At 60.0% G+C, this 57671-nt stretch carries 49 protein-coding genes and 1 pseudogene (1 of these 50 running past the window's edge); 9 read left to right on the top strand and 41 right to left on the bottom strand.

Translation table 11 applies throughout. The annotated features are described in order from the left end of the window. The 4 genes in view from H097_RS00240 to H097_RS00225 are tightly spaced (at most 1 nt apart) and all read left to right on the top strand, a layout consistent with a single transcriptional unit that may run on beyond the window. Positions 1-177: the end of a type I restriction-modification system subunit M gene (locus tag H097_RS00240; RefSeq protein WP_032856515.1), read on the top strand. It extends 1380 nt beyond the left edge of the window; only the last 177 of its 1557 coding nucleotides appear in the window; its start codon lies off the left edge, out of view; the stop codon is at positions 175-177. Beyond that, positions 170-1399, top strand: a complete 1230-nt coding sequence (locus tag H097_RS00235; protein WP_032856514.1) for a restriction endonuclease subunit S — start codon at positions 170-172, stop codon at positions 1397-1399. The genes H097_RS00240 and H097_RS00235 overlap by 8 nt, the downstream gene beginning before the upstream one ends. A 1-nt stretch (position 1400) precedes the next feature. Continuing rightward, positions 1401-2606 (top strand): AAA family ATPase, encoded by a 1206-nt coding sequence (locus H097_RS00230; RefSeq protein WP_032856513.1) that lies wholly within the window; start codon positions 1401-1403, stop codon positions 2604-2606. Then, the gene (locus tag H097_RS00225) at positions 2599-5700 is read left to right on the top strand and encodes a type I restriction endonuclease subunit R (protein ID WP_032856512.1); all 3102 of its coding nucleotides are present in this window, start codon (positions 2599-2601) and stop codon (positions 5698-5700) included. The genes H097_RS00230 and H097_RS00225 overlap by 8 nt, the downstream gene beginning before the upstream one ends. A 714-nt stretch (positions 5701-6414) precedes the next feature. Here H097_RS00225 and H097_RS00220 read toward each other — a convergent pair. Continuing rightward, positions 6415-6789 (bottom strand): nuclear transport factor 2 family protein, encoded by a 375-nt coding sequence (locus H097_RS00220; RefSeq protein ID WP_032856511.1) that lies wholly within the window; start codon positions 6787-6789, stop codon positions 6415-6417. 126 nt (positions 6790-6915) lie between these two features. On the opposite strand from H097_RS00220, the gene H097_RS00215 reads away from it, so the two are divergent. Then, a complete protein-coding gene (locus H097_RS00215; protein WP_032856510.1) occupies positions 6916-7800 on the top strand; it encodes a LysR substrate-binding domain-containing protein in 885 nt (294 codons plus the stop codon). 101 nt (positions 7801-7901) lie between these two features. Here the strand turns inward: H097_RS00215 and H097_RS00210 are convergent, their stop codons facing one another. From H097_RS00210 to H097_RS00105, 22 genes are all read right to left on the bottom strand, one after another. After that, positions 7902-8498, bottom strand: coding sequence for a hypothetical protein (locus H097_RS00210; RefSeq protein ID WP_032856509.1), 597 nt, complete (start codon positions 8496-8498; stop codon positions 7902-7904). Continuing rightward, positions 8495-9067, bottom strand: a complete 573-nt coding sequence (locus H097_RS00205; RefSeq protein ID WP_032856508.1) for an RNA polymerase sigma factor — start codon at positions 9065-9067, stop codon at positions 8495-8497. Before H097_RS00205 ends, H097_RS00210 begins: the two co-directional genes overlap by 4 nt. Positions 9068-9166: 99 nt before the next feature. Next, the gene (locus H097_RS00200; protein WP_032856507.1) at positions 9167-10798 is read right to left on the bottom strand and encodes a VWA domain-containing protein; all 1632 of its coding nucleotides are present in this window, start codon (positions 10796-10798) and stop codon (positions 9167-9169) included. Positions 10799-10928: 130 nt separating this feature from the next. Beyond that, on the bottom strand, positions 10929-11579 hold the full coding sequence (locus H097_RS00195; protein ID WP_032856506.1) for a DUF799 domain-containing protein: 651 nt from the start codon (positions 11577-11579) through the stop codon (positions 10929-10931). Then, a complete protein-coding gene (locus H097_RS00190; RefSeq protein ID WP_032856505.1) occupies positions 11576-11938 on the bottom strand; it encodes a DUF4810 domain-containing protein in 363 nt (120 codons plus the stop codon). Before H097_RS00190 ends, H097_RS00195 begins: the two co-directional genes overlap by 4 nt. 29 nt (positions 11939-11967) lie before the next feature. Beyond that, a complete protein-coding gene (locus H097_RS00185) occupies positions 11968-12648 on the bottom strand; it encodes a CsgG/HfaB family protein (RefSeq protein ID WP_032856504.1) in 681 nt (226 codons plus the stop codon). Positions 12649-12687: 39 nt separating this feature from the next. Continuing rightward, a complete protein-coding gene (locus H097_RS00180) occupies positions 12688-13269 on the bottom strand; it encodes a hypothetical protein (protein WP_032856503.1) in 582 nt (193 codons plus the stop codon). Between the two features lie 178 nt (positions 13270-13447). Then, a complete protein-coding gene (locus H097_RS00175) occupies positions 13448-13693 on the bottom strand; it encodes a hypothetical protein (protein ID WP_050593281.1) in 246 nt (81 codons plus the stop codon). 115 nt (positions 13694-13808) lie between these two features. Then, on the bottom strand, positions 13809-14396 hold the full coding sequence (locus H097_RS00170) for a hypothetical protein (RefSeq protein ID WP_032856502.1): 588 nt from the start codon (positions 14394-14396) through the stop codon (positions 13809-13811). 2 nt (positions 14397-14398) lie between these two features. Further along, a complete protein-coding gene (locus H097_RS00165; RefSeq protein WP_032856501.1) occupies positions 14399-15025 on the bottom strand; it encodes a hypothetical protein in 627 nt (208 codons plus the stop codon). Between the two features lie 85 nt (positions 15026-15110). Then, complete coding sequence (locus H097_RS00160) at positions 15111-17693, bottom strand: autotransporter outer membrane beta-barrel domain-containing protein (RefSeq protein WP_032856500.1); 2583 nt, start codon at positions 17691-17693, stop codon at positions 15111-15113. A 352-nt stretch (positions 17694-18045) separates the two neighbouring features. Continuing rightward, positions 18046-18513, bottom strand: a complete 468-nt coding sequence (gene pgaD, locus H097_RS00155; RefSeq protein ID WP_032856499.1) for a poly-beta-1,6-N-acetyl-D-glucosamine biosynthesis protein PgaD — start codon at positions 18511-18513, stop codon at positions 18046-18048. Further along, positions 18510-19856, bottom strand: coding sequence for a poly-beta-1,6-N-acetyl-D-glucosamine synthase (gene pgaC / locus H097_RS00150; RefSeq protein ID WP_029298825.1), 1347 nt, complete (start codon positions 19854-19856; stop codon positions 18510-18512). The genes pgaD and pgaC overlap by 4 nt, the downstream gene beginning before the upstream one ends. A gap of 3 nt (positions 19857-19859) precedes the next feature. Continuing rightward, a complete protein-coding gene (gene pgaB / locus H097_RS00145; protein ID WP_032856498.1) occupies positions 19860-21860 on the bottom strand; it encodes a poly-beta-1,6-N-acetyl-D-glucosamine N-deacetylase PgaB in 2001 nt (666 codons plus the stop codon). 12 nt (positions 21861-21872) lie between these two features. Then, positions 21873-24323, bottom strand: a complete 2451-nt coding sequence (gene pgaA, locus H097_RS00140; RefSeq protein ID WP_032856497.1) for a poly-beta-1,6 N-acetyl-D-glucosamine export porin PgaA — start codon at positions 24321-24323, stop codon at positions 21873-21875. Between the two features lie 298 nt (positions 24324-24621). Next, positions 24622-26118: a YdgA family protein gene (locus tag H097_RS00135; protein WP_032856496.1), complete on the bottom strand. Its 1497-nt coding sequence runs from the start codon at positions 26116-26118 to the stop codon at positions 24622-24624. A 146-nt stretch (positions 26119-26264) separates the two neighbouring features. Next, a complete protein-coding gene (locus H097_RS00130) occupies positions 26265-26906 on the bottom strand; it encodes a hypothetical protein (RefSeq protein WP_032856495.1) in 642 nt (213 codons plus the stop codon). 81 nt (positions 26907-26987) lie between these two features. Next, entirely contained in the window at positions 26988-28430 is a 1443-nt protein-coding gene (locus H097_RS00125; RefSeq protein ID WP_032856494.1) for an efflux transporter outer membrane subunit, read from the bottom strand. Next, positions 28427-29317, bottom strand: coding sequence for an efflux RND transporter periplasmic adaptor subunit (locus tag H097_RS00120; RefSeq protein WP_032856493.1), 891 nt, complete (start codon positions 29315-29317; stop codon positions 28427-28429). The genes H097_RS00125 and H097_RS00120 overlap by 4 nt, the downstream gene beginning before the upstream one ends. Continuing rightward, on the bottom strand, positions 29314-29523 hold the full coding sequence (locus tag H097_RS00115) for a DUF1656 domain-containing protein (RefSeq protein WP_032856492.1): 210 nt from the start codon (positions 29521-29523) through the stop codon (positions 29314-29316). The genes H097_RS00120 and H097_RS00115 overlap by 4 nt, the downstream gene beginning before the upstream one ends. Next, positions 29520-31598, bottom strand: coding sequence for an FUSC family protein (locus H097_RS00110; protein WP_032856491.1), 2079 nt, complete (start codon positions 31596-31598; stop codon positions 29520-29522). The genes H097_RS00115 and H097_RS00110 overlap by 4 nt, the downstream gene beginning before the upstream one ends. Further along, a complete protein-coding gene (locus tag H097_RS00105; RefSeq protein WP_032856490.1) occupies positions 31595-32005 on the bottom strand; it encodes a MarR family transcriptional regulator in 411 nt (136 codons plus the stop codon). The genes H097_RS00110 and H097_RS00105 overlap by 4 nt, the downstream gene beginning before the upstream one ends. A gap of 111 nt (positions 32006-32116) precedes the next feature. Between H097_RS00105 and H097_RS28505 the strand changes: the two are divergent. After that, positions 32117-32230, top strand: a pseudogene (locus H097_RS28505) (outer membrane lipoprotein carrier protein LolA); the annotation flags it as partial. Here the strand turns inward: H097_RS28505 and H097_RS00100 are convergent. Then, positions 32226-32468: a DUF2789 domain-containing protein gene (locus H097_RS00100; RefSeq protein WP_032856489.1), complete on the bottom strand. Its 243-nt coding sequence runs from the start codon at positions 32466-32468 to the stop codon at positions 32226-32228. The pseudogene H097_RS28505 and the gene H097_RS00100 sit on opposite strands and share 5 nt — an antisense overlap. Positions 32469-32617: 149 nt before the next feature. Between H097_RS00100 and H097_RS00095 the strand changes: the two genes are divergently transcribed. Next, positions 32618-34777: a hypothetical protein gene (locus tag H097_RS00095; RefSeq protein WP_032856488.1), complete on the top strand. Its 2160-nt coding sequence runs from the start codon at positions 32618-32620 to the stop codon at positions 34775-34777. Next, a complete protein-coding gene (locus H097_RS00090) occupies positions 34774-35478 on the top strand; it encodes a DUF3142 domain-containing protein (RefSeq protein ID WP_032856487.1) in 705 nt (234 codons plus the stop codon). The genes H097_RS00095 and H097_RS00090 overlap by 4 nt, the downstream gene beginning before the upstream one ends. Positions 35479-35511: 33 nt before the next feature. Here H097_RS00090 and H097_RS27345 read toward each other — a convergent pair whose 3' ends face one another. From H097_RS27345 to H097_RS00010, 17 genes are all read right to left on the bottom strand, one after another. Then, positions 35512-35787: a type II toxin-antitoxin system RelE/ParE family toxin gene (locus H097_RS27345; protein WP_082445496.1), complete on the bottom strand. Its 276-nt coding sequence runs from the start codon at positions 35785-35787 to the stop codon at positions 35512-35514. Next, positions 35765-35965 (bottom strand): hypothetical protein, encoded by a 201-nt coding sequence (locus H097_RS00085; RefSeq protein WP_032856486.1) that lies wholly within the window; start codon positions 35963-35965, stop codon positions 35765-35767. The genes H097_RS27345 and H097_RS00085 overlap by 23 nt, the downstream gene beginning before the upstream one ends. A gap of 182 nt (positions 35966-36147) precedes the next feature. After that, on the bottom strand, positions 36148-38601 hold the full coding sequence (locus H097_RS00080; protein WP_032856485.1) for a TonB-dependent siderophore receptor: 2454 nt from the start codon (positions 38599-38601) through the stop codon (positions 36148-36150). 130 nt (positions 38602-38731) lie between these two features. After that, the gene (locus H097_RS00075; RefSeq protein WP_032856484.1) at positions 38732-39688 is read right to left on the bottom strand and encodes a FecR domain-containing protein; all 957 of its coding nucleotides are present in this window, start codon (positions 39686-39688) and stop codon (positions 38732-38734) included. Continuing rightward, a complete protein-coding gene (locus H097_RS00070) occupies positions 39685-40194 on the bottom strand; it encodes a sigma-70 family RNA polymerase sigma factor (protein WP_032856483.1) in 510 nt (169 codons plus the stop codon). The genes H097_RS00075 and H097_RS00070 overlap by 4 nt, the downstream gene beginning before the upstream one ends. Positions 40195-40267: 73 nt before the next feature. After that, a complete protein-coding gene (locus H097_RS00065; RefSeq protein WP_032856482.1) occupies positions 40268-41713 on the bottom strand; it encodes an efflux transporter outer membrane subunit in 1446 nt (481 codons plus the stop codon). Continuing rightward, positions 41710-42768: an HlyD family secretion protein gene (locus tag H097_RS00060; RefSeq protein ID WP_032856481.1), complete on the bottom strand. Its 1059-nt coding sequence runs from the start codon at positions 42766-42768 to the stop codon at positions 41710-41712. Before H097_RS00060 ends, H097_RS00065 begins: the two co-directional genes overlap by 4 nt. Before the next feature lie 25 nt (positions 42769-42793). After that, entirely contained in the window at positions 42794-44329 is a 1536-nt protein-coding gene (locus H097_RS00055; RefSeq protein ID WP_032856480.1) for an MFS transporter, read from the bottom strand. Between the two features lie 169 nt (positions 44330-44498). Beyond that, positions 44499-45419 carry a LysR family transcriptional regulator gene (locus tag H097_RS00050; RefSeq protein ID WP_032856479.1) on the bottom strand — a complete coding sequence of 307 codons (921 nt, stop codon included), beginning with the start codon at positions 45417-45419 and terminating at the stop codon, positions 44499-44501. Between the two features lie 52 nt (positions 45420-45471). Beyond that, positions 45472-46098 (bottom strand): TonB family protein, encoded by a 627-nt coding sequence (locus H097_RS00045; RefSeq protein ID WP_032856478.1) that lies wholly within the window; start codon positions 46096-46098, stop codon positions 45472-45474. A gap of 99 nt (positions 46099-46197) precedes the next feature. Continuing rightward, positions 46198-47046 (bottom strand): ABC transporter permease, encoded by an 849-nt coding sequence (locus H097_RS00040; protein ID WP_032856477.1) that lies wholly within the window; start codon positions 47044-47046, stop codon positions 46198-46200. Positions 47047-47058: 12 nt separating this feature from the next. Then, positions 47059-47910 (bottom strand): ABC transporter ATP-binding protein, encoded by an 852-nt coding sequence (locus H097_RS00035; protein WP_032856476.1) that lies wholly within the window; start codon positions 47908-47910, stop codon positions 47059-47061. 1 nt (position 47911) lies between these two features. Continuing rightward, positions 47912-48937 (bottom strand): ABC transporter substrate-binding protein, encoded by a 1026-nt coding sequence (locus tag H097_RS00030; RefSeq protein WP_032856475.1) that lies wholly within the window; start codon positions 48935-48937, stop codon positions 47912-47914. Positions 48938-48951: 14 nt separating this feature from the next. After that, positions 48952-49836: a TauD/TfdA family dioxygenase gene (locus tag H097_RS00025; RefSeq protein ID WP_032856474.1), complete on the bottom strand. Its 885-nt coding sequence runs from the start codon at positions 49834-49836 to the stop codon at positions 48952-48954. A gap of 234 nt (positions 49837-50070) precedes the next feature. Further along, a complete protein-coding gene (locus tag H097_RS00020) occupies positions 50071-51432 on the bottom strand; it encodes an HlyD family type I secretion periplasmic adaptor subunit (RefSeq protein ID WP_032856473.1) in 1362 nt (453 codons plus the stop codon). Further along, positions 51422-53578 carry a type I secretion system permease/ATPase gene (locus H097_RS00015; RefSeq protein ID WP_032856472.1) on the bottom strand — a complete coding sequence of 719 codons (2157 nt, stop codon included), beginning with the start codon at positions 53576-53578 and terminating at the stop codon, positions 51422-51424. The genes H097_RS00020 and H097_RS00015 overlap by 11 nt, the downstream gene beginning before the upstream one ends. A gap of 41 nt (positions 53579-53619) precedes the next feature. Further along, positions 53620-54966, bottom strand: coding sequence for a TolC family outer membrane protein (locus H097_RS00010; RefSeq protein ID WP_032856471.1), 1347 nt, complete (start codon positions 54964-54966; stop codon positions 53620-53622). Positions 54967-55306: 340 nt separating this feature from the next. Between H097_RS00010 and H097_RS00005 the strand changes: the two genes are divergently transcribed. Further along, the coding region (locus H097_RS00005; RefSeq protein ID WP_032856470.1) for a retention module-containing protein at positions 55307-57671 on the top strand (2365 nt) is incomplete at its 3' end.

Raw genomic sequence — 57671 nt, 5'->3', positions numbered from 1 at the left:
GCTGAATACGATCTATCCGTCAGCAGCTACGTTGAAGCCAAGGACAACCGCGAGGTGGTGAACATTACCCAACTCAATGCCGAGCTGAAATCCACTGTGGCCAGGATCGATCATCTGCGCAAAGAGATCGATGCCATCGTAGCGGAGATTGAAGGCGGGGAGTCGCAGCATGAGTAGTATGGACTTTCTAGAAAAGCTGCTGAGTGGCGCTGAAGTGGAGTGGAAACCTTTAGACAAAGTGCTTGTTCGTACCAAGGGCACGAAGATTACCGCTGGTCAGATGAAAGCGCTACACAAAGAAGGCGCACCACTCAAAGTCTTTGCGGGCGGCAGGACTGTTGCGTTTGTCGATTTTCATGATATACCTGCGAAAGATATAAATAGGCAGCCTTCCATTATCGTTAAATCTCGTGGCGTTATTGAGTTCGAATATTACGAAAAGCCTTTCTCCCATAAAAATGAGATGTGGTCGTACCACTCAAATAATCACGAAGTCCATATCAGGTATGTTTATCATTTTTTGAAGCTGAATGAAACTTACTTCCAGGGGATTGCCAGCAAGATGCAAATGCCGCAAATTGCAACGCCTGATACTGATAAATTCGAAATTCCAATCCCCTGTCCAGACAATCCCAAAAAATCGCTGGAAATCCAAGCCGAAATCGTCCGCATTTTGGACACCTTCACCGGGCTGACTGCCGAGCTGACCGCAAAGTTGACCGCCGAAATTACTATCCGTAAAAAACAATATAACTACTACCGAGATCAGTTGTTGGATTTTGAAGAGGGTGAAGTCGAGTGGAAGACGTTGCCAGAAATGGCACTGGATTTTGGTCGTGGAAAATCAAGACATCGCCCGAGAAATGACCCTAGATTATATGATGGGGATATCCCATTCATTCAAACCGGCGACATTAGAAATGCCTCGCACACGATTACGAAATACACTCAAACATATAGTGACTTTGGATTAAAGCAAAGCAAGTTGTGGCCAAAGGGCACGCTTTGCATAACAATCGCTGCAAACATTGCAGAAACCGCCATCCTAAACTTTGACTCATGCTTTCCGGACAGTGTTATAGGTTTTATTCCTGATGCGAAAAAGACGAGCTCTAGGTATGTTGAATATCTTTTGTCTTCACTTAAGTCGTCGATAAAATCTGAAACTCCATATGGTGCTCAAGACAATATTAACCTTGGAACTTTTGAGGCTTTGAAACTACCATTCCCACCGTTACCGGAGCAAGAGCGCATAGTTGGAATTTTGGGCACGCTTGAGGCAACAACGAACTCAATAATTGAGCGCTTACATCAAGAAATCACATTGCGTAAAAAGCAGTACGATTACTACCGTGATTTATTTTTCTGCTTCCCTAAACCTGCAGAGTTAACGGTGTAATATGAGTAAATCGTTATCCGAAATTGCTCATCAGCTGGGCTCGCCCCGATCCGTTATAAAAACGATCACGGAAGAAAAGACACGAATTCCTCCACGGAAAGTTGAAGAGGTCAAGCCGGTTCCAAAAGTTCAACTGATTTATGCGTTTAATGGAACCGGTAAAACCCGTCTGTCGCGAGAGTTCAAGGGCCTAGTGGCTCCAAAAGCGGATGGCGGTGAAGGGGTCGATCAGCTCGATTTGTCACGTAAAAAAATCCTCTATTACAACGCCTTCACTGAAGATTTGTTTTACTGGGATAATGATTTGGCGGGAGATTCCGAGCCCAAGCTCAAAATCCAGCCAAATTCATACACAGGGTGGCTGCTCACTCTACTCAAAGATCTGGGTCAAGATGGAAATATCGTCCATTATTTCCAGCGCTACGCGAACGACAAGTTAACTCCTCAGTTTAGCGAAGATTTTACTGAAGTCAGTTTTTCTCTGGAGCGTGGCGACAACGAAAGCTCGGGACATATCAAGATTTCCAAAGGCGAAGAAAGTAACTTCATCTGGAGTGTTTTTTACACCTTACTGGATCAGGTCGTGACAATTCTTAATGTCGTAGAACCTGGCGAGCGAGAAACCCGCGAGTTTGATCAGCTGGAATATGTATTTATTGATGATCCAGTAAGTTCCTTGGACGAAAATCATTTGATCGAATTGGCTGTAAATTTGGCTAGTCTCATAAAATTTAGCCAATCCGATATTAAGTTTATCGTTACAACGCACAACCCTCTGTTTTATAACGTACTCTTCAATGAACTTAATGGGAAAACATGCTATATGCTGGAGCGCTTTGACGATGGCACTTTTGCCCTCACTGAAAAGCAAGGTGACTCCAACAAGAGCTTCTCTTATCACCTGCATATGAAACAGACCATCGAGCAGGCGATTGCTAACAACATGGTTGAAAGATATCACTTCACCTTACTACGCAACCTTTACGAGAAAACTGCCAGCTTTCTGGGCTACCCAAAATGGTCAGAGCTTTTGCCTGATGATAAGCAACTCTATCTGAGCAGAATAATCAACTTTACAAGCCATAGCACGCTGTCCAACGAAGCCGTTGCAGTGCCCACGCAAGCGGAGAAGGCGACGGTCAAATTGTTGCTCGATCACTTGAAGGGCAACTATGGATTCTGGCAACAGGAGCAGCGGAATGGTTGATTACACCAAGCCTATTGCTGAATCCAGTAACTTCATTGTTCTGGATAAATACACCCAAGAATGGAAGGTCGCAGACAGCTATCAGAGCGAAGGCGAACTTGAGCGGGAGTTCATTCAGGACTTGGTAAATCAAGGCTATGAATACCTACAGAACTTGAACACGCGCGCGGACTTTCTGGAAAATGTGCGCGTACAGCTGCAAACGCTCAATAACGCGCAATTTTCAGATGGCGAATGGCTGCGCTTTATCGAGACTTGGCTGGACAAGCCCAGTGATGGCATTGTCGAAAAAACCCGCAAGATTCACGATGATAACATTTACGACTTTGTATTTGATGATGGCCGCATCCAAAACATCTATCTGCTGGACAAGAAAAACATCGCCCGCAATAAAGTGCAGGTGATCAAGCAGTTTGAACAGACCGGCACGCATGCGAATCGCTATGACGTAACGATTTTGGTCAATGGATTACCACTTGTACAGGTGGAATTGAAGAAGCGCGGCGTGGCTATCCGCGAGGCCTTCAATCAGGTGCATCGTTATAGCAAGGAAAGCTTCAACAGCGAGCATTCCTTGTTCAAATATTTGCAAGTATTTGTGATTTCCAACGGCACCGACAGCCGCTATTTCGCCAACACCACGACGCGCAACAAGAACAGCTTCGACTTCACCATGAACTGGGCGAGGGCCGACAACAATCTGATCAAGGACCTCAAGGACTTTACTGTCACCTTCTTCCAGAAGCACACCCTGCTCAATGTGCTGCTGCACTACTCGGTGTTTGATGTCAGCAACACGTTGCTGGTGATGCGCCCCTACCAGATTGCCGCCACCGAGCGTATTTTGTGGAAAATTAACAGCACGTATCAGGCCAAAAACTGGAGCAACACGGAAAGTGGCGGCTTCATATGGCACACTACGGGCTCGGGTAAGACACTGACCAGTTTTAAGGCGGCGCGGCTGGCAACCGAGTTGGACTTCATCGACAAGGTGTTCTTCGTGGTAGACCGCAAGGATCTGGACTACCAGACGATGAAGGAATACCAGCGCTTTTCACCGGACAGCGTGAATGGCTCTGACAGCACGGCGGGTCTAAAGCGCACACTGGACAAGGACGACAACAAGATTGTCGTCACCACCATTCAGAAGCTCAACAACCTGATGAAGAGTGAAGCCGACTTGTCTATATATGGCAAGCAGGTGGTGTTCATCTTCGATGAATGCCATCGCAGCCAGTTTGGTGAGGCGCAGAAAAACCTGAAAAGGAAGTTCAAGCGATTCTATCAATTTGGCTTTACCGGCACGCCAATCTTCCCGCAGAACGCGCTGGGTGCCGAAACCACCGCCAGCGTATTTGGCCGTGAATTGCATTCGTATGTCATAACCGATGCGATTCGCGACGAGAAGGTGCTCAAGTTCAAGGTGGATTACAACGATGTACGCCCGCAGTTCAAGGCCATTGAAACGGAGCAAGACGAGAAGAAGCTCAGCGAGGCGGAAAACAGACAGGCCTTGCTACACCCCGATCGCATCCGAGAGATCACCCAGTACATCCTGAACAATTTCCGGCAGAAGACCCACCGCCTGCAACCCGGCAATGGAGGGTTCAATGCCATGTTCGCGGTCAGCAGCGTGGACGCCGCCAAACAGTATTACGAGAGCTTCAAAGAACTGCAGAAAGGAAGTGAAAAGCCTTTGCGGGTGGCCACGATTTTCTCGTTTGCGGCCAACGAGGAGCAGGATGCGGTGGGCGACATCCAGGATGAAAGTTTTGATGTATCAGCCATGAACAGTAGTGCCAAGGAGTTTTTAAGCGCGGCTATTGCCGACTACAACACGCTGTTTAAAGCCAACTTCAGTGTAGACAGCAACGGCTTCCAGAACTATTACCGCGACCTGGCTAAGCAGGTAAAGGCCAAGGAAATCGACCTGCTGATTGTCGTTGGTATGTTTCTGACCGGCTTTGATGCCCCCACGCTGAATACCTTGTTTGTGGACAAAAACTTGCGTTACCACGGTTTGATGCAGGCGTATTCGCGCACCAACCGCATTTTTGACGCAACCAAAACCTTCGGCAACATCGTCACCTTCCGCGACCTGGAGCAGGCGACTATCGATGCCATCACCTTGTTTGGTGACAAGAACACCAAGAACGTGGTGCTGGAGAAGAGCTACAAGGAATACATGGAAGGCTTCACTGATGTGGTCACCGGTGAGGCGCGGCGTGGCTTTGTGGACGTGGTGAAGGAGCTGGAAACACGCTTTCCCGACCCCGCCGCCATCGAAAAGGAGTCTGATAAGAAGGCCTTTGCCAAGCTGTTTGGTGAATATTTGCGCGTGGAAAACGTGCTGCAGAATTACGATGAGTTCGCCAGCCTGAAGGCCCTACAAAGCGTGGACATGAACGACCCGGCGGCGGTCGAGACCTTCAAAACCGAACACTATTTGAACGATGACGATCTGGCCGCACTGCAAGCAACCACAATCCCCACTGAGCGGAAAATCCAGGATTACTGTTCGACCTATAACGACGTGCGCGACTGGCTGCGCCGACAAAAGTCGGCCGAGAAGAAAGACAAATCTACTATCGACTGGAATGACGTAGTCTTCGAGGTGGACCTGCTGAAATCGCAGGAGATCAACCTGGACTACATCCTGGAATTGATTTTCGAGCACAACAAGAAGACTAGGAGCAAATTAGAGCTGGTGGATGAAGTGCGACGGGTGATTCGAGCCAGCCTGGGCAACCGCGCCAAAGAGGGCCTGTTGGTAGACTTCATCAACCAGACCAATCTGGACCAGATTGATGACAAGGCCAGTGTGATTGACACCTTCTTCACCTTTGCCCAAGCAGAGCAACAACGAGAGGTGCAAGAGCTGATTAGTGCCGAGAGCCTCAATGAAGAAGCAGCAAGACGCTATCTCACTACCTCGCTTAAACGAGAATTTGCTAGTGACAGTGGTACTGAACTCAATGCCGTTCTGCCTAAGATGAGCCCTCTGAACCCGCAGTACTTGGCTAAAAAGCAAAGCGTCTTCCAGAAAATCGCTTTTTTTGTTGAGAAGTTTAAAGGTGTAGGTGGACAGGTCTGATTGGATCCGATCAGCTCGGGCAGAAAGCGGCCAAAAGCAACGAATCTGAGGCCCATAAAACAGGCCGGATTGGTTGCAAAACCGGCGATGGTTTCTACGGTGTAGCAGCGCTTAAAAAGGCGTTTGCAACAGACAGTAACCGCGTGGTCGGAAAGGACCGGCTTTTTTAAGAGAATCGACCGTTACGCCAATCACTACGGGCTACTCTGTGTGAGTCGAGTCGGTCATATGAAGGGAGAGGTTTAGCCATTGATCAAAATGCCACAAATTTGCCACACTCGCCCCGCTAACCGGGGCGAAAACCCGCTAACCCCAGCTAACACAACCCATTGATTTCCCAGCTAACCCCCGCTAACGTATTGATTCTAAACGGCGACTTTTAGGACTCCGAAGGCAGGGGTCGTGGGTTCGAATCCCGCCGGGTGCACCAGATACAGACAAAAAGCCCCAGGTCGTATGACCTGGGGCTTTTTTGTGGGCGCTGTCCCGTCCTGAATAAGGTTTACACCTTCTGACCTATCTTCAGGAGGGAGCAATGGTTTCAGATAGTGGTGGGAAGGCGAGGAAGTTGGTTTCGCTTCCATCACAAAGACTCTTCTGACGGCCATATCCAACTAGGCAAAGCGCTTTCCCGTTGTAAGTGGGAATGAATAAACTGGCGACGCGAAGATTGCACTACATAAAATTGCTCTTATTTTGCATTTGGTGGTTAGCTTACCGAGTTGTCACTTCACCGGCCTTGTGAAAGAGTTTGGCGAAGATCATCCAGTGGCCATCGACTTTCATCAAATTCAAGTAGTCGACCATGACGTTATTGAATAGGCGCAAACGCACTTTAACGATGGCCATTTCCGCAGACATCACATCAATCATCAACACTTCATCAAGTTGTGGAAAACCACCTTCTTTTGGCGACTGACGGCTTTGAACCATGGCCCTGTACTCATCAAAAGACCGGACGATCACGGTCGAGTCTTGCGCGCTATATAACACGCAACCCCGATGAAAGACCCGATCGAACAGATTCAAATCCTGGGTTTGCAGCACATCAAAGTAGTTTTTCAGAAACGACTGGATTTCATTGATCATGGCGAACAACTCCCGCTTTATAAGCACGACGTTATTTAAATAATTAAATCGTCGCTATTATCGGCATCTCGCTCACTTCACGTATAGCGGCTATTATTAGACTTTTCCGTGAAAGGAATTCACCTATTGAAGCTCCCTCCACTCGCCGCATTGCGCGCCTTCGAGGCTTTGGCCCGGCTGGGCAAGGTGAATTTGGCGGCCATTGAGCTGCACGTCACCCACAGTGCCGTCAGCCATCAGATTGGCTCTCTTGAAGAGTATTTGGGTATTGCCTTGGTGATGCGCAGCGGACGTTCCCTGGTGTTGACGGAAGAGGGCCGCATTTATGCCTACCAGATCAGGCAGGCGCTGGGTGAAATAGCCGGGGTCACAGAGAAATTTCTGACGAGAACCAATTTCCCGCAACTGACCCTGTCGGTGCTGCCCTCCTATGCCATGCACTGGTTATTGCCACGCTTGCACGGTTTCATGAGTGCCCATCCCGGGCTGCGCCTGAAATTGGAATCGACCATGGCGTTCGCCGGTTTAGAACAGGGCCTGGTCAATTGCGCAATCCGCTTCGGCCACGGCCAATGGCCCGATATGCATTGCGAAACACTGATGACCGACTCATTGCTGGTGGTCGCTGCTCGCGACTTCAACCACGGTGTACTGCCAGACACGCCGCACGCCATCCTGGAGCAGCCACTGCTGCACGCCAGTGAAAGCTGGGCAACCTGGCTATGCGCAGCGGGCGTGGAGGGGCAACGCCCTCACGCCTCGCTGGAGTTCACCGATTCAACATTGCTGCTCGAAGCGGTACGGCTCGGGCACGGCGTCGCATTGACGCGCCGCTCGATAGCCCACTCACTGATTCAGCGTGGGGAGCTGGTCAAACTCACCGACATCGAACCGGCGCATTCTTCGAGCTACTACCTGGTCTGGCCACTGGGGATTAAACGTTCGGCGCAATTAACCTCCCTGCACAGCTGGCTCAAAGACCAAGTCGTGACGTATCAAGACAGCCTATAAAACTGGTGCCTGTAGGTCTCAGTTCAAACCAGGCCGGGGACAGTAGATACAGACGAAAAGCCCCAGGTCGCAAGACCTGGGGCTTTTTTGTGGGCGCTTGGTCAACGCTTTTGCAGGGCTTCCAACCGGGCGGGCAGGTTTTCGTCGGGAAAGCGCTTGTACAAGGCCAGCAGTTTCTCATCCGCCGCCCTGTTCTCTCCCGCCTGGCGCAGACGCACAATCTCCTCAAGCCCTTGTTCCAGGGACTGCGGTTTGACGGCCATCTGCTTGCTCATTCTTGCCACGGGCTCATCGGCCATCGCCATCTCGGCCTGGATTGGTGCGCTATCTGCCTGCGGTGCCATCGCCAGACGAGCCATCGGCGCAGGAGCAGCCGGGGCAGACAGTGCCTGTGGCGGTGGCGCGGCGGCGTACTGAGCGGTTTCAGGCAGGTTGATGTCCGGCACTGGCGAGCGCATCACCACGCCAATCAATAGCGCGACCCCGGCGACGGTAGCAAAGGCCATCTGCCAGCGTGGCCGTTGGCAGGCCTGCAGCCAGCGTTGCCACAGGCTCGGCGCGGGCGCTGGGGCTTCGCGGCGGGCGGCGGCGAGGATGAAGGCGTCGAGGGACGTGGGCGGCTCGCTGGCGCTGTGTTGGCGAAAGTGCTGGATCAGCCCTTCGTCAATCGGATCCTGGGAGTGTCGGGAGTCAGTCATACGGGTACCTCCTCGGCCAGCAGCCGACGCAGTTTCTGCTGGGCGTAACGCAAGCGGCTTTTTACCGTTTCCAGTGGGCTGCCGGTCAGGGCGGCAATTTGTGGCAGTTCCAGGTCGCCGTGCAGACGCAGCATGAACACTTCGCGCTGGTCTTCAGGCAGGTCTTGCAGAGCAGCCTCCAGGCGGCCCTGGTCACGGCTCAGGCTCAGTTGCTGCTCGGGGCCGGCGCGGTCGTCGAGTTGGGCATGAAGCTGTTCGTCGTAGCTGTCGTGCAACGGGTTGAGGATGCCGTGCTTGCGCCAGTGATCGATCAGGCGGTTGCGGGCAATCTGGAACAACCAGGTACGAAAACTCGCCCGTCCCTGTGGCTGGGTGGTGCTGCGGATCAGGCTGAGCCAGGTGTCCTGGTAGATTTCCTCAGCCAGTTCGGCCTTGTTGCTCAAGCCCACGAGAAACCGGTAGAGGCCCTGGCGGTGCCGGGCGTACAGGATCTCGAACGCAGCGGCATCGCCGGTGCGGTAGCGGGCCAGCAGCGATTCGTCGCTGGGTGGATCATTTGGAGCGGGCATGTGGGTGGCGAACTCCTTTCGATGGATCAATGCAGATTACCTGTGGGAGCCGGGCTGAACTAATGCCAGCTCCCATAGGGATCTCGGTCATGGGCAAGATCAGTGTTTGAGGCTTTGGGCCAGCTCCACCAGTTGTACGAATTCATTGCGCAGGCCGTAGGGATCATCACCACGGGCCGAGCGGGCCAGGGTGGCGGTGTCCTTCAGGCTCATGCTGCCAGTGTAGCGGCCATCGCCCTTGAGCTGTTGGGCGAAAGCGGCCACGGCAGAGGCGAAGCGCAGGTCGTCGCTGGCCGCGTGCCGGGCGTTATTGATCGGGTGTTCGATCAAGCGACTGCTGCCGCCCGCAGCCGGCTTGTAGCGTACCCGCAACATGGCCAGCTCTGCGGCATTGCCCTCGGCAGCAGGTGCCGACGTATAGCGCAGCGGTTCCAGCCAGCCTTTTGTACCCTTCGGTACAATTTCATACAGCGCCGTCACGGTATGCCCGGCACCGATCTCGCCGGCGTCTACCTTGTCGTTATTGAAATCCTCACGTTTCAAGGCACGGTTTTCGTAGCCCAGCAGGCGATATTCGCTGACTTGGGCCGGGTTGAATTCCACCTGCAACTTCACATCCCGCGCCACCACGGCCAGGGTCGAGCTGAGTTGCTCCACCAACACCTTGCGAGCTTCGCGCAGGTTGTCGATATAGGCGTAGTTGCCATCGCCCGCGTCGGCCAGTTGCTCCATCAGGTGTTCGTTGTAGTTATCCACGCCAAACCCCAGGGTGGTCAGGGATACCCCACTTTTGCGCTGATCCACGGCCATTTGCTTGAGGCTGTCGAAGTCGCTGATGCCGACGTTGAAGTCACCATCGGTGGCCAGCAGGATGCGGTTGATACCCTGGTCGATAAACCCTTCGCGGGCCATTTGATAGGCCAGCTCGATGCCCGATGCGCCGGCTGTCGAGCCTCCGGCGGTCAACTGGTCGATGGCGTTGCGGATTTTTGCCTTGTCGCGCCCGGATGTGGGCTTGAGCACTACCCGCGATTCGCCGGCATACACCACCAGAGACACGCGGTCCTGATCACGCAGTTGGTCCACCAGCAGCTTGAGGGTGCTTTTGACCAACGGCAAACCTTCGCGACGGTCCATGGAGCCGGAAACGTCCACCAGAAACACCAGGTTGGCCGGCGCCAACTCGGCCACGGCACGCTCGGATGCCTTGATGCCAATGCGCAGCAGGCGCGTGCTGGGGTTCCAGGGGGTCGAGGCGACTTCAGTGGTCACGCCGAAGGGAGAGCCATCGGTCGGCAGCGCGTAGTCGTAGGGGAAGTAATTGACCATTTCCTCAAGTCGCACAGCACCTTCGGGCGGCAGGCGACCTTGATTGAGGAAGCGTCTGACGTTGGCGTAGCTGCCCGTGTCGACATCGACGCTGAAGGTCGAGACCGGGGTTTGGGCAACGCTGTGCACTGGGTTGTCCGGCAGGTTCTGATACTGCTCGCGCGGCTCGGCGCGATATTCCATGGCCACCGCGTCATGCATGGCCATCGGTGCCGGCATCGCCATTCGTTTGAGCATGGCCCCCTGAGCCTGGACGGGCGCACTTTGCAGTTCGGGGATAGCCACCGCTTCGGGCGCCTTGGCCTCGTCACGGGACGACAGCCCACACCCGGCAAGCGCCACCAGCAAGGTCACGGCAAAGCCCTGGGCAGCGGGGCGGAGGAAGAGAAGAGGACGGGACATGGGCTGAACCTCGTGAGTGAATGATGCGTTCACAAGGTCAGACGTAAGAGCGTCGGGATTCGGGTTAGCGTGCGGTCAGTCGATCCAGGTGGGAGCGGGCAAGCCCGCTCCCACATTGGATTTGCGCGGATCAGTCCGAGCCGTATTTGGGCGAGCGCGGGCCGTAGAGGATGCCGGTGCGTTGCCCGGCCGACAGCAGGCGTGCGCTGGTGATGCCGGCAATCGGGTGCGCTGCGTCGGTGGAGCTGTTGATCACTTGCTTGACCGCCGCCGTGATCAGCATGCCCACCAGGCCGCCACCGTTGTTGTTGCCTTCCTCGCTGGAAGCGCGTGCAGAACCGGTCCACAAGGTGGTGCCGGTACGCAGGTCGACCAGTTTGGCCGAGGCCGTCACCGAGGTATCGCTGGTGACCAGCATGTACTTGGTGCCGTACTCGCTGACAGTGATGTACAGCGCCGCGTCCGCGCCGAAGATCTCATGCAGCTTGCCCGGTGCCACGGCCTGGATATCGTTGGCGGTGGTCAGGCCGTTCTGGCGGAAGGTTTCGTCCACCAGGGCAATCGGCATCACGTAGTAGCCGGCTTCCGCCAATGGGTAGGTCACCTGCGATACCAGGCTGTAGGACGCCTGCACTTCAGGGGATTCATTGATCGGTGGCAAGACCAGGATCGACTTCGGTCGCGCCTGCTTGTACGCCGCGTAATCAAAAGTCTTGGGTGCCGCGCAGCCGCCCAGCAACGCCAGGGCCAGTAAGGCACCGGTGAGTTTCAACAGGCTCATTTCTTCACCTCCGGGGCCTTGGCGTTTCTCAGCAAAAAGTCCATGTAGGCAGCGGACTCGGGGAACAACGCCTTCTCGGTGCGGAACTGCTGCACCATCTGGTCATCCTTGCCCATGCTCAGGTACAGCATGCCCAAGTGGGCGTGGTAGCCCGGCGGGGCCTGGCGGCCACTGGCGTTGATCTTTTGCAGGTCGCGCTCCAGCGCTTCGACCTGGGCTTCCTTGGGCTCACCCTTGAAATACTCATAAACCTGCGGCTGATAGCTTTCCCATTGATACAGGGGCTTGGGTGCCGTCTGGCACCCTGCAACCAGCGCGGTTGCTGTCAGCATCAGCGATAACTTCACTGCCTTGCTCATCCGTGTACTGCTCCTTGAAAACACGTGAATCAGTTACGCGGGTTCCAGGCGCCGGCGTTGATGCCGTCGACCAGGCGATTGATCGCTTCGCGCATGGCCAGGTCCAGGACCTTGCCATTGAGAGTGGAGTCGTAGCTGGCGGTGCCGCCAAAGCCCACTACTTCACGGTTCGACAGCGCGTATTCACCGGCGCCCTGGGTGGAGTACACCACTTCGGAGGTGCTGATGTTGACGATGTTCAGGTTGATCTTGGCGTAGGCCACCTGGGTCTTGCCACGGCCGAGGATGCCGAACAGTTGGCGGTCGCCGGTTTCTTTGCGGCCGAACTCGGTCACATCGCCGGTCACGACGAAGTCAGCGCCCTTGAGCTTCTGCGCAGTGCCTTTGATTTTCGCTTCCTGGGAGATTTCGCCCATGTTGTCGCGGTCCAGCACGCTGAAGCGGTTGGTCTGCTGCAAGTGGGTGATCAGGATGGTCTTGGCCTGGCCACCGAGGCGGTCCACGCCGTCGGAGAAGATCCCGCGCATGTAGCTGGAGCGGTTATCGAACTTGCCCACGGCGATCGGTACACGTACGCCGGAGTAGGCGACGTTGGCGCTGGCGACTTTTTCAATCGGCAGTGCGCGAGAGCTTTCAGTGGCGCAACCGGCCAGCGCCAGCAGCGCTGCGCCGGCAAAGCCTGACAACAGGATTTTTGAGAGTGATTTCACGTAGTGCTCCTAAGTGGTAAATCGAGGCCGCAGGTAACGCTATCGCGATGGAATACCGCGCAGATCGTCAACGATAAAACGGCTAAGCGCGCCGGTGTAGAAGGTCTCTACATTAGAGTTGCCGCTGTTGGTCAGCACCCCGGCCATGGTTTTCATGTTCTGCCAGTCGCCCTTGTACCCAGATGGCATCAGCCCTTGGCGAGCCTGGGAAAAATGCAGCACCTGGGCATCGGCCTTCTTGACCTTGACCTGATAGTTGAAATCGACACTGGCCAGGATGGTGTTGTCATCGACGATGGTCGTCATGAAACCGCCCTTCGTATCTTGAATACGCCGCGTATAGATAACGCTCACATCCAACAGGTAGTCGGCCTTTTCCTTGCTCGTGGCGTAGCGCTTGGCCTTGAGCAAGCGGTCGACCAGGTCGATACCCAGTTGCTGGCGAACCTTGTCATCCGACAGGAAGCGTTCGTTCTTGCCCACCACCTCAACGTCGAAGGTATCGAGCCAATACGTGGCGTTCTTGGGAATGGTCACGGGCGCTGGAGAGATGTAGTACGGGGGCTTGGAAGCACAGCCGGCCAGGAAGGACAGTGCCAGCAGTAAGGCAAAAACGCGCATCTTCGAATTCATCCCTGATTAAGTGCTGCGGCATTTTACGGGGTTGAGAGCGGTTCTCAAGTTGTTTCGTCCTGGCAGGTTCCTGTAGGAGCGAGCTTGCTCGCGAAAAACGTCCAGGCGACGCGTTCATTCGACAAGTGAGCGTTATCGTTTACGTGCTTCGCGAGCAAGCTCGCTCCTACAGGGTTGCGGGGACGGGAATGCGCTGCGCAGGGTCGGCATCCTTACTCATGCCGCCCGGCGCGATGGCCACCCTGGCGCCTCGCGCATAGTTGTAGACCGCCTGGCCAAACCACAGCTGCACCAGCACCATGAGGAAAAAGCGCTTCCAGCTACCGTCAAATCGTAGAAAGCCATTGAGTAGCGCAGCCAGGAGTAAGACCAGGCCAATGCCGTGCCGATATTTGTATAAGTTCGCGACCATGTTCCCCACCTTTGGCCTGTCCGATGGCTGCGACTTGATGGATGTGATTGGGCGACAGTTGAGTCCGCAGCGTTCATAAATAAAAAAGGGGCGCTCCAGTACCGCCCCATTCGCCTTACAACAAGCGGCGCTGCACCGCTTCATCCAGCGTACTGCGGGTCAACGCCTCTACGATCTCACGCGTGTCCTGCCGGAAAGGAACGGCGACGATCAACAACAATTGCATCCAGGTGCGCACCGATTCGCTCTTGCGTACACGGCCCAGCTCTTTGCCGTCCTTGTCCTTGAATACAGTCTCCAGGGTGAAGGTATTCTTAGCCGTTGAGGGGATGATGAAGAACGTCACACCGGTGATGATGGCCGAAGCCATGCTGAACTGTTCATTGTTGTACAACGAGGCTTCGACATAGAGGTCCGACTCGACCTTATCCGTACTGACCCGCGCAAAACGCCCAGACTGACGAAAACCCTCGGCAACCGTCGTTTCCGCAACCGCCGCCGCTGCACCCGTCGCGGTATTGGCCGGGCCACCGTTGACCTGGTTCATGGCCGTGGTACGCACGTACACCGTTGGCTTTTGCTGTGGGGCATTGGCCGTTGGCGGCCAGGCCTGGACCGGCGGCAATTCGTGCTGCGAATAGGACACGCACCCCGTCAGCAAAACAGCGGCGAGCACCCAACTGCGCTTGAGCAAACCCATCATGTTCATTCTCCCTTGAGCTGAGGTGTTGCCAACTTCGCGGTGGCGGTAGCGAGCAGTTTTGAAACCAGTTCATTCAGTTGCTTGGCGCCCATTACCGGTGACCAGTACTCGCGTCCGTACAGGCCGACGTTATGCTCAAACTTGATCTGTTCCTTAGCCGCCGCCAGCTCTTTGCCGTCACGGTCGACGATCACCAGGTCCCCCGCCACATCGAAGCTGTCCACATAAATCGGCCCGTTCACCCAGATCCAGATCGTCAGGGTCAACAACGCGCCGGGGATATAGGCAGGATGCGGAGCGCGATGGCCCTTGAGGGACGTCATGTTGAACTTGAGCACCACATCGTTCTCCCCCAGGCGCACGGGGTACTCGGTGACCTGCTTGAAGTACCCGCCAGCCTTGACGTACTGGTTGAGCTGCATCGTAAGCGAGCGGCTGATGGCTGTACGGGTTGCCTCGTCAGCGCCAGGGATGGCAACCGTGACATCGGCAACCTGCGCCGCGCGGGGGTTGCTGACTGACGCAGGATGAAGCGGAGCGCCCAACGGGCCGGTGACGGTATAGGAGACGCAGCCAGTCATCGATAATGTTGCGATGAGGGCGGCGACCTTGATGAAGATTTTGAGCACGGAACGTCCTTATTGATGAAAATCTTGCGCGGAATGGGATCAGACCACGATTAAAAGTTCAATCATCGTCTGACCCCATTTTTACTTAGAACGCGTAGCGCGCTTTAATCATCACCCCATCGGCATCAAACCCGCTGCGGGCCTGACGGGTGTAGCTGGCGCCGACGCTGAACGCCGAGACTTGGTAGTTCACGCCCACGCTGGCTTCATAGCTGTCACGCGCTACCGATGCGCCGGTCACGCTGAACGTCGAGCCACCGTTTACAAAGCTCGACGTCTGCGCCACGCGATCACCCATCAGGTCGTGATAGGCCATCAAGGTCGCTTCCGGTTGCAGGGTACCGGCGCCCAACGGCAGGTTGCCCGCCAAGCGCACGCCCGCCCCCAACTCGCCCACTTCATAGCGCTGCGAACCAGTGCTGAGCGCTGCCGAAGAGCCCTTCTCATTGAAACCATCCATACGCACGCTGGAATAACGCGCCGCTACACGCGGTTCGATCAGCACGCTGCCCGACGGCTTGAAGCTGTAGCCGCCCAACACGCTGGCCGACAACGCCCGGCTGTCGTAGCTGCCCTTGGCCGTGGTGCCAGCGACGTGGCGCTTGCTGTCGTTGTCGTTGAAGCCGTAGCTCAGGCTGCCATCGACAAACCAGTTTTGCAGCGACCAGTTGCCGTACAGCGACAGGGCATTGCCCTGCACTTCGGTCTTGTTGCCCAGGTCCGAGTGAATGTTGGAGTTGAGGTAGCTGTACGCCGCACCCACAGTGGTGGCGTCGTTCAAGCGACCGTCCACACCTACCGCCATACCGCTGCTGTTGGCCGAGTAACCGTTATCGCCACCGCGACCGTCCTGGTCCATGTTGCTGCTCAGACCCTGCACCCATACACCGCCACGCTCACTGCCATCGCGCTGACCGGCCAGGCGATTGAGGATCGCGCCGTTGATCACGGTCTGCCCAGACAGGGCCACGTCCAGCGCGCCACGGTTCACGTCCGGCTTGAGCTGTTCGCCAATCTGCGCCAATTGCTGGGCAGTGCCGGCGTTGGCCACGGCCTGGAACACCGCGTCGTCCTCGCTCAGTTGCCCCAACACCTCGTTCTTCAGCTCGTTGAGTGCAGTGACCGACGCCGCGCCAGCACCTACGCCGCCCAGATCCTCCTGCACCTGCTCATCGCTCTTCAAGCCCACCACCGCCTTGACGGTTTGCGCATCGGCCGAGTAGCTGAATACATCCAGCAACGACGAGCTACTGGCGACCGTCAGGCCATTGTTTTGCACGCTGGAGGCTTGCAGCAGGGTGTATTCAATACCGCTAGGCACGGCGGTAAAATCACCGGGCTTGGCGCTCAAGGTCACGTTGGAGCCCTGGGCGAAATTCGCTGCGCCGTTGACCGTCAAATAAGGCGTCGTCGGCACGACGCTGTTGGACAAGCGCATATCAACCCCAGCGCCGCTGGCTACATTCAGGTCGCCAGTGATCGCGGTGCCGGCGTCAGACAGGTTCAACGAACCTGCATTGATCGACACCGGGCTGGCAATGCTCTTGCCGGTAAAGTCCGCCTGGCCAGTGATATTCACACCCGTGACACCAAGCACATCACCGACGATTTTGCCGCCACTCCAGTTCAGGCTTGCCAGGTTGGCAGCATCGATGGCCGTGCCGGAATTGCTGCGAATTTCACCGGCTTGCTGGTTGATTTCGAAGGGGGAGGTTTGCTCGTCAATATCGGCATAAATGGCTACGCCATCGGCACTGATGATGCCTCGGTTGACGATACCGCGAGAGCCGGGCGCACTGTTCTGAGCGAAAGTTGCTCCGTGGAAGTCAAAAGCATCAGCCTTTTCGCCTTTTGCTTCGATCGTGCCGGTGTTGAGGATGTAATCGACAGTGCCGTCATAAAAAACCACTCCAGCGGTAGCAGCGCCGTTCGCGGAAATCAGGCCACTGTTTTCGATCCTCAAGGGAGATGTGGGGGTTTCCACCTCGAAAGCCCAGGAGTCGTCGCCCGTGACAGACAACGTACCGGAGTTGAGAATCTTGCCACCGATGCTGATTGGGGAGAGGCCTCCTCGGTCCAGCACCATAGCAAGCGAGTTAACTCCCGTCATTCGTACCACGCCGGTATTGGAAACGTCCCCCGCCACCGTGGTGCCATGCAACCGAATACCATCGCGAAAAGTCCAGGGATTGGATACTGGGGCTGTGGATTGGATGGTCCCGGAGTTGATCACGCTCCCGCCAATCGTAGTAGCACCAATCTCAAAAGCTTGAAACGCCCCGTTACTCTGGGTGATGTTAGCTGCCTGGATAACATCACCAGTGACGGTGCTACTCCCTGGATTGGCAGTCAGTTGCAGCGATGGGTCCACGGCAAACCCTCGGATATCGCGACCCTGACCATCCAAAATAATATCTGCACGATTGATCAACGAACCCTGAATTCTCGTATCGGCGACACTCACTCCCATCCAATTGCTAATGCCTTGGCTAGCGGTCACGTTCGTGGGCTGAGTCACCGTTCCGGTGAAGGTCAGTGATTCACTAAATATCCCGCCGTTCAAGGTGCTCTTGCCTTGGCCAACATCCACTTCAACCGCCAGCACTTGGGTACTGATTGCCCCAACGATCAAAGCCAGCAGGCTTTTTTTAAACGGCTTTGGCTTCATGTAAAACTCCATGTATGACAGGCAGCTACGCCCACACTCTCAGCGACGCCAGGTATAAAACCGCAACGGCCTATTCGAGCACCTGCCCCTGACCGGTGAGCCATGTATTGAGCAGGCCAGTGATCAGTGGCGAACAGATTGTCTGCACCCAGCTTTTTAGTTGAGCGAAGTACTCATCTGGATAGGCGATTAATTGATTAATAACAACCAATTACTCATTAGACGTTAAGCAAAAACCGCTTTAAGTCGGGTTAACACCGTGATTATCATGGAGCCGCCGAACGAACCAAATAGGAAACCTCCTAAAAATTTACAGACTCCCCCTACAGCTAAATAGTTTTCCCCACTTCACCTAGCTATCTTGCCCTACCACCAGTTTCAACTCTGGCCGCCGCACCTCACGGGAATCATGCGACGTCACCGCCTGCACCCCGCCCTCCTGATCGTTATGAATCACCAACACCCCCGGTCGGCGCAGTTGTTCAAGCTCGCCAGCCGCCAGGCGGAAGCTCTCGCTCAAGCCGTGGTCACTCAGCGCCTTGGTCGCCGTACGGCGCTGGGCAAATTGCTTGCCGCGCCGTTGTTGGTAGCGCGCCCAACTGATCAGCAGCACCGCATTGAACAGGGCGATCCACAGGTAGATCTGCAAGGTGTTCAGCGCGGCGAAGATCGGTGCATCGATACGTGGGCCGCCGTTGCTATCGAGCATCGGCACCAGCCCGCGCACCAGCAGGAGCACCAGGCCGGCCCAAGCCATCAGGGTCAGGAAAATATCGATGGCCTGCATCACAGGCCGCTGTGGGGTGCGGATCAGGTTCATGGGTTCACTTCCTTGGCAGGTGCCTTGATGCCGCGATCCGGGCTGACCCAGCGCGCGCGTTTCTGATGTTGGCGGAACAGGACTTTGGGGAAGCTGACCAGGGTGGTGAACAGGCTCACCAGCCAGAACACCAGCGGGTACCAGACGGTCCAGAACAGGGTTTTCCACAGGCCGCGCTCGTAGCGCCGGTCGATCATGATGCTCACGGCAAATTGCACCAGGCACACCACCGCCAGCAGCAAGCCGGTGAAGGCCGGTGGCATCAGCGAGCCGACGGCAATCGCCTCGGGCAACGGCACGACTTTGCCCACGCCCCAGAAGATCACCGACAACAGGAAGGTGAAGGCCCAGCCCGTGGACAGGCAGTATTCGAACAGCAGCGGCCACAGGTAGCGGTGGCGCCATTGCCAGATCCCACGGATGTTCTTGAACAGCACTTCGGCGCCGCCCTGGGCCCAGCGCAGGCGCTGTTTCCACAGGCCGCCGAGGGTTTCCGGCATGAGAATCCAGCACAGCGCACGCGGCTCGTAGAAGATGCTCCAGTGGTCCAGTTGCAGCTTCCAACTCACGTCGATGTCTTCGGTGATCATGTCGGTGCTCCAGTAGTCGACCCGGTCCAGGGCCGCCCGCCGAAACGCCACCACCACACCGGAGACGGTGAAGATCCGCCCGAACACCCGCTGGGTACGCTTGATCAAGCCGATGATCGAAGAGAACTCGCCCACCTGCACCCGGCCGATCAAGGTCGAGCGCGTGCGGATCCGTGGGTTGCCGGTCACCGCGCCAAGCCGTGGGTTGTCGAGCATCGGCGCCACCAGGTAAGCCGCCGCGTTGCGGTCGAGCAAGGCGTCGCCATCGATGCACACCAGGTATTCGCTGTGGGCCGCCACGGCGCCCATGCGCAAGGCCACGGCCTTGCCCTGGTTTTGCGCCAGATGCAGCACGCGCAAGCGCGGCTCATGCAGCGCCAGGGCATCGAGCACCTGGGCAGTGTTGTCGCTGGAACCGTCGTTAATCGCAATCACTTCCAGGTTGCGATAGCGCTGGGCCAAGGCCGCGCCAATGGTCTCGGCGGCGTTGTCACCTTCGTTGTAGCAAGGGATCAGGATCGAGATCAGCGGCTCGCCCTTGAGTACCGGCGCCGGGGTGTCATCGGCCCACGGCCAGTGGCGTTCCCAGTGCAGCCAGAAGTACAGGCCGCCGGCGATCCACAGCCCGGACATGAACAACGGGTAGAAAAACACGAATTCCATCAGGAACTGCCCAGTGACCAGGAAGATCAGGCCCAGGGGCACACCCAACACCAACGCCAAAACGAGAAGAGCTAGGATTCTGTCGAACATGAGTCAAGGATTCCATTTGTTGGAAAGGGCCGGACGCACGGTGTTCAGATCCGGCGAATTCTCCAGGAAGTTGTCGGGGTAGTAGCCAAAACTGCTGGCGCCCTGGCGCTTGAGCACGCCCATCCACTCGGCCATTTGCGCACCGGAAAGATCCGGTGCGGCCGGGGTGCGCCAATCCTTGGCCTGCAATTCGAAGACTGTGCGCTGCATCGCACCGGGCCGGGCCTTGACCGTGGCCACGAGTTTTTCCAGCCACGCGTTGGAGTTTTTCAGCGACTGGCCTTCCATCAATGGCATCGCCATCGGCGCGGTCCAGTCGTAGTGCTGGAGGAAGTCGTCGAGGTTCTGCGCAAACCAGGCTTCGCTGGCCGGGTTGAGCATCGGTTCGGCGAAGATGTTGCGCGCGGTGAGCACTTCCGGGCCGCGCAGGGTGCGGACCTTGGCGGTCAACTCATGGGTGAAGTCGATCAGGTAGCGGCTCTTGAAACGGGTCCAGCGCTGCATCACCTCAGGGTCGGCGCGCAGTGCCTGGATGCTGCCCGGCAGGCCATTGGCTGCGTAGGTTTTCAGGGCTTGGGGGCTGGCGTCTTCAAAGTCCGAAAGCACGGCGTCGTCGTGGAACAACACGCCGTGGATAGCGCTGGTACGGGCGAGGTCTTCGTAGATCTCACCGATGATTTTGCGCACCTTGGGATCGAACGGCGACAGCCGCTGGTACTGCTTCGGGTCGACGGCCACCTTGCCGGTGGCCGGGTCCCAACGGCTGACGCGGGGCAGCTTGGGGTCCAGGGCAAAGCTGAGCACGGGCATCCATGCGTAGACTTTGACCAGGCCGCCACGGGTGTGCAACTGCCAACTGACACGGTTGAACAGGTCGGCACGCATCGGCAAATGGCGGTTGGGGAAGTACAGCGAACGCGCCAGGCCATCGCCCTTGGGATCGGCGAACGCCTGGAGGAACACGGTGTCGACGCCCATGTCCAGCACGCGCTGGACCAATGCGTCGAGGTTGCGCACTTCTTGCGCCTTGTCCGGGTCGTAGACCTGATCCAGGTCCACATGCAGCACGCGCATCGGCGCTTTGACCTGCGCCGAGACCATGCTGTTGGCGAAGTCCTCGCCGTACGGGTCGTTGTCCACTAGAAAGCGCGGGCTGCTCATCAAGTTGCCGAGGTTGTCGAGGCCGTCCTCCAGGGTCAGGGCCATCTGGTAACCCTGCTCGCCCACCACCGCCAGGGAGGTGCCGTCCGCCGCCCCGTATGGCCAGACCCACACACGCGGGGCCTTGCCGGTAACGGCGCGGATCTTATTGGAAATCGCCGCGACGTCGGCGCGCATCCGCGCCTGGAACTGCGCTTCGGGCTCATAGCTGCGGGTGACCGGGTCATAGCGCCGAGTGGCGGCGGCCGGCTCCATGTTGCCCTGGGGATTGGCCAGCACACCTTTGTGAAGGGCGTCGGTATGCGCGGCGATTTCCACCAGGCCCGATTGCGCCACTTCGCGCACTTGTTGCCAGGTCAAAAACTCCCCGCGCTCACGCGGCACACCGGCAAAATCCACCGGTTGGTTCAACGGCGTGTCGACCCAACTGCCCACCGGCGCCAGCACCGCAGGCCACTGGTAGGCACGCAGGATCGGCATCACGCGGGTGTAGAAGCTCGAATAGCCGTCGTCAAAGCTGAGCATGACGGCTTTGGGCGGCAACTGTGGCCCGCCGGCGCGGGCGGCAAGGACCTGATCGACGCTGACCGCCTGGTAGCCGTTCTCGCGCAGCCAGGACAACTGTTCGATCAAGCGTTCGGTACGCACCGCCACCACTCTCTGGTCGGGATCACGGTCGTTGACATCGTGGTAGGCAATGCCCAGGAAATGGTTTTTCGGCCACGGCGCTTCGTTGACCGGTTTGAGTCGTTCAGCAGGTGGCGTAAAAGGCGCGGGGGACTGGGCACAGGCACTGCTCAGCAAAAAACCCAGGGCCAGCAGGCAACGGGAAACAAGGGTCATGATCGGACTCTTCTAGAAACGGTAAGTGAGGTCGACGAGCAGGCGCACATCGCTTTCGCGCTGACCGTCATAAGGTCGGTTGATCCAGCTCAGGTTGGCGCCGGTTTCCAGTACGTCGTTCCAGCGATAACGCTGGCCGTAACTGAGCAAACCAATGGCGCCGGTTGAGTAATCGCGCTGGCTGTAGGTGCCCGCACCGGCCTGGAACTGCTGACTCCACTGGGTTTCGTAGCGGTGATAGAGCACATGGTTGACGCTCACCGTGGGGAGCACGCTGAAGTCTGAACGCGGGTTGAAATACGCGGCTTCTTCCTTGCTGTTGCGGCTGGCGGCGACTTCCAGGCCAAGGTCCACTTGCACGCCCGGCGAGCGGTAGACGCCCTCACGGCCGCTGAGCAGCGCCTCGACACGGTCGTTGCCGTCGCTGAAGTGGGACGGGCTCAGCGCCAGTCTCCACTCACGGCTCTCGTTGGCGCGCCAACGGATAAACCCGCTGCCGCCATTGGCCGTGACGTTGGCATTGAGCGCACGCAACGGTGTGCTGGCGGCCAGGTAGTCAAGACTGCCCCCGTACTGCCAGTGGTCGTTGATGTCACGCGCAATCGCCAGGCGTGCGCCCTGCTTGGTGCCTTTGCCGTAGGAGTGATTGGAGACTTCGGCCTCCAGGGTCATATCACGGGTGCGCCGCTCCACACCCAGGCGCTGCCAGCGGTGGTGGCCAGTGCCTTCTTCAAAGTCGGCGGTGGCGTAGCCGATACCGCCGAATATCCGCCAGTCTTCATCGATGGGCGGGCTGTAGAGCAGGGTTTCGATGCCCCAGTCGCGGCTACCCGACACCGCCCCGCCGCCATGACTTTTACCGGTCTCGGCTTCGATGCGCAGTTCAGCCATTTCATGCACCTTGCGCAGGCGCTGGAGGCGTTGGACCTGGCGATTTTCCGGGGCGCGGTCGACCACGTCATCGGCGAGCACATCAAGCTGGCGCCACTCCTGCAGCTCCAGCGCGTTGTAGCCTTGGGAGACTTCCAGGTCGATATGGCGGGGGTTCTGGTTTTCCGCATCCTTGAGGGCAATTTCGGCACGCCGCGGCCAGGCGCGGGCGCGGAACATGTCCGCCTGGGCCACACGCATGCCGACATTGCCGGGCGAGGTGCGCACCAGGTTCTCCAGGCTTTTTTCACTGGTGGGCAGATCAGCGCCGTAGGTCGCGGCCTGGGCCGCCAGTTGCTGGGCGGCCAGCCACGCGTCGTTGGGGTTGCCGAGGGGCAGCCCCTTGAGTTCAACCCGAGGCTTTTGCGTGCTCGCCAGGTCGTTTGCGACGGCCCGGGCTTCGCCGGTCTGGTCGTTTTCCAGCAGGGAGTAGTACAGCGCGGTGCTGTCTACCACTTGGTTGCTGGGGTCGGCGTCTGGCGCTGCCACCGCTTGGCGAAACAGCGGCGCAGCCTTTTCCGGCAAGCGTTGATCGAGGTAGGCGGCGGCCACCCAGCGCAGGGCGTAGCCGGGCAGTTGCACGCCTTGAGCTTGCAAGGCTTCGTAGTCGTGGATCACCTCGGCAGTACGTGCACGGGCCTTGAGCGCGCCCATCCGGTCGATGCGCCAGCGCACCACATCGTCATGGGCACTGGCATCCGGGGTCCAGGTGGCGATCAGTCGGTCGTAATCCTTGAGGGCGCGGTCGGCGATCACAAAACGTTCGCTTTCACTGCGCGTCGGGAATTCAGCCAGGCGCACACGTTCGGCCGCCAGGTCACCTTCCAGGCGGCGCTGGGTCACCGGGTCCAGCAGGCCGGGGTGACGCGCACTCAGGCGCAAGGCCGGCTCCGGCATACGTGCACGTTGCAGGGCGATCAGGTATTCGCGCACCACGTCAGGCCGGTTGCCGGCGCGGATAAAGGCTTGGTCGAATTCGAACAATGAGTCGAAGGTCTGCCCGGCCCGGGACAACGCGTAGCCCAGCGCCATGCGCCGTTCCACATCCTCGGGCTTGGCCGCTACCAAGGTGCGGGCACGCTGTACGGCTTCGGCGGCTTTGCCACTATCGGCCAGGGTCAGGGCCAGGCCCAGTTGCAGGTCCGGGTTGTTCGGTTCACGCAGCAACGCCTGGCGATACACGGCCTCGGCAGGCGCCCAACGCTGTTGATCGCGGTAGGTGCGGGCCACGGCGGTCAACGCTTGGGTGGTCAGTTGGCGCTGGCGCCCCTGAGTCTCATAGACCTTGAGTACTTCGTCATCCTGGCGCGCCCAACTGGCGATCAGCAGGTGGTCGCTGACCTGGCCGGAGGTCTGGCGTTCGGCAGGCAATTGGCGCAGCAGGTTGAGTGCCGGGGTGTAGTTGCCGGTACGGGCCTGGCGAATCAGCGAATCATAGGCAGGATCGGCCACGGCCAGGGTCGGCAGCAACAAGGCAGCACCGATCAGTAGACGCAATCGGCCAGGGCCGGTGGGTGAGAGGTTACGCAGCATGTCGTCAGCTTCCTTACTTGGAAAGCTGTAGCGATAGGTTCGCCTGTACAACACGCATCAGGCCGCCGGTGTCTGATGACCCGGTCAAGCTTTCCTGTGCGCAATATCCCTGAGAAGGGTATGGAATAGGGCAAATCAGGACAATTGTTCAGAATCGCCCTACAAGCCAATGGAGATCAGATGTGGGAGCGGGCTTGCTCGCGAATGCGGTGTATCAGTCAACATATCCATGACTGACCCACCGCATTCGCGAGCAAGCCCGCTCCCACATTTTGGGTCGGTGCCGGCCTACAGAGGCTTACTGCGCGCCGCTGACCGCCCCCAGTTTGCCCAGTACGCCGCCGATGAACTGCTCGACGGTCATTTTCTGGCCATTGAAGGTCACTTCATTGTTGGCGTAGTGCAGCTTGGCCAGGATGTCGTTGCCTTCCAGGGTCGCCAGTTGTGTGCCAACGGCCATGCCGCTGAGCATCTCGCTGGCCATCTGGGACTGCTGCTCAATGGCTTTCGGGTCGGTCACGCCATCGATCTGCGCTTGCAGGGCGGCAACATCGCCAATCATCGGCTTGGACAGGGTCAGGTTGGCATCGAGCAGCGTGATGATCTGCTTGCCCAGCTCAACAGGTGGCAGTTCCATGGTGGACGGTTTGGTCATGTCCACCACCAGGTTGAAGCGGCTTTCGCCATTGGCGGTCTTGAGGGACAGGTTTTCCAGGGCCACTTGTGGCTTGGCGGCCAACAGTTGTTCAACGTTGGCCTGGGCCAGCGCTTGCTCGGCTTCGCTCAGTTGCAGCTCGGGGATCGGCTGCCCAGCCGCCTGAGCGGCCTGCACCGGTTGCATCTTGTCCTGATACAGCTTGGTCAACACCATCGCCGCCGGCACGTCGATGTTTTTCATGCTGATCGCCATGGCTGCCGAACCCACGGGTTTGCCCTGGTAAGTGATCTCGGCGATTTTGTAATCAACGCGACCCTGCATGTTGTTGTCTTGGGTGTCGCTGCTGTCTTTCTGCTCGAAGCCCTTGATGTTAAGCACAGCTTGCTGCGGGCCAAAAGTGAACTTGCTGTTGCTCAGCCCGACGGTGTTCTTGCCGATGTAGAACCCGAAGTTGGTCTTGGACAGGTTGCTCGCCAGCGTCAGGCCATTGAGCTCGGCCTGGAACGGTGCACCTTTGGGGTCGACCAGGGAGATCTTGAAGGCGTCCATATAGCCGTCAACCTTGATCTCTTCGCCTTTGGCAGTGTTGAAGAAGTCGAGCTTCATGCCGGAGAAGTTGACGCTGTTGGTGGCGTCCTTGAACTCCAGGGGCAGCAGTTCCAGCGTGCCGTTCACCGAACGGTTGAAGCCGATGTTGGCCACACCTTTGATAGGCGACACGTCTTTGGTGGCAGCGAACCATTTTTCGGTGGTCGGGTTTTTCTCAAGGGCCAGATGGCTGGAAGCCAGCACCGGCCACAACTTGAGGCTCATCAGGCGCGAAAACGGCAGCGGGCCGTGTTCGATATTGTCGACAAACAGCAACTCACTGTCTTTGAACTGCTCACCGAACACCGCGCCTTGCGCCTTGAGGCGGAAGTGGCCGGTGCTGCTGAACCAGCCACGATCCAGGGAGACCATCTCCAGGGTCATGCGGCCATCGACGCCGGCCAGGGAGCGTTCCATTTCCTTGTTCGCGTCTTCGATCGAGGTTTTCAACACCCCTTCCAACTGGCTGCCGGTGTACCAGGCACCACCGGCACTGACCACGCCGACGGCGGCAACAAAACCCAAGAGTACAACGGCTGATTTATTCATGAAGTGACCTGATCCAATCCTGTGCGATGTGGGCTGTCTTCCCTGACCTCCGAAGTGGAGTGTCGGCTCAAGCCCGCCGGAAACCGGGCAAGGTTAGCACTGGCAGGGGGGCATGGCGCAATGCCCTTGACTGGCCGACCACCCGGCTACGGGCGCTCTAGGTATTCGGTCTCGATCTCATCGAGTTGGTGGTCGAAGCTTTTAAGGCGTGCGGTCCAGGTGTACACCAGCACTTCAAACTCGCGATGGATCACCGCATTGCCTGGCGTGTCGGCCTTGGGATCGTAGAAATCCAACTGGTAACGCTCGCGAGCCATGGCGGTGGCGACGTCGGACAGCTCCCGGGCGTTGTTCAGCCAATGCCGCCCTTCGGCCACTTGCCGGTCGAGTACCACGCATTGTTTTTTCAAGGCTTCGAGGCTTTTTTCCAGCGGTGTGCCGGTCAGCTCGCCCATGACTTCCTGGAACGTGCGCCCAGGTTGCCAGTAGCTGCCCCAGAAATAGCGGTCGAACACGGTCTCGACCCGGCGCAGGGCGACCTTGGTATCCCAGATCGCCACCCGTGTCTTGCCTTGGTCGAGGAGTTTTTTCTGGGTGCGCTGGCTCTGGTAGGACGCCCACGCCACCACGCCAACGGATAACGCGGCGATCAGCGCACAGGCGCTGTCGAGGAACACCATGGCCTTGTCGAGTTGATGGGCCAGCATGACGCCATAGAAGTACGTCGCCGATAACAACACCAGGGCGAAAAGCACGCACCAGAAAGCGGGAGCATAAGGGTTTTTCATTATTGGAATCCCCATGAACAACGCAGGCAGTGATCAGCGGGCCATCACGAAAGCCCGTCTGATCAAAGCATAGCAATCGCCTCAGGGTTTGCCGGGTTCTGCACCGTGCGTTCGTCCGCTTTCCCAGCCACCGCCCAGGGCCAGGAACAAGTCGATCTGGCTCATTGCCACTTGGGTGTTGGCCTGCGCCAGTTGGGCGCGCATGTCGGTGTAGGTGCGGGTGGCTTGCAAGTCGGCGAGGAACGACTCACGCCCGGCCAGGAAGAAGCGGTGCGTCTGGTCGGCGGCCTGTTGCGCCGACTGCTCGGCCTCGGCCAGGGCATCGCGGCGCTGCAGTTGCGCGGTGTATTGCGCCAGGCCGGTCTGGGTCTCGCGGATAGCGTTGAGCACCACCCCGTCAAAATGCGCCAAGGCGCCCTGGGTCGCGGCCTCGGCTTCATGGATGCGCGCGCGCGAGCCGTTGGACGGCACCGTCCAGCTCAACAGCGGGCCGAAGCCCCAACGGTTGGTGGCCGGTTTGCCAAGGTTGTCGATAATGCCGACGGTGCCGATGGAGGCACCGATGCTGATGTCCGGGTACAGCTCGCCGGTGGCGACGCCGATGCCCGCCGTCGAGGCCGCCAGCCGGCGCTCGGCCTGGCGTACATCCGGCCGACGCTTGAGCAGCGCCGCACCATCGCCCACCGGCAGCAATTGGGCAATATGCGGCAGCTCGGCGCACTCACGGGTGCCGGCGGGCAGTTGGTCCACGGGCTTGGCCAGCAGCATCGACAGGCGGAACAACCCGGCCTGGCGCGCGGCCTCAAAGCGCGGCAGTTCGGCACGCAGCGACTTGAACTGGGTTTGCGAACGGGTGACTTGGGTTTCATCACCGCGCCCAGCGTCACGCAGGCGCTGGGTCAGGCGCGTGCCTTGGGCTTGCAGGTCGAGGGAATGGCGGGCAATTTCCAGCTCTTCGTTGGCTGCGCAGACCTGGGTGTAGGAGCGCACCACGTCCGCCACCAGGGTGATGCGCGCGGTATCGACGGCGGCCTGGGTCGCGTCGGCATTGGCCTGGGCGCCTTCGATGCCGCGCTGCAAGGTGCCGAACAGGTCGAACTGATAAGAAGTGGTGATGCCGATATCTGCGACATTGGCCACCGGCACCTTATCCGCCTGCAGGAAGGCTTCGCCGGACTCCTGCAAGCGTTGGGCGCCGAGCTTGACGCCACCGCTCCAACCGCCCGCCGATTGCGCTTCCTGTACCTGGAAACGCGCCCGTTGCAGGTTGGCCGCCGCCACGCGCAAGTCGGTGTTGGAGGCCATGGCCTGACGCACCAGCTCATCCAGGCGCGGGTCCTGGTACAACTTCCACCAGTCGGCGGGCACCGGGGCCGAGACTACATTGCTGCCCTGCCCGGCCAGTTGGCCTTGCAGGTCGCCACGGTTCACGGCGGCTTCGTCCGGCAGGTGATAGTCCGGGCCGACCACCTGGCAGGCAGACAGCAACAACCCCAGCCCAGCGGTCGCCAGCAGTCGCTTCATGGCTGGTCTCCGGGCTTGGGCTGGTCCGCGATGATCGACACGGTGGCGGTGCGCCCGGCAATCATGCGGAAGTCTGCCGGCACATCGTCAAAGGCAATGCGCACCGGGATCCGCTGGGCCAGGCGCACCCAACTGAATGCCGGGTTGACGTTGGGCAGCAGGTTGGCGCCGCTGGTGCGGTCGCGGTCTTCGATCCCGGCGACGATGCTCTGCACATGGCCGCGCAAGCGCGCGTTATCACCGACCACGCGGATATCCACGCTCTGGCCGACATGAATGCCGTCCAGCTTGGTCTCTTCAAAATAGCCGTCGATATGGAAGGAATTACTGTCCACCACCGACAGCACCGGGCGCCCGGCGGTGACAAATTCCTGGGCCCGGGGGGCGCGGTCGTTGACGTAGCCATCCACCGGGCTGCGGATCACCGAGCGGTCAAGGTTGAGCTGGGCGCTGTCCACCGTCACCTGCGCTTCGGCCAGGGCCGACTGGGCGCGGGCCACGCGGGACTGGCTTTCTTCCAGTTGCTCGCTGGCTACCAGGTTGCCCAGGCCACGGTTGCGCTTGGCTTCGCGTTGGGCCTGGGCCAGGGTTTCCTGGCGGTCGGCCACAGCGGCCTGGGCCTGGCGCAAGGCGAGCTTGAAGCGGTCCTGGTCGACGGCAAACAACACTTGGCCACGGGTCACCAACTGGTTGTCGCGCACGTCCACTTGCTGGATCAGCCCGGACACGTCCGGGGCGATCTGCACGATATCGGCACGGATATGCCCGTCGCGGGTCCAGGGGGCAAACATGTAGTACATCACCATGCGCCAGACCACGACGCAGGCAAAGGTCACTACCAACAGCGTCAGGACCACACGGCCAATCGTCAAAAAAGGTTTTTTCATGTCATCAGGTATCGACTGAGTGAGTCCACAGCGCCCAGCAACAGCGCGTAGAGAGCCACATTGAATAATGCCCGGTGCCAGACCAGGCGATAGAAGTGGGCACGGGTCAACAACCCGTGCACCACCAGGTAAAAGCCATACGTAATGCCCATCAGCACCAGCAGCGTGGGCAGGAACACTCCGCTGATGTCCAGGTCACCGATCATAGAGGCGCTCCATCAGGCAGCGGCGCTTGCATCTCGGCGCCGCCAATGAATTCAACCCCAGGCAACAGCGCCAGGCGCAGGCCGGCCAAGGCGTGCAACAGGTGCAGGCGGGTATCGTCCTCGCCTTGCAGGCCCTGGCCGTTGAGCGCGCGGCGGGTGCGATCGAGGGTCATCAGCAGGCCGCTGGGCGCGGGCAAGCGCTCACCGGCTTTAAGACAGGCCTTGAAGTAAACCCCGACGCCTTCGACCACTTGGTTGAGCAACACCCGTGGCACGCCAAGGATGCGCGGCGAGTAGGCCAGCAGGTCGAGCAGGTTCAGTGCCACCCGCAAATCACGCAGGGCAATACCGGTGTCCTGGCCGGTGAGGGCCAGGCGCGGCAGGTGCTGCATCAGGCGGTCGAGCATTTGCACGGCCATGTGCCGGTGCTCGGCCAGGGTCGCAGGTTCGGTGAGGCCGACAATATCGCGCCAACTGAAGCGGGTCAGGCGCTTGGCCGCCAGTTCGGCGCCAAAGGGCCGGGCGATCAGCGTCCACACAAAGGCAAACAGCAGGCCCACGGGACCGGCCAGGTTGACGTTGGCGAAGTTGAGGAAGTCCGCGTCATAGGCCCCCTGGATACTGATGAATGACGAGGTGTTCACCAGCGTCAGCAACATGCCCAGGTAAAAGCGCGGCTGCACGGTGAGGGTGCCGATGCAGATAAACGGTACGGCGAACGCCAGCACCAGCATCGGGAAATCGTGCAGGTTGGGCAGCACCAGAAACAGGTAGAGACTGGCGAACAGCACCGACATCGCCGTCCAGAAAAAGAACCGATAAATCTGCGGCGCCGGGTCGTCCATCGAGGCGAAGAAGCTGCACGCCACCGCCGCCAGAATCACCGCACTGCCGCCGTCGGTCCAGCCCAGCAGAATCCACAGCACCGAGGCGACGATGATCGCGGTGACGGTGGAGAATGCCGAGTAAAACATCAGGCCACGGTCGAGGAATGGCGTGAGCCGGCCCAGGCGCCAGTGACGGTAGACGGCGCGCCAGGTGTCCTGGCTTTCGCACTCAATGGCGGCTTGCAGGCTGCGGCAGTCTTGCCACAAGTCGATCCACTCACCAAGGCGGTACAGCGCGTTGGAAAACAGCAGGGTGTGGCGATCGTCCAGCGCTTCGCCTTGGGGTTGCAGGGCGTCTAACTGGTCGCGCAAGGCGCGCCAGCTTTCCAGCGGTGCGCCTTGTCGGGTGTCTTCCAGCCATTGCTGGGTGGCTTGGAGTATCGGTGTGAGACGATCGAGAAACTGCGGGGCACGGTGTTCGATGGCGTACAACGCATCATCCAGTGCATCCACCACCGGCAGCAGGTGGATCATGCGCCCACGCAGTTCCTTGGTGTTACGCACTGTCTGCGGCCGTGCGCCTTCGTGGGGCAACTGGCCGATCATCAATTCGAGGGTGTTGAAGGTGGCGACCATAGCGCCGCGCAGGTTGCTGACTTCTTCAGGCTGCACATTGCGCATCAGAAAGCGCTGGCTGTAGACCTGGGCATCGGCAAACCACTGGGCCACCGAACCATCGAACACCGGCATAAGGCGGCGCGGCCAGAACATCGCGCCCACCACGGCGGCCACCGCGATACCGAGGAAGATTTCTTCGGTCCGCGCCTCGGCCACATCCCACACCGCCAGGGGGTTATCCACCACCGGCAGGGCGATCAGCGGCAGGGTGTAGCCGGCCAGCATCAAGGCGTAGTTATTGGCCGTGCGCAGGTGCATGGAGAGGAACAGCAAAGTGCCCGTCCACAATGCGATCACCACCACCAGAATGTAGGGCGACTGCACAAACATCGGCACAAAAAACACCGCTGCCGCCGCGCCCATCAAGGTGCCGATGGCGCGGTACAACGCCTTGGAACTGGTGGGGCCGACAAACGGGCTGGAGACGATATACACCGTGGCCATCGCCCAATACGGACGCGGCATTTGCATGAGCATGGCGATGTACAACGCGATCATCGAGGCGGCGAAGGTACGCACACCGTAGAACCAGTCGCGGGCGGGCGGGAAGCCGCTGAAAAATCCGTTCAAAGTGTCGCCGCCTCAAAGGCGCGCAGCACACGTAGCGCGGCTTCCATATCGGTAGGCGCAATATCGGCCAGCACTTCACGGCGCAGGCGCACCAGTTGTGCTTCCACCGCTTGCACCAGCTCACGACCGCGCTCGGTGAGGCTCAAGGCCTTGGCGCGGCGGTCGTGGATATCTTCGGTGCGGCACACATAACCACTGTTGCACAGTTGGTCGAGCAAGCGCACCAGGGATGGGCTTTCCATCCCCGACGCCTGGGCCACCTTGACTTGATGCACACCGTCGCCGAGACGGCCGATCATCAGTAAAGGCACCGCACAGGCTTCGGAAATACCGTAGCTCACCAGGGTGCTCTGGCAGATTTTGCGCCAGTGACGGGCGCCAGCCACCATGCTGCTGCTGAGGCTCATGTGAAGGTGTTCGAGGGATTGGGACACGGGATAGTTCGCATACAGTTAGTTTGCTAACTATCAATATGGTCGAGGAATGGAATCTCGTCAACTTTTGAAACAATTTTGTAGATAGGAGGCCCCCCTGTAGGAGCGAGCTTGCTCGCGAAAAACGTCAACGATAACGCGGGAAGCCTGAATTCCCACGGCGCTCTCAGGTTTTTCGCGAGCAAGCTCGCTCCTACAAACGACTGCGGCGCAACAGCAGATTCAACTCATCCACCACTTCAGCCCAATCCGCATCTTCCAGAATTTCTTCACGCAAAAACGCCTGTTGGCTGGGCGTCCAGAAAAACGCATCTTCGAGCTTCAATTCCGGCTTGAGCGGTGAATGCACGGCAACAAAACGCTCAATGCTGGTGGCGTCATCGGGCAGCCCGAGCTGTTTGAACAACGACGGCAGGGTGTGGACAGGCGATTCCATAACAACTCCGAGACTAGGTGATTGACTACAGTCTAGACCGATAAAACCCACAGATTGACGGCCTTCTGTGCAACATTTTGCAATGTTCACGCTATTATCTGCACCTTTCGCCCAGCGGCATTCGCGGACTCCCGGAATAAGGACAATTCATGCGCATCGGTCTTCTGTCATCCCTGACCCTGGCACTGTGTGCCGGCGTATCCCTACAGGCCCAGGCCAGTGGCGACGACTCGTGCTACCCCGACTGGCGCGTGTCCCAGGACTCGCTGACCGCGTGCAGCAACGTGCCCTTCCTGAGCCCCGGCAATGACAGTCGGACCAATTTGCGTCTATTGCTCGCGGCCAAAAAGAATGCGCCGCTGACGCCCAATGCGCTGGGCGCAGATGACCTGGCCCAGGGATTCGGCCCGGTGCCGTTCCCGGTGTATCGCCTAGTCCCTGCCCCAGCTGCCGCAGAATCGGCCGAGGAACAAGGCGCCGAGTTGACGCAATTGCTGGCCTCGCTGGGTATCCAGCGCGATACCACGACGGCGCCAGCGGGCGACCAGTTCCTGTGGGGCGAAGGCAGCCGCTGTCGCAGCAACAATGTGCAGAGTGCCACCGACTTTGTACGCCAAGTGATCAAGGCCGACGTGCCGGCAAATGAACGGGTGCTGCTGGCCAATGCACGCTTGAAGTTGCTTGGCACCTGCGACTGGCAGGGCGAAGTGCTGCTGGAGCCACAGTTGATTGCATCGACCCAGGGACGTGAACTGACCACCTACCTGCTCGCCGCCTCCGACTTTTACAGCGGGCGCTTTGTATATGCCGAGCGCGGGTTTGCCGCGGTCACCGTCACAACGCTGCCCTGGCTGAAAGAAACGGCGGTGTACATGATCGCCCGCGCGTCGCTCAACCATGCCCAGGAAAACGCCTTCGACGAATACGGCATGCCCCAGCGCGAGGCTGTGGATAAGTCGGCCCTGGGCGAAGCCGAGCATAGCTTCCTCAGCTACCTGAAAACTTATCCACAGGGCGACTATGCAGCCTCCGCTCGCGGTCTGCTGCGTCGGGTCCACTGGCTGGCGGGCGATGCGACCAGGCTGGCCGACGACTACGCCTGGCAACTGACCGAGGCCAGCGATGCCGAGCGCAATGGGTCTATCGATGAACTGGTGGAAGAAACCGACAACAAGCTGCTGGCCAGCTACGCCGAGACCATCCGCAACCCGTTGCTGCTGGCGATCAACGACCTGATGTGGATGCGCGCCAACAACCCGCCCAAGCTGACCCGCGCCATCCTCGACGGGCAAAAGGCCGCGTTTGCCAATGAGCCTGCGCTGTACGACTACCTGCAGGCGGCGTTTGCCCTGTATGTCGAGCACCAGCCAGACGCGGCGTTGAAACATCTGCCGCCAGCGCTACCCGCGAGCCTGGATTACTTGGCATTCAGCCAGCAAACCCTGCGCGGCCTGGCCCTGGAAGCCAAGCAAGACTGGCAAGGCGCTGCCACCCTTTGGCTGCAACTGCTACCGCACGCCAAGCTGCCCTTGCAGCGCGAGCAACTGGAACTGGCCCTGGCGATGAACTACGAGCGCAGCGGCCAATTGGCCAAGGTGTTCACCGCCGACTCGCCGATCCAGACCCCGCAAGTGCGCTATATCCTGCTGCGCAGCGTGGCCGGCCCAGAGTTGTTGCGCCAGCAGATCAGCCAGGCCAGCGACCCGCTGGAGCGCCGTACCGCGCAATTTGTATTGCTTTACAAAGACCTGTTGCGCGGCCAGTTCGCGACTTTTGCCGAGGATTTGCAGCAACTGCCGGCCTCGCCTGCCGCAGATAAAATCGGCACCAGCCTGGGCTACGTGTACGACGGCGGCCAGGCGCTGACCTTGTTCCGCTGGAGCGGCGACAAAGCAGCCTCGGGCTATGCGTGCCCGACCATCGCGCAAACCGCCAGCACCTTGCAAAACGACGCGAAAAACCCACACGGCCTCAACTGCCTGGGTGAGTTCATCCTGCGCAACGGCCTGGACGGCATGCCCCTGGAAGAGGCGCGCTCAGCCGGCAGCCTGGGCAGCACTGCATCGGGTTTCAAAGGTGAAACCTTCTCGCGGCTCGATGGTTATCAACAGGTGATCGCCAACCCCAAGGCGCCGCGTGACGACAAGGCCTATGCGCTGTTCCGGGCGATCAACTGTTACGCGCCTTCGGGCTATAACAGCTGCGGTGGTGAGGACGTGGACAAGGCGGTGCGCAAGGGCTGGTTCCGCCAGTTGAAAAGCGGGTTTGCCGACACGCAGTGGGGCAAGTCGCTGCAGTACTACTGGTGAAACACCTGTGGCTAGGCTTGCTGCTGTTGGCGAGCCCGGCCTTCGCCACCGTCGACGCCTACGACTATGACGCTTTCTGGCTGTGGAGCGGCGTCGTACCACAGCCGGTGCTCAAGCAGGCCAGGACCCTGTACATCCTCCAGGGCCAGATCAACTCGACCCGCCGCCACCCCGAACGTGGCGTGCAGTTCATCGCCCAGGGCATGAGCGTGCCGCGCATCCGCCAGGGCCAGGTGTGGGTGGTCTACCGCGCCCACACCCTGCGTTGGCCAGAGCCGGTCTACACAAAGTTGCTGGGGCAGGTGCAGCGCTGGAAAACCGCGGGCAACCCGGTGGTGGGTATCCAGATCGACTTCGACGCCCGCACCCAATACCTGCACGAATACGCCGACTTCCTCAAGGATTTGCGCCAGCGCCTGCCAAAGGATTTGCGCCTGAGCATCACCGGCCTGATGGACTGGAGCAGCAACGCCGACCCGGCCGCCATCGCCCAGCTCAAAGGGGTGGTGGATGAAGTGGTGGTGCAGACCTACCAGGGGCGCCACAGCATCCCGGATTACGCGGCGTACCTGCCACGGATGAACCGGCTGGGGCTACCGTTCAAGATCGGCTTGATCCAGGGCGGGGATTGGCAGGAGCCGGAGTATTTGAAGGAGAGTGAGTGGTTTGGCGGGTATGTGGTGTTTTTGCAGAATCCATGAACCTAAGCGCGGTCATTAAAGACGATCGGTGGATCAGGGATACTCACGGCGGGCGTGAAGCACGCGAAGTACGTCGATGCTATCGGTCACTATCTGGTAAACCACCAGGTAATTGGGATGCACCACACACTCACGAGATCCAGGAACCCTACCTGGCCTGAACAAATAAGGGGCCGATGGCAGGCCTTCGACTGCCCTCAAAATGGTGCTATACAACACCTCGGCTGCAAGAGGATTGCGCTGATCTATGTAGTCGATGATTTCCACCAGGTCGGTGGTAGCTTCTTCAGTCCAGCGCACTACTTGCACGGGACTTCCTACGCTCGTCTAGAGCAGACTGAACCTTGGCCATTGCTTCGTCATGAGGCAAGCGGGGCTTGTCGCTGTTCATTGCCTCCAAGACTTTCTCACGAAACCAGCGGTCGTAACTGGCCGCCTGATCTTCAGTTTCGAACTCGGACACAATGGGGGAAAGTTGAGCGCTCATGGGGCGGTCTCACCAGATTAAGTTTGCAATGAGTTATCTTGGGAGAAACTCGCCAACACCGTCAACCGGCAGGACAGCGAATGGCGCGTAATCCGACTAGAGGTGCAGTGGCCGCCTGCAGTACGCCTGCGATGTAGAGGCCGAGCTTGCCCGGCCGCCACAGCAGACTCTCCTTGAGAGCCTTACCAGTCGTACGTCAGGCTCGACACCACCGTGCGCCCTTCGCCGTAGTAGCAATCCAGGTCGCTGGTGCACTGTGAGACGTAGGTTTTGTTGTCGAGGTTCTGCACATTCATCGCCAACTTGACGCCTTTGAGCTTCAGGGGCGAGGCGCCCAGGTCGTAGCTCAGGCTGGCATCGTAGACGGTGTAGGACGGCACACTGAACGCGCCGGCGTAGTAGTCGCCAAGACTTTTGCGCGAGTAACGCGCGCCGATACCTGCGCCGAGACCGGCCAGCGGGCTGTCGCCAACGACGGTGTAGTTGACCCACAACGCCGCTGTCAGCGGCGAGATGCCCGCCGGGTGGCGGCCTTCGCGCCCCTCGTTGTCCTTGGTGTACTTGATGTCGTTGCGCGCCGCCGAAGCGACCACATCCCAGGCATCGTTCAACACCGCCTTGGCTTCGAACTCGACGCCGCGCGAACGCATGGCCCCGCTCTGGCTGCTGAAGTTGGTCAGCGGAATGGCCGTCAGGATATTTTCCTGGTCCAGTTGGTAGACCGAGACCTGCACAAAACTTTCCTGGCCCGGCGGCTGGTACTTCACGCCGACTTCGTACTGGTTGCCGGTGGACGGGTCAAAGGGCTTCTGGTTGGCATCGGTGCCGGACAGCGGCAGGAAGGATTCCGAGTAGCTGATAAACGGCGCCAGCCCGTTATCGAACAGGTATACCAGGCCTGCGCGACCGGTGAATGCCTGGTCCTTGCTGCTGGTGCGGTCGCCACTCAGCGGCACCTTGTTGACCACGTTGGCCCAGTCATAACGCCCGCCCAGCACCAGCGCCCACTTGTCCCACTTGATCTGGTCCTGCACATACAGGCCGGTCTGGGTGATGGTGTTGTCCCAGCGGTACGGCTGGCCAAAATTCAGCGGCTGGCCGTAGACCGGCGTGAACAGATCGATGATCGGTGGGTTGCGGTCATAGAGGCCGAGGAACCTGGAGTTGGAGTGGTAGTAATCCAGGCCCACGATCAGCGTGTGGGAGAACTCGCCAGTGTTGAACTCGGCCTGGGCGATGTTATCCACGCCGATGACTTTGTTGTTCTGCTTCCAATCCACACCGAAGCGCTGCAGGTAGCGTTGATCCATGGCGCCGGTGGCCGGGTTGGCGACAAACCGATAGCCGTGCAACGGCGCCACGTAGCGGTCGTCCACTTCGGCATAGCGCGCGTTTTGCTTGAGGGTCCAGGTGTCGTTCAAACGATGGGACAACTCGTAGCCGAAGGCGACCTGTTCGCGGTTGTATTTGTTGACGCCCGGTTCACCGATAAACAGATCACGGTCGATCTTGCCGTTCGGATTTTTCCAGATCGTCCCGGAGGCCGGCAGCCCCTGGGCTTCGGGCACACCCTTGTCTTTCTGATATTGGGCGAACAGGGTCAGGCTGGTGTCGTCATTGGGTCGCCAGGTCAGGCTGGGCGCGATGAATTGCCGCTTGTTTTCGAAGTAGTCGATCTCGCCCTGTTCGTCCTTGAGTCGTCCAGTGAGGCGATAGAAGAATTGGCCTTGGTCATCCAGCGGGCCACTGAGGTCGATGGCCGCGCTCTTGTGCTCGTAGGTGCCGGCTTCAAGCACCACCTGGCGCACCGGGGTCTCGCTGGGGCGCTTGCTGACCATATTGACGATGCCGCCCGGCTGGTTGTGCCCGTACAGCACCGATGCCGGGCCCTTGAGCACTTCGATGCGCTCCAGGGAATAGGGCTCGATCTGCAACGCGCCGCCGGTACTGCCACCGCCGTACGGCAAGTGCAGGCCGTCAAGGTACAGGGGCGTCGGCGAGAAGCCACGGGAGGTCGGCTCATCGAACAGCTTCACTCGGTCGGAAAAACCACCGGCGCTCATGCCTGGGGTGTAGAGCAACGCCTGGGTCACGCTTTGCGCACCCCGCGCCTTGATTTCGGCGGCGGTGATGACGTTGATGGTCTGGGGGATTTCCACCAGTGCCGCATCGGTCTTGCTGCCCGTGGCGCTCCGCGTGGCGACGATGCCGTCGACCGGGCCCCAGGCGCTTTCCTGGGCCTGCTGGGCGCTGATCCGAGTCGCGCCCAATTGCACCGAGCCGTCCCCCGAAATGGCCTGCACCGACCAGCCACCACCGGACTGCATCGCCACCAGGCCGCTGCCCGCCAACAACTGCTCCAACCCAGGCCCAGTGGCATAGCGACCCTGCAAGCCAGGGCTGCGTTTGCCTGAAGTCAGCGCCGCATCCACCGAGAGCAAAATCCCCGATGCGCTGGCGAAACGGTTCAACGCCTGGTCCAGGCTGCCGGCAGGAATGTTGTATTGGCGCAAGGCTTCACCCGCGCTCTCCTGGGCCTGAACCAGGCTCGGGACGACCGGCACAGTCGCCAGCACACTGATAAACAGGCCACGGCGCAAGGCGCGGGCCAGAGGTTGGATTGGGTGGTGCGGCATTGCAGGACTCCCCGTGAGAACGCTTCTTGATTGGCTTTCAAGAGGTATCCCGGACGGGGATGGAAAACCGACAAAAGAAAATCAAAAATTTATCCTTGGCCCTCAACCCAGAAACAAAACCCTGTGGGAATCAGGCCCTGGGTTTGAGGGTGACCCAGTAACGGGTCACCGCCTGTACCTGCACCGGTAGCGAGCGCTCCAGCGCCGCAAGGATCGCGTCAGTGTCATTCAGGGGAAACACGCCGGTCAGCAACAGGCCCGCTACCGATTCATCGCAACGCAAAACCCCTGGCCGATAGCGGCTCAGTTCCGCGACAAACTGCCCCAACGGCTGGCGCTCGGCGATCAGGCGATTGTGGGTCCAACTGCTGGCGTTGGCATCCAGCGCGGTCACCGCCGAGGTCTGCGTTGCGCTGAACCACAGGCTGTCCCCCGCATTCATCAGCACCGGCACACCCTGCACCGGGCGCACCTGCACACGCCCTTCATACAGATCGACGCGGCTACCATCGTCCAACTCGCGCACGGCAAACCGGGTGCCCAGGGCCTGGATATCGCCCGCTGCGGTTTCGACGATCAACGGGCGGGACGGGTCGTGGCCGCTGGTCAGCAGGAGCTCGCCACGAATCAGGCGGATGCGCCGCTCAGTGGCACTGAAGCGCAGGTCGATGGCGCTGTCGCTGTTGAGGTCCAGGTGGGTGCCGTCGCTCAAGGTCAGGTGGCGAATCTCGCCAGTGGCGGTGCGATGCTCGGCAAAGGCCGCCTGCCAGGGCTGGCTGCCCTGCACCAGGTAGCCACTGCCACCGGCCACCAGCAGCAACCCAAGCAGTTTCAGCGCGGCCCGGCGCTGGGGGTCTGGCGCGTCGCGCAACACCGCACGGGCGCTGTCGGCGGGCACACCGCCCAAGGTCTGCTGCAACTGCTGCAAACGCTGCCAGGCGCGACGATGCTCCGGGTCGGCGGCCTGCCAATGGGCAAAGGCCTGGCGCTGGGCCCCATCGAATTCGCCGCCCCATTGCAGCATCAACCACTCACTGGCCTGCTCGACCACCGCCTGGGCAATCGGCGCGTCATGGCGGGCTCTCATTCTTCGTAGGCCACCTGGTAGCAGGCAATGATCGCGCGGGTCATGTACTTCTGCACCGAGCTGATCGTCACCCCCAGGCGTTCGGCGATCTGCGCGTAGGTCAGGCCTTCGAACTGCGACAACAGGAACGCGCGGCGCACGTTCTCGGGCATGCGGTCGAGCATGGCGTCGATCTGCATCAGGGTTTCGAGGATCAGTGCGCGGGTCTCCAGTGACGGCGACTCTGGCTCCGGCAAGTGGGCGATGCTTTCCAGATAGGCGCGCTCGATGCGCAGGCGGCGCCATTGGTCGATCACCAGGTTGCGCGCAATCTGCGTCAGGTAGCTGCGACTTTCCCTGGCCCCGGGAAAACGCCCAGACACCAACAGGCGCAGGAACGTGTCCTGCGCCACATCGGCGGCGTGCTCGCGGTCGCCCAAACGCTTGCGCAGCCAGCCTTGTAGCCAGCCATGATGGTCGCGGTACAGGAGATGAAGCTGTTGCTGGCCGTCAGTCGCGGTGTCCATGAATCGCCCGGATACACTATTGAGAGCAATTATCATTACAGCTTGTATCGCGACTGGCAAAAAACTTTATCAGTTACCGCCCGGCGGTCTGCAACGGGTACACCGACTCCCAACCTCCGCCCAGCGCCTTGTACAGGCCGACCATGGCCAGGGACACGCCGGTGGAGCTTTCCACCCATTGCTCCTGGGTCGCCAGCAAGGCGCTCTGCACCGTGAGCACGTTGACGAAATCCACCACCCCTTCGACGTACTGGTGCTGGGCGGTGTCCAGGGCGATCTGGTTCTGGCGCACCGCTTCGGCGAGGCTGTCGCGGCGCAGTTGGCTGGCGTTGTAGCGGGTCAACTGGTCGTCGATTTCATGCCAGGCACGCAGCACGGTCTGCTGGTAGGCCAGGGCCGCTTCCTGCTGCTGGGCTTCGCGCAGGTCGAGCATGCCCTGCAAGCGGCCACCGTTGAACAGCGGCAGGCTCAACGACGGGCCGAAAGCGAACGTGCGCGAACCCCAGGAGCCCAGATCCGATAACTGCATGGCCTGGGAACCGAGGCTGCCCGACAGGGTGATCCGTGGGTAGAAGTCGCCCTTGGCCACACCAATGCTGGCGGTCGCCGCATGCAGGCGCGCCTCGGCCTGGCGGATGTCGGGGCGGCGCTCTGCCAGTTGCGACGGCAGGCCAATCGCCACCTGGCGCTGGGTCTGGGGCACTGCGCCGTCCGGTGACAGTTGCGCATGCAAGGCTTGCGGAGCCTGGCCCATCAACAGGCTCAGGGCGTTGATCAACTGGTCCTGGCGCTGCTGCAAATCCGGCAGGCGCGCTTCGATGGCGGCGACTTGCGCAGCGGCTTCAGCGACATCCAGGTGGGTAGCCACACCGTCGGCCAAACGCAGCTGCGAGAGTTTCAGGCTACGGCGCGCCACGTCGAGGTTTTGCTCGGTGACCGCACGGGTGCTTTGCACGCCGCGCAGTTGAATGTAGTCCTGGGCAGTCTCGGCCAGCACCGACAGCAGCACCGCGCGGCGGTCGTTTTCGGCCACTTGCAGGGTGGCGTTGGCAGCTTCGGTTTCGCGTCTTACCCGGCCCCAGAAGTCCAGTTCCCAGGAGGCCGCAAAGCCTGCATCCCACAGGTTGAAGGCCGAACGGCCGTTGTTGCCCGAAGGGTCGCTCAGGCCATTGGCGCTATTGCGTTTGCGCCCGTAGTTGCCATCGGCGCTGACCTCTGGATAGCGTCCGGCGCTCGTCACCTGGCGCACTGCGCGGCTCTGTTGCAGGCGGCTGCTGGCCAGTTTCAAGTCGAGGTTGTCGCTCAGTGCCCGGCGCACCAGGGCCGACAGTTGCGGGTCGTGGAACACGTCCCACCACTGCTCTTCCAACGGATCGCTGACCGCACGGCTGGCGGCCTGGCGTCCCTGGGGCTCGGCCCAGTGCGCCGTCGACCGGACATCGGGCCGCTGGAAATCAGGGCCTACGGTACACGCACCCAGACTGACCAGGCTGAGGGTAAGCAGTGCGAGTTTTCTCATTGCTGCGCCACCTCACGTTGCTGCGCACTGGGATGGGTGTTGACGCTGGCCTCCACCGACATCCCGACCCGCAGGCGATGGATATGCGCCTGCCCTGGCTCCAGGAGGATTTTCACCGGAATGCGCTGCACCACCTTGGTGAAGTTGCCGGTGGCGTTGTCCGGCTTGACCGAGGCGAAGGTCACGCCCGTGGCCGGCGCCAGGCTTTCCAGGTGACCCTGGAGCACTTCACCGTCGAGGCTGTCGACCCGCACTTCAACCGCTTGGCCGGCATGCATGTGGGACAGTTGGTTTTCCTGGAAATTGGCCACCACATACGCGTCGGCCAGCGGCACCACGGCAAGGATCTTGCTGCCGGGTGTGACAAAGGCCCCGACCCGTACCGCACGCTCGCCGACCATGCCGTCCACCGGCGCGACAATGCGTGTGTACGACAGCTGATAACTGGCCATTTCCAGCGCGGCCTGGGCCCGCTTCAAGCCGCCTTCAGCCGCATCGCGCTGGGCGCTGAGGATTTCCACCTGCTTGCGTTCGGCGGCCAATACCGCCGTGGCATTGGCCAGGCGCGCGGTGGCCTGGTCGATACGGGTCTTGGCTTGCTGGGCATTCTGCACAGTGCCAGCACCGACACCGGCAAGATGGTTGTAGCGGTTCAATTCGTGTTCGGCAAAGGCCACTTCGGCGCGATCGGCGGCCACGGTGGCCTGGGCCTGGGCGATCACCGAGCTTTGCCGCTCAAGGGTGGCCACCGCGTTTTTCAGTTGAGCCTGGGCCATCAGGGTCTCGGCATCGGCGGCCTGGGCGGCGGCGCGCAAGTCGCGGTCATCGATCAACGCCAGCAACTGCCCGGCCTTGACCTGTTGGTTGTCTTCCACCAACACCTCTTTGATAAACCCGGCAACCCGTGGCGCCACCAGGGTGTAGTCGGCGGCCACAAAGGCGTCGTTGGTGGTCTGGCGCTTGTTGCCAAATACACCCGGCGCCAGCAGGTACACCAGCACACCCACGGCGCACACGGCGATAACAGTCACGGCAATCTGGTCTTTACGTTTCATAAAAATCCTTTGTCTGCGTCAACAATCAGGTGGGTGCGCGCGGCGGGAAAATCCGCGTCGGCATCCAGAAAATCAGCAGGATCAACGCCACCGCGACACCGGCCATGACGTAATAGAGATCCGAAGAAGTCAGCACCACCGCCTGCTGGTGCAGCCGATGGGCCAGGCCCGGGGCGTCACTATTGGCCAACGGTGAGTTGCCCAGGGCGTCCACCAGCATGGTCGAGTGGAAATGCAGGCGGTGGGTGGTCAGCACCTCGATCACCCCGGTGGCAACCACCGCGGCCAGGCCCTTGACCGTGTTGAACCAGGCCGAGGCAAACGGCCCATCGGTGGGCACGATGCTGCCGGTGGACAGCATCAACAACGGCAATACCGCCATCGGCTGGCCGAAGATCTGCAACAGTTGCAGCACGTAGAACTCATCCCGGATCCACGCCGAGGTCAGTTGCGCGCCGCCAACACAGGACAAGGTCAGCATGCCCAGGCCAATCCCCAGCACCCAGCGGCAGTCCACCCAGCGCAGGTTGCACAGGGCGGCTACCAGCGGCAGGGCGATCAACTGCGGCAGGGCCATGATCAGCATCACCGGCGCGGTTTGCAGCGGCCGATAGCCCTGCACCTGCGCCAGGTAGCTGGATGGCAGGATGATCACCGCCTGCAACACCACCAGCACCCCGGCCAGCACGATCAGGGCAAACGACAGGTTGCGCAGCCCGAGCATCTGCAACTTGAAGAACGGCATCGGGTGTGACCACTCATTGAGCATGAACAGCACCAGCAACAGCACCCCGCCCACCAACAGCGTGGTGATCAGCGGCGACTCGAACCAGTCCAGGCGATTGCCCTGCAAGATGCCAATCACCAGCATGCAGATCGCCGGAAACCCCAGCAGCAGGCCGCGCCAGTTGAACTGCTTGAGGCGCTCCAGGCGCAGCGGGTCCTGGGGCAGGCCGTAAGCCACGGCAACCATGGCCAGCAGGCACGGCGCGACAATCTGCCAGAACGCCCATTGCCAGCCGACATATTCGGTCCAAAGCGCCGCCAGCGGTGTACCGAGGCTGGGGCCGAAGGTGGCGGTCAGGGCGTAGCCGGCCAGGCCGTAGAGTTTGACGTTGGCCGGCAAGAAACCCAGGGCCACGGTCATCAGCATCGGTGGTAGAGCGCCACCGGCCAAGCCTTGTACGGTACGCAGCAGCAGCAGGCTTTCATAGTTCGGCGCCAGGGGGCACAGCACCCCCAGCAGGGTAAACAGGCCGATGGCCCACAGGGTGAAACGGCGCAGCGAAAACGTCACCGAACACCACGGCGCAAAGGCCATGGCCGAGACGGAGGTAGCGGTGTAAGCGGCGACCAGCCAGGTGCCTTCGTCAAAACCGATGTACAGCGCACCACGGATATCGGCGAGGGCGACCTTGGTCACCATTTCGTTCAGGCCCGAGACCAGCACCGCCAGCAGCACGCCGACCAGGCCGATGATGATCCGCGGGCCAAACACAGGGGGGCTGACGGCGGCGGGTTTGGCTGCAGCCAAGGGAGCGGGGGCAGCGAGGGAAGTCATGAAGGTACAACTCGGAAATAGAATACCCGAGCAGTTTAATAAGGCTTAGACATGACGAAAACTGACTTATGGGAAGGTTATAACTGCGCCAGACGCAGCTATCAGACCCACCACGGCACTCACTGTAAACGCTCCCACACAAGCCCATTCCACATTGGGATGGGGGTTTTCAGGTGGGCTGGGCTTCACGCCAGGTAGCCGCGCAGCTTTCGCGCATGGTTTCGCGCAGCCATTTGTGCGCCGGGTCTTTGTCGAAACGCGGGTGCCAGGCCTGGGTCAACACCAGGGTCGGCAGGGAGATCGGCAGGGTGAATGCGCGCAGTGGCAGTTTCAGGCGATTGGCGCTGTAGAGCGCTTCCTTGGGCACCGGCAGGATCAGGTCGGAGTCGGGCAGCATGAACATCGCGCCGTGAAACCCCGGCGCGATCATCGCCACCCGGCGTTCCAGGCCCTGGGCATTGAGGGCGGTGTCGATCGGCCCACGGGCGATGCCCCGTCGGGAGATGCTGATATGGGAGTAGCTGGCAAACCGTGCAGCAGTGATTTCTTCGTCGAACAACGGATGGCCTTCGCGGGCCAGGCCGACGAAGGTGGTGGAGAACAGGTTCTGCACCTTCACTTCCGGGGTGATCGGCATGGTGTTGCCGACGCGCAAGTCCAACCGCCCTTCACGCAAGGCTTCGTCGTCGCTGTCGCCTTCGGGGACGAAACGCAGCTCGCAATGGGGTGCCACACGCTCCATGGTGTCGAACAGACGACCGCCATACACACCGACAAAAAAGTCATTGGCGCGCACGCTGAACCGCCTACGCAAGGTGCTCAGGTCGACCTCGTCCGCCGACCGGAACAGCAACGCCGCCTGCTCCACCACATTGCGCACCTGGCCTTGCAACTCCAGGGCCTTGGGCGTGGGCACCAAGCCGCGCCCTGCCCGCACCAGGATCGGGTCGCCCACCGCCTCGCGGATGCGCGTCAGGGTACGGCTCATGGCGGCCGGGCTCAGGTTCATCCGCCGCGCGGCGCCCACCACGCTGCCCTCGTCGAGCAGGGCGTCGAGGGCGACCAGTAGGTTCATATCCGGTAATTGCATGCCAAGCACTCGTGATGGGTTTGGAGTACATAGCACGCAATCGTAGCAGGCTTTACCGGTACTGTTTCAGGCTATGCGGCAGGTAATCGGCGTAGGTGGCGGTGGGGTTGGCCTGACACTGGCGGACGACTTCCGGCAAGAGGTTTTCCAGTTGATCAGCCAAGGCCAGGCCATCCGCATAGGTACTTTTGCCACTGAACGCCGGCAGCATCACCGCCACACGGGTGATGGCAAAGCTCTTCATGGCACTCAACGGCCGGGAGGGATACTCGCGACGGAACTGGCTGACCTCTTCGTTCAGGTCGCGGCAGGATTGAAACTTGACCTCGGTAAAGTTCAGCTGGACCGCTTCACGACTGATGGGCTCGGGTGCAAACAATATGTCATTGCGCGCCTCGATCACCGCCGGGCGCTCGGCATTCACGGTCCAGGGCTTGAAGCGCCACTGCTTGGCCGCACCGACGGCGGACTCACCAAAGGCTGGCTTGGTGGCACTGAGGACTTTCACATCGCTGACCGAGCCGTCGTTATGAATCTTGAGGCTGATCTGCGCATGACCTTGGGTGGTGCTCAGGGTCTTGGGGTAGACCGGCTTGGCGCTGAAAACCACTTCGGGTTTGAACTCGGCATAAGCCGATGTCGATAACAGCAGCACCGCCGCCAAGACCAAAAACCGCATGTTCGTAAATCCTTTTACCGGCCAGGCCTGACGCCAGGGCGGCGTCAGGTTCGGGCGGCATTATCGGACTCGCAACAGGCAAAGAGCAATCATTCTTGTTTAGCGCTGCATCCCCCAGCGCTTCACAGTGACGCGCTCCAAAGTGTCGAACACCAGGTTTTCCACAAGCAGGCCGATCAGGATTACCACCGCCAGCCCGGCGAAGACCTTGTCGGTGTACAGCTCGTTGCGGTTCTGGAAGATGTACCAGCCCAGGCCACCCTTGCCGCTGGTCGCACCGAACACCAGTTCGGCAGCGATCAATGTGCGCCAGGCAAAGGCCCAGCCAATCTTCAGGCCGGCGAGGATCGATGGCAGCGCCGCCGGGATCAGGATAAACAGCACAAAGCGCATGCCCTTGAGGCCGTAGTTGCGCCCGGCCATACGCAGGGTTTCCGACACCCCCATAAACCCCGAGTAAGTGTTGAGTGCCAAGGCCCACAGCACCGAGTGCACCAACACAAAAATCAGACTGTTCTGCCCCAGGCCAAACCACAGCAACGCCAATGGCAGCAGGGCAATCGCCGGCAGCGGGTTGAACATTGAGGTCAGGGTACTCAGCAGGTCGCGGCCCATCTGGGTCGAGACCGCCAAAGTGGTCAGGGCGAATGCCAGGACAATGCCGATCAGGTAGCCCTTGAGCAGCACCACCAGCGAGATACTGACCTTACCCAACAGCTCGCCACTGGCAATACCGTCGTAGAAGGCGTGGAAGGTCTGCAAGAAACTGGGCAGCAGCAGGTCGTTGTTCTGATAGCGCGCCGCTGCTTCCCAGAGGAGCGCCAGCACGATCAGGATCAAGCCTTTGCGCAACCAGCCTTGTTGCCACAGGCGTTGGCGCAGGGGCAAGGCACGCTCCACGGGCACGCCGGGCAGCGGTTGCAGGGTGATTTCATATTCCTGGCGCATGGGCACAGTCCTTCAATAAGCAATGCGGATATCGGCGAAATCCAATTCGGTTTCCGCCTCGGGCGTTTCATCGAACAACAGGCGATGAATACGCCGCGCCGACGCCTGGAACTCCACACCGCCAAGGCTGTGCAGGTCGTATTGATGGCTGTGGATTTCTGCGCGCACGCGCCCCGGATGCGGCGACAGCAACAGGATGCGGTTGCCCACCACCAGCGCTTCTTCGATGGAGTGGGTGACAAACAGCAAGGTAAAGCGCACCTCCTCCCACAGCAGCAGCAACTCCTCCTGCATCTTGCGCCGGGTCAGGGCGTCGAGGGCGGCGAACGGTTCGTCCATCAGCAGGATTTTCGGCTGCATGGCCAACGCCCGGGCAATCGCCACACGGGCCTTCATGCCACCGGACAGCGTGTGCGGATAGGCGTCGGCGAAGGCGCTCAAACCGACCTTGTCCAGGTAGTACAGCGCCCGTTCTTCGGCCTCGCGACGCTTGAGGGTCTTGGAGGCCAACAACGGGAACATCACGTTCTGCTTGACGGTTTTCCACGGCGGCAGTTGGTCGAACTCCTGGAACACCACGATGCGATCCGGGCCCGGCTGCTCGACCTTCTGCCCTACCAGGCGAATTTCGCCTTCACAGGGTTTGATAAAACCGGCTACCGCCTTGAGCAGCGTGGACTTGCCGCAACCCGAAGGCCCCAGCAGCACAAAACGGTCGGCCGGATCGATCTCGAAACTGACCTGGTGGGTGGCCCGCACCACCCGTTCGGGCGTGCGGTATTCAAGGCTGACGTGATCCACCGAGAGCAGCGCCTCAATGGTCTTCAGGTTGCTGGCCGTGTGGCCTTGCAAGGGCGCGTTCATCTCAACTCCCTTGCAGCGGCTTGGCATCCTGGAAGAAGTAATCCTTCCACGATTCAGGTTTGTTCTTGATCGCGCCCACGCGGTAGAGGAACTCGGCCAGCGGGTAGGTGTTTTTCGGGGTGACGCTGAATTCGAATTGCGGGTTGTCGATGATTTTCAGTAGCGCGGCACGGTCGATCTTGGCCTTGGTCACACGAATGTAAGTGTCGGCAGCGGCGCCCTTATCGTTCTGCGCAAACTGCGCGGCCTCGGTCAGCGCATCGATAAAGGCCTTGTAGGTCTTCGGGTTGTCGTTGCGAAACTTCTCGGTGGCAAACAGTACGGTCGGCGAGTTTGGCCCCAGCAGGTCATAGGTATTGAGCACCACGTGGACATTGGGGCTGGCCAGCGCCTGGTCCTGGAACGGTGGGTTGGAGAAATGCCCGGTCAGCTCGGTACCCCCGGCGATCAACGCAGCCGTAGCGTCCGGGTGCGGGACGGCGATGGTGTATTTATCCAGGCGATTGAACTCCTTGTCGCCCCATTGCTTGGCCGCCGCGTATTGCAGGAACCGCGACTGCACGGAAACCCCCACGGCCGGCACGGCGATGCGGTCTTTCTCGGTGAAGTCGGCGATGGTCTTGACCTTGGGGTTGTTGCTGACCAGGTAGTACGGGAAGTTGCCCAGGGAAGCCACGGCCTTGACGTTCTGCTTGCCGTGGGTGCGGTCCCAGATGGTCAGCAGCGGGCCGACCCCGGCGCCGGCAATGTCGATGGAGCCAGACAGCAGCGCGTCATTGACCGCCGCGCCGCCGGACAGTTGGGTCCAGTCGACCTTGATGTCGATACCTTCCTGCTTGCCATATTTCTCGATCAGGTTCTGGTCGCGCACCACGTTGAGCAGCAAGTAAACGATGCCGAACTGCTCGGCAATGCGAATCTCGCCTTCGGCCTGGGCGACGGCGGGAGCAACCAGACTGCCGGCCAACAGGCTGACGCCAAGGCCCACGGTCGCGGCCAATCGTGCAAAGGGGGTTTTCCTGGACATGGTCATGCTCCGAATCAGAAAGGCGCGTCGCCCTGGATGGTGGTGCGAAACAGTTTGCGGCGCAGGTGGCTGGGGCAACCGGCGGCCAGGTGGATCAGCGAGCGGTTGTCCCAGAACACCAGGTCGTGGGGCTGCCAGCGGTGGCGGTAGATGTTTTGCGGGTGGATGCTGTGGGCAAAGAGTTGGGCCAGCAGGTCGCGGCTTTCGTCTTCGGGCAGGCCGACAATGCGGGTAGTGAAGCCTTCGCTGACGAACAGCGCCTGGCGCCCGTTTTCCGGGTGGGTGCGCACCACCGGGTGCACCACTTCGGCGACCTGCGCCAGTTGTTCGGGGGTCAGGGTCGGGCGCCAGTTGCCTTCGAATTTGGTTTCGCTGTAGCGCGCGGTGTAGGAATGCGCAGCGCTGCGACCTTCCACGGCTTTGCGCAGATGCTCGGGCAACTGGTCCCAGGCTTTGTGCATGTCGGCAAACAGCCTGTCGCCGCCTTCGGATGGTAGTTCCTGGGCGTGGAGCATCGAGCCCAGGCTCGGCAGTTCTTTGTATGACAGGTCCGAATGCCAGAACTTGCCCGCGTCGCCCAGGCCGATGGATTGGCCGTTCTCGATGATGTTGGAGACGATAAGGATTTCTGGGTGGTTGACCAGCAGGAACTGTTTGAGCACATGGATCTGCAACACGCCGAAACGGCGGCTGAAGGCGATCTGTTGCTCGGGGGTGATGCGCTGGTCGCGGAACACCACTACATGGTGGTCCAGGTGCGCGCGATGGATGCGGGCAAAGTCCTGGTCGTTGACCGGGCGCGACAGGTCCAGGCCAATGATCTCGGCGCCTACGCTGCCGGGGAATGGGCGGATGTCGAAGGTTTGCGCGGTGGGCAAGGCGGCTGTGGCGGTGGACATGTGATCACTCCCTGGCAGTCAGGAGAGTGACTTTATAGATATAAGAACTGGAATTTAAATACCGTTAGAGAATAACGATATGGCCTTTTGAGGATAGAGGCCGGAAGGTGTGGGGAGGTTGAGGACCCCTTCGCGAGCAAGCCCGCTCCCACATTCGACCGATTTCCAACATGGGAATACAGTCGAATGTGGGAGCGGGCTTGCTCGCGAAAGGGCCCGCCCAGACACCGAAAATCAACGCTCCTGCAGCGACTCGGCCCGGGCCTTGATGATGGGCTTGAGCAGGTAGCTGAGGATGGTCTTCTTGCCAGTGATGATGTCGACCGAAGCGACCATGCCAGGGATGATGATCAGCGGCTTCTCATCGGTGCCCAGGTGGCTGCGGTCGGTGCGCAAGGTGATCATGTAGTAGGTGGTTTTCTTGTCTTCATCGGTAATGGTGTCGGCACCGATGCGCTCCAGCTTGGCCTTGAGGCCGCCGTAGATGGTGTAGTCGTAGGCGGTAAACTTGACCACGGCTTCTTGCCCCGGGTGCAGGAAGGCGATGTCTTGCGGGCGGATCTTGGCTTCTACCAGCAAGGTGTCGTCCAGCGGTACGATTTCGACCATGTCGCTGCCCGGCTGGATCACCCCACCAATGGTGTTGACCAGCAGTTGCTTGACGATCCCGCGCACCGGCGAGGTGACCATGGTCCGGCTCACACGATCTTCGAGGGCTTTGCCGGTGGCCTGGGCCTTGTTCAGGTCAGTGCGCGCCTCGTTGAGCTCGGTCAGGGCTTCGCTACGGTATTTACCGCGAGTCTCGTCGATCTTGCGTTGTACTTCCTTGATCGCCGAATCAGCGCGCGGGATGGCCAGGGTGGTGGCGTCCAGTTGCCCACGGGTTTCCATTTCTGCGCGCTTGAGACGCAGCACTTCCACCGGCGACACCGCACCCTGGGCGACCAGGGGTTCGGACATGTTGATTTCCTGGCGCTGCAACGACAGCTGGCTACGATACTGGCCCTGCTTGGAGGTGTATTCGCGCATTTCTTGCTGGCGCTGCGTCAATTGCTCCTGCAAGCCGCCGATTTCGTCCTTGAACTGCTGGCGCCGGCTTTCGTACAGCGACTGCTCGTTGATCGCCTGGGTTGGCGCAGCAGCCCGCACATCTTCAGGGACACTCAACGGCCGGTCTTCGATCTGGGCGTTCAAACGCTCGATGCGCAGCAGCAGGGACAGGCGCTGGGCCTCGGTTTCCCCGGCGTTGGAAACAAAGCGCGTGTCGTCCAGACGGATCAGCGGCGCACCGGCTTCAACGATCTGCCCTTCCTTGACATACAACTCGGCGACGATACCGCCCTCAAGGTTCTGGATCTTCTGCAATTTGGAGGAGGGAATGGCCTTGCCATCACCGCGTGTCACTTCGTCGACCTTGGCAAAACCAGCCCACAGCAGCATGCACAGGAAAAACCCGATGATCCCCCAGATGGTCAGCCGCACTACGCGCGGGGCATCTTCGATCAGGGCCTTCTTGACCTCTGGCAGTGGCTGGCCGTCCAGCGAATCGGAACCAATGAAATAGCGACGGACCGCGTCCTTGAATTTACGCAACACTGATCTGCCCCTTCTTCAACGCTTCCATCACTACGGCTTTCGGGCCATCGGCAAGGATTTGCCCACGGTCGATGACCAACAAACGGTCCACCAGGGACAGCAGCGACGCACGGTGCGTCACCAGCACCACGGTTTTGCTTTCCACCACGGCTTGCAGGCGCTGTTTGAGGCGCTCCTCACCGGTGTTGTCCATGGCGCTGGTCGGTTCATCCAGCAGCAGGATAGGCGGGTTGAGCAGCAGGGCGCGGGCCAAGGCGACGTTTTGTCGCTGGCCGCCAGAAAGGTTCTGGCCCCGCTCGCCCACTTGCAGCTCGTAGCCTTGTGGGTGCAGGCGGGCAAATTCGTGGACACCGGCCAATTCAGCGGCTTGCAGCACCACTTCGTCTTCAACGTAACGGGCGCCGGAGACCAGGTTGTCGCGCAGGGTACCGGCCAGCAGCTGGATATCCTGGGGCACATAACCCACGTTGTGGCGCAGTTCGCTGACGTCGATCTGGCGAATGTCCACGCCGTCCACCAGCAAGGCGCCGGAGTCGGGCTGGTAGAGGCCCACGATCAGTTTGGCCAGGGAGCTTTTGCCTGAGCCGCTGCGCCCGATGATGCCGATCTTCTCGCCGGGCTTGATCACCAGGTTGATGTTCTTGAGCGCCATGTTCTGCTGGTTGGGGTACGTGAAATTCAGGCCCCGGCACTCGATGGCGCCTTGCAGGGTGCGGCGGCTCAAGGGGCGCTCTTCGAAGTTGCGCTCCTGGGGCAGCTCCATCATCTGGTCGGTGGAGACCATGGTGACTTTGGCTTGCTGGTAGCGGGTCATCAGGCCCGACAGCGATGCCAGGGGGCTGAGGGCGCGGCCACTGAGCATGTAGCAGGCAATCAGGCCGCCCATGCTGAGGTTGCCGTCGATGATCTGGTAGACGCCGAAGACAATCATGATCACACCGGCCAGTTGCTGGATCAGCAGGGTGATGTTCATCGACAGCCCAGAGAGCATTTTCACCCGCAACTCAAGGCGGCTGAGGGTGCCAATGGTCTGTTCCCACTGGTACTGGCGCTCGCTCTCGGCGTTGTTGACCTTGACCGCATCCAGCCCGGCCAGGGTTTCAATCAGGCTCGACTGGCGCTCGGAAGCCAGGGCCATGGTGCGTTCCATGGTGGCAACCAGCGGCTTTTGCAGCAGGTAGCCGATGCCCAGGGCAATCGGGAAGGCCAGCATGGGGATCCACACCAGGTGCCCGCCGAGGATCGCGATCACCATAAAGATCAGCAAGGTAAACGGCAGGTCGATCAGGCTGGTGAGCGTCAAGGACGCGAGGAAGTCGCGCAGGCTCTGAAACTCGTGGATGTTCTGGGCAAAACTGCCGACCCGCGCCGGGCGGTACTTCATCGACATGCCGACGATCCGCTCGAACAGCGTAGCCGAGATGATCAGGTCGGTTTTCTTGCCGGCCAGGTCCAGGCACAGGCTACGCAGGCTCTTGAGGACCAGGTCGAACACGTAGGCAATGAAAATACCGGTGGCCAGCACCCACAAGGTGGCAGTGGCCTGGTTCGGCACCACGCGGTCGTAGACGTTCATCACGAACAGCGGCGCGGCCATGGCAATCAGGTTGATCAGGAAACTGGCGGCGATAGCATCGGCGTAGAGCCAGCGCGAACGCTTGAGGGTGTCGCGAAACCAGGAGCGGGCCCGCGGGATCAGGGTGCCGTGGCTGACATCGAATTTGTGCTGGGGCTGGGCAAAGAACACTTTGCCGATGTAGTCATCGGCCAGCGCTTCACGCTTGACGATGGTTTCACCGCCATCGCTTTCGCTGAGCAGCACCTGGGCCTCGTCTTCACCCTGCCAACCGAGCAGCACGGCACTGCGGCCGTCCTTGAGCAACAGCAGCGCCGGCATGGCAATCGCGGGGATCGAATCGAGCTTGCGTTGCAGCAACCGCCCTTGCAAACCGGCGCGGGCCGCGGCCCGGGCCAGCAAGTCAGCGGTCAGTTGCTGGGCCGGCAATGGCAGACCGGTGGTCAGCATTGCCGCACTGGCGGGCTTCTGGTGCAGGGCGCAGAGAGCCAACAACCCGTCGAGTAACGGGTCGTCGTGCAATGTGCGGGGATCATGACTGAGATGGACTCGACTGACTTCTGATTCCACGCGGGCTCTCTCAACTAACAGATGGGACTATAAGGAATAGCTCAATTCATCCCAGGCAGTTGGACTTTCGGCTTCACATCGTTCTGTACGACGGAGGCCATCGGTGCGACCACTCCCTGGCTCTTGAGCAACTCGCCCATGGTCGCCTTGATTCGGTACTGAGTAAATAACTGAACGTTTTTTATCTCTTCCAAACGACGCGAAGCCGTGAACAGCTCGTTTTCACTGTCGAGCAAGTCAAGCAGAGTTCGTTCGCCCAGGCTGAATTGCTTCTGGTAGGCGCCGCGCACCTTGCTGCTGTGGTCGACGTATTGCTGGGCAATCGGCACCTGGGCATTGGCGTTGTTCATGGCGTTCCAGGCCAGGCCCAGCTCTTCGTTCAACTGGCGCAAGGCGTTGTTGCGGATATCCAGGGCCTGGTTGGACTGGTAGGACTTGGACTCCAGCTCGGCTTTGTTGCTACCACCGGCGTACAGGTTGAAACGCATGCGCAGCATGGCTTCCCAACCGTTGTTGTGGCTGGCGTCGCCGTCGATGTTGTTGTCGGCGTTGCGACCCAACTCGGCGTCGAAGCGTGGGTAGAAGGAAGACTTGGCGGCTTCGTATTGTTTTTCGGCGGCGGCGATGTCGGATTCGGCCGAACGCAGGATCGGGCTGTTATCCAGCATCTGGCGACGCGCTTCGTTCAGGTTGGCGGGCAGCAGTGCCATGAAGCTGGGTGGACGCTCCAACTGATCGGCGTCTTGGCCGACGGCGCTCAGGTAGTTGGTCTGGGCATCGGCCAGGTTGGTCTGCTCAGTGATCACGTTGTTGCGGGCCTGGGCCAGACGGGCTTCGGCCTGGTCCAGGTCAGCCCCGCTGCCGACGCCACGCTGGGTGCGCAACTTGATCTGGTCGTAGATACGCTCGTGATTGCGCAGGTTGTCTTCAGCCAGGCGCACGAACTCACGACGGGTCAGGACATCCAGGTAAACCTGGGCTACCGTCAATGCAGTGCGCTCGGAAGTACCCAGCAGCGAAAACGCGCGGGAGTTAACGGTGGCTTGTTGACGCCCTACTTCACTGGAAGTGGCAAAACCGTCAAAAACCATTTGCTGCAAGCGCAGGCTCGACTCACCGCGATTGAGTGTGTCCCAGTGGCCACCACGGGCACGGGTGGATGAACTGTCGGTACCTTCACGGCCATAACCCGCGTTCAAGTCGACACGGGGCAGGTAGCCACCCTTGGCCGCACGCAACTGATAGTCAGCCGCGATACGAGCGTTGACACCTGCCTGAATCTCAGGATGCACATCCAGCGCTTGCTGCATGGCCTGGGGCAGGGTTTGGGCTTGTACAAAACTGGCGGCGAGAACGAACGGTATTGCCTTAAGCAGGTGCAAACGCATTTTAAAAATCCCCAGGACTTCTTGTCTCAAGTCACAGCAACTTGGTGTGCTGCGTTAGAAAATGGCTACCGTAATGACCGTACGTCGGAAAGTTCAAAAGCGGAACTGGTTCACACATGTAGGACGGTTCGCCGCATGAATATCAATGTGACATTAGCGAGGCGATTGTTTAGGATGGCGCCAAGAAGGTCAATAGTTTGGCATAAAGTAAATTGCCAAAAAATATAGCCAATTATTTGACGTCACACGTTTTACAAACTACGCACCTCCCAGACTGATGAATCCCATAGGTTCTCAGTCATAGGGACACCCACAGAATGGATCGCCGGAGAAATCTTCAATGAGCAGTGTTGTTGCAATCGTCAAGGGCATTGTTGGCCAAGTTTTCGTCATTTCTCCGGAAGGTGCCCGTCGGGTGCTGGTTGAAGGTGATCGCCTGTTCGCTGGCGACCAGATTGACACCGGGATGTCGGGCGCCGTCAGCCTGGAGCTGGCCGATGGCCGCACCCTGGACCTGGGGCGTGACACCCAGTGGAGCGCCACCGCGCCTGACTCCAGCACCGACCTGGCCCAAGCCACCGCACAGGCCGCGCCTTCGGTTGCCGAACTGCAACAGGCCATTGCTGCCGGCGCTGACCCGACCACCGACCTGGAAGCCACCGCCGCAGGCGCGGCAGCGGCAGGTACCGGTGCTGCCGGGGGCGGCCACAGCTTTGTAATGCTTGATGAGACGGCGGGCTCGGTCGATCCGACCATTGGCTTCCCGACGGCAGGCCTGGGTTTCGCGACCAATGCGCTGACCAACGAGCTCGGCGGGCAACCAAACGACCCGCTCACGGCGGCACCTTTGCCGTCGACCCTGACCCTGGGCGCCACGCCGACCATCACTGAAGCTGGCGGCGTGCTGACCTACACCGCCACGGTGACCCAGCCGTCTACCAGTAACTTGACTGTTACCCTGTCCAACGGCGCGGTGATCACCATCCCGGCCGGCCAGGTGACTGGCTCCGTCAACGTGCCCCTGGCACCGAACGACAGCCCGTACATCGATCCCGGTCAGATCAGCGTGACCGTGACCGGCACGACCGGTGGCAATAACCTGGTGCTCACCGTCGACCCGACGCCGGCCGTGACCCAGATCACCGACACCATCGACACCACCACCGTGACCCTGACGGCAGGCGAAACGGTGACCGAAGGCGGTCCGATCACCTACACCGCGACCTTGACCAACCCGGCGCAAACACCGGTCACCATTACGTTGAGCAATGGTTCGGTCATCACCATCGAGCCTGGCAAGTCCACCGGCACCGTGGTGGTCGATACACCTGCCAACGACGTCTATAACAACGGCAGCACGGTCAGCACCACGATTACCGGGGCTACCGGTGGCAACTTCGAAAACCTGGTGCCAGACACCACGCCTGCCGTCACCACCATTACCGACTCGGTCGACGACACCGGCCTGACCCTGACCGCCACCAACACGGTCACCGAAGGCGGCCAGATCACCTATACCGCAACCCTGACCAACCCGGCGCAAACGCCGCTGACCGTGACCTTGTCCAACGGTTCGGTGATTACCATCAAGGCCGGCGAGTCCGTCGGCACCGTGGTGGTCGACACCCCGGCGAACGACGTCTACGTCAACGGCAGCACGGTCACTACGACCATCACTGGCACCACCGGTGGCAATTTCGAAAAACTGGTGCCCAACACCACGCCAGCCGTCACCACCATCACCGACTCGGTCGATACCACCACCGTGACGCTGACTGCGCCGGGCGATATCAACGAAGGCGACCAGATCACCTACACCGCCACGCTCTCCAATAAAGCAGAGACTGACGTCACGCTGAAACTGGATAACGGTTCGACCATCATCATCAAGGCCGGTGAAACCGTTGGCTCCGTGACGGTTGATGCCCCGGGCGATGACGTGTTTGTCGACAAGAGCACGCAAACCGTCAAGATCACCGAGACTACCGGCGGCAACTTCGAGAAACTGGAAGTGGCCGGTGACGGCGCTACCACGACCGTCAACGACACTATCGACAAGGTCGATGTGGTCCTGACCGCCACGACCACCGTGGGCGAAGGCGGTAACATCGTCTACACCGCTACGCTTGTGGACAAGGCAGGCAACCCGGTCACCAACATCACCAACCCGTTGACCGTGACCCTGGACAATGGCCAGACCATCACCATCGGCGTCGGCCAATCTGCCGGCACTGTCACCACTGTTGCGCCGAACGATGTGTATGAAGGCAACCCGACCATCACCACCGCCATCACCAATGTGACCGGCGGCGCGCATTTCGAGAACCTGGTGCCAGGCACCACGCCGGTCAACACCACCGTAACCGACACACCCGGCACTACCGACACCACCACCGTCACGCTGACCGCACCAGGCGAAGCCGACGAAGGTGGCAACATCACCTACACCGCGACCTTGAGCAACAAGGCCGGCAGCGACCTGACCCTGACCCTGAGCAACGGTGACGTCATCACCATCGCCAAGGGCGAGACGACTGGCCAGGTGACGTCCAAGGCACCGAGCGACGACGTATTCAAAGATGCCGGACCGATCAACGTCACGATCAATCCGGACATCGTCGGTGGCGGCTTCGAGAAGCTTGATATCGCACCGGGTGGGGCAACGACGCAGATCAACGACACCATCGACAAAGTCGATGTGGTCC

It is taken from the genome of Pseudomonas sp. FH4 (genome assembly GCF_000510915.2).
In the GTDB taxonomy this organism is placed as follows: Bacteria; Pseudomonadota; Gammaproteobacteria; order Pseudomonadales; family Pseudomonadaceae; genus Aquipseudomonas; species Aquipseudomonas brenneri.
The sequence above is the reverse complement of the archived record's forward strand: the minus strand, read 5'-3'. Positions and strand labels throughout refer to the sequence as shown.

Excerpts from the sequence above, each read along its gene's own strand:
- H097_RS00100 (WP_032856489.1), bottom strand. The coding sequence starts at position 32,468 with ATGGAATCGCCTGTCCACACCCTGCCGTCGTTGTTCAAACAGCTCGGG.
- H097_RS00035 (WP_032856476.1), bottom strand. The coding sequence starts at position 47,910 with ATGAACGCGCCCTTGCAAGGCCACACGGCCAGCAACCTGAAGACCATT.
- H097_RS00230 (WP_032856513.1), top strand. The coding sequence starts at position 1,401 with ATGAGTAAATCGTTATCCGAAATTGCTCATCAGCTGGGCTCGCCCCGA.
- H097_RS00105 (WP_032856490.1), bottom strand. The coding sequence starts at position 32,005 with ATGAGCCTCAGCAGCAGCATGGTGGCTGGCGCCCGTCACTGGCGCAAA.
- H097_RS00190 (WP_032856505.1), bottom strand. The coding sequence starts at position 11,938 with ATGAGCAAGGCAGTGAAGTTATCGCTGATGCTGACAGCAACCGCGCTG.
- H097_RS00025 (WP_032856474.1), bottom strand. The coding sequence starts at position 49,836 with ATGTCCACCGCCACAGCCGCCTTGCCCACCGCGCAAACCTTCGACATC.
- H097_RS00040 (WP_032856477.1), bottom strand. The coding sequence starts at position 47,046 with ATGCGCCAGGAATATGAAATCACCCTGCAACCGCTGCCCGGCGTGCCC.
- H097_RS00125 (WP_032856494.1), bottom strand. The coding sequence starts at position 28,430 with ATGAAGCGACTGCTGGCGACCGCTGGGCTGGGGTTGTTGCTGTCTGCC.
- H097_RS00045 (WP_032856478.1), bottom strand. The coding sequence starts at position 46,098 with ATGCGGTTTTTGGTCTTGGCGGCGGTGCTGCTGTTATCGACATCGGCT.
- pgaB (WP_032856498.1), bottom strand. The coding sequence starts at position 21,860 with ATGACCCTTGTTTCCCGTTGCCTGCTGGCCCTGGGTTTTTTGCTGAGC.
- H097_RS00225 (WP_032856512.1), top strand. The coding sequence starts at position 2,599 with ATGGTTGATTACACCAAGCCTATTGCTGAATCCAGTAACTTCATTGTT.
- H097_RS00055 (WP_032856480.1), bottom strand. The coding sequence starts at position 44,329 with ATGACTTCCCTCGCTGCCCCCGCTCCCTTGGCTGCAGCCAAACCCGCC.
- pgaA (WP_032856497.1), bottom strand. The coding sequence starts at position 24,323 with ATGCTGCGTAACCTCTCACCCACCGGCCCTGGCCGATTGCGTCTACTG.
- H097_RS00210 (WP_032856509.1), bottom strand. The coding sequence starts at position 8,498 with ATGACTGACTCCCGACACTCCCAGGATCCGATTGACGAAGGGCTGATC.
- H097_RS00115 (WP_032856492.1), bottom strand. The coding sequence starts at position 29,523 with ATGATCGGTGACCTGGACATCAGCGGAGTGTTCCTGCCCACGCTGCTG.
- H097_RS00065 (WP_032856482.1), bottom strand. The coding sequence starts at position 41,713 with ATGAGAAAACTCGCACTGCTTACCCTCAGCCTGGTCAGTCTGGGTGCG.
- H097_RS00130 (WP_032856495.1), bottom strand. The coding sequence starts at position 26,906 with ATGAAAAACCCTTATGCTCCCGCTTTCTGGTGCGTGCTTTTCGCCCTG.
- H097_RS00235 (WP_032856514.1), top strand. The coding sequence starts at position 170 with ATGAGTAGTATGGACTTTCTAGAAAAGCTGCTGAGTGGCGCTGAAGTG.
- H097_RS00135 (WP_032856496.1), bottom strand. The coding sequence starts at position 26,118 with ATGAATAAATCAGCCGTTGTACTCTTGGGTTTTGTTGCCGCCGTCGGC.
- H097_RS00175 (WP_050593281.1), bottom strand. The coding sequence starts at position 13,693 with ATGGTCGCGAACTTATACAAATATCGGCACGGCATTGGCCTGGTCTTA.
- H097_RS00220 (WP_032856511.1), bottom strand. The coding sequence starts at position 6,789 with ATGATCAATGAAATCCAGTCGTTTCTGAAAAACTACTTTGATGTGCTG.
- H097_RS00030 (WP_032856475.1), bottom strand. The coding sequence starts at position 48,937 with ATGTCCAGGAAAACCCCCTTTGCACGATTGGCCGCGACCGTGGGCCTT.
- H097_RS00085 (WP_032856486.1), bottom strand. The coding sequence starts at position 35,965 with ATGAGCGCTCAACTTTCCCCCATTGTGTCCGAGTTCGAAACTGAAGAT.
- H097_RS00180 (WP_032856503.1), bottom strand. The coding sequence starts at position 13,269 with ATGCGCGTTTTTGCCTTACTGCTGGCACTGTCCTTCCTGGCCGGCTGT.
- H097_RS00095 (WP_032856488.1), top strand. The coding sequence starts at position 32,618 with ATGCGCATCGGTCTTCTGTCATCCCTGACCCTGGCACTGTGTGCCGGC.
- H097_RS00060 (WP_032856481.1), bottom strand. The coding sequence starts at position 42,768 with ATGAAACGTAAAGACCAGATTGCCGTGACTGTTATCGCCGTGTGCGCC.
- H097_RS00080 (WP_032856485.1), bottom strand. The coding sequence starts at position 38,601 with ATGCCGCACCACCCAATCCAACCTCTGGCCCGCGCCTTGCGCCGTGGC.
- H097_RS00120 (WP_032856493.1), bottom strand. The coding sequence starts at position 29,317 with ATGAAAAAACCTTTTTTGACGATTGGCCGTGTGGTCCTGACGCTGTTG.
- H097_RS00200 (WP_032856507.1), bottom strand. The coding sequence starts at position 10,798 with ATGTCCCGTCCTCTTCTCTTCCTCCGCCCCGCTGCCCAGGGCTTTGCC.
- H097_RS00170 (WP_032856502.1), bottom strand. The coding sequence starts at position 14,396 with ATGATGGGTTTGCTCAAGCGCAGTTGGGTGCTCGCCGCTGTTTTGCTG.
- H097_RS00195 (WP_032856506.1), bottom strand. The coding sequence starts at position 11,579 with ATGAGCCTGTTGAAACTCACCGGTGCCTTACTGGCCCTGGCGTTGCTG.
- pgaD (WP_032856499.1), bottom strand. The coding sequence starts at position 18,513 with ATGAACCTGATCCGCACCCCACAGCGGCCTGTGATGCAGGCCATCGAT.
- H097_RS00070 (WP_032856483.1), bottom strand. The coding sequence starts at position 40,194 with ATGGACACCGCGACTGACGGCCAGCAACAGCTTCATCTCCTGTACCGC.
- H097_RS00075 (WP_032856484.1), bottom strand. The coding sequence starts at position 39,688 with ATGAGAGCCCGCCATGACGCGCCGATTGCCCAGGCGGTGGTCGAGCAG.
- H097_RS00160 (WP_032856500.1), bottom strand. The coding sequence starts at position 17,693 with ATGAAGCCAAAGCCGTTTAAAAAAAGCCTGCTGGCTTTGATCGTTGGG.
- pgaC (WP_029298825.1), bottom strand. The coding sequence starts at position 19,856 with ATGTTCGACAGAATCCTAGCTCTTCTCGTTTTGGCGTTGGTGTTGGGT.
- H097_RS00050 (WP_032856479.1), bottom strand. The coding sequence starts at position 45,419 with ATGCAATTACCGGATATGAACCTACTGGTCGCCCTCGACGCCCTGCTC.
- H097_RS00010 (WP_032856471.1), bottom strand. The coding sequence starts at position 54,966 with ATGCGTTTGCACCTGCTTAAGGCAATACCGTTCGTTCTCGCCGCCAGT.
- H097_RS00205 (WP_032856508.1), bottom strand. The coding sequence starts at position 9,067 with ATGCCCGCTCCAAATGATCCACCCAGCGACGAATCGCTGCTGGCCCGC.